We start from the raw sequence: 52,438 nt of genomic DNA, 5'->3' as shown, positions 1-52,438 counted from the left end.
GCGACCACAGCGGCTGGCCGAGCAGATTGAGATTGTTGAGGTAGGTGCCGGGATCCTCCGGCACGCGCGCGAGCAGCCGGCCGCTTGCGATGAGGAAATCGTAAGGGCTGCGCATCTTGGTCAGCGGCGCTTTCCAGGCTTCGTCGGAATCGACCAGCGCGGTCGCAAGCGCCTTGAGGTCGCCATCGGTCCTGACGAAGACGTCGCGCAGCCGCGCCACCAGCGCCGGCGGCGGATCGTCCGCGACGAAGTGGCGGACGAACTTTGTCGCGATGAAATTCGCGGTCGAGGGATGGCGCGCGATGTCGGCGAGCGCCGCCTCGCCTTGCGCGAGGCCCGCCGGCTCGTAGGTCTTGCCGAGCAGCACCTGCGGCCCGGGCTGATGCGCGTTGGTGTTGAACACGAAGGAGCCGGGTGTGCCGAGCTGCCCCTGCCGTCCGGCAAAGGTCCACCCCGTGATGATGCGCGCGAGCGAGGTGACGTCCTCCTGCGTGTAGCCGCCGCCGACGCCGAGCGTATGCAGCTCCATGATCTCGCGCGCGAGATTTTCATTCAGCCCGCGCTTGCGGTTTTGCCCCGCGCGCGAATCCGGGCCGAGCGATTGCTGGTTGTCGAGGAAGAACAGCATCGCCGGATGCTGCTCGACCGCTTTCAGCATGTCGGCGAAGCGCCCAAGCACGTGCGGCCTGATCGCCTCGCGCTCGAACGCGCCGGCCCAGATCCGCGCCAGCTCGCCCTTGCTGGCGGAGATGCAGAAATGATTGGACCAGAACACGACGAGCCGCTCGGTGAAACCGCACTCGACCAGCGTCGCGCGCTGCAACCGCGCCAGCGCCTCGGCGCGAAAGGTCTTTTGGATGACGTTGAGCGGCTGCGGTGCAGGCTTTGCGGCCGGCGGCGCGGCAGCGCCCGGCTGCATCATCTCGGGCTTCGCCGCAGTGTCGGCCGGCTTCGCCTCCGTCATCTGGCCGGCAATCTCGGTTGCGACCGCATTCAGCGAGAGGTTTCTGCGGAGGCCCGGCTTCTGGTCGGCCGGCGCCGGCTGTGGCGCTTCAGCGGGCGCGGCGGCCTTCGCCGCCTCACGCGCCTGCTTGACCTGGTCCTGATAGGCAAACACCGCCTGCCCGAGCTGCGGCGTCGATTGCAGGCCCGGCGCTTCCAGCAGCACGCCGTTGGGGCGCGCCAGTTCCGCCTTCACGAAGCCTCTGGGATCGGAGGCCGCATTGATGAGATCGCCGGATGCGCCGCCGCGGGCGCCGAAACCGAAGCGGTTGAGCGCGACGAGGGCGGCTTGCGAATCGCGGGCCATCGATTTGTCCTTCGCGCCTTGCCAACCGCTTTCCTGAAACGTGCGCGGCGCCTAATATACCGCAGCGGCAGATGAACCCGACATGAAAATGACGCCGAAGCTTTTGCGTAAATCATGACAATCCCGAAAGAATCCCCGGCGCCGGAACCGCGCCGCCTCACCTGCTCCCGCTGCGGCACCGAGTTCGGCTGCGACCTCTCGGGCAATTGCTGGTGCGCGGAGGAGACCGCAAAGCTGCCGATGCCGGTCGAGGGCGAGGATTGTCTGTGCCGGGAGTGTTTGCGGAAGGCGGCGGGCGCGGCGAGCGCTGCTCGTTAAGTGCGAGAAGGCCACCACACCCTAGCTGTCGTCCCTGCCCAGTGCGCAATTGCGCACGTGACGCAGGGACCCATAACCACAGGGAGAAGTTTGGCGAAAGACCGTCGCTCGGTACTCATACCAAGCACGCTCGATAGATCACGCGGTATGGGTCCCTGCGTTCGCAGGGACGACAGTGGAGAGAGTGTGCCCTACACCGCGTGCCCCGGCGACTTGCGCGCCATGCCGTCGAACGCATCGAGCAGCTTCTCGCGCCAGGCGTAGACCGGATCATCCGCTTCGAGCAGCTTGAACGGGCTCGTCACCCGCGCCCATTGGAAGCCGCCGAACACGATGTAGTCGGCATAGTTCGGCGCGCTGCCGCCGATAAAGGGCTGCTTCTTCAGGGTCTGCCGCATCACCTCCAGCGACTTGCGGAACGCGACCACGCCGGTATCGCGGTTCGCCATCACCTGTTCCAGGCTCTTGCCGCCAAAACGCGCCTCGCGCGACTGGCGGAAATAGGCGGCGTCGACGTCGGCGAGATTGTGCGGGATGTCGGCGACGATCAGCGGAAAGATGCCGCCGACGATGGCGATGTCGCCCCAGGCATTGAGCATGCGCGCCATGGCGCGGCCGCCCTCACCGCCGAACAGCGATGGGCGATCCGGAAAATTGTCCTCGAGATAATTCGCGATCGCCCAGGAATCGATTACCGGCTTGTCGTGATGCAAGAGCACCGGAACCTTTTCCGAGCCGTGCGGCGCGATCGCGCTCTTCTCGGTGAAGCGCCAGGGCAGCGATTCCGCCGCAAGGCCCTTATGCGCTAGCGCCATCCGCGTGCGCCAGCAATACGGGCTGAAGGGGCGCGCCGCGTCGGTGCCGACGAGTTCGAACAGTTTGAGTGACATGATCAATTCCATTGCTGCAACTGCCGAGCACAGTAGCCTTCACGGCAGGGAGCGCAAGAAAGCCGTCCCGTCGCCGGTGCCGGGGTGTGACCCGACGGCCTCGCTGGCCCTCGCGCCGGACCGGCTGCTGCGTGTTGAGCCGGTCCCGGATTGGACTTAAGCTCGGGCATTTCAAACAGCGGGAGGCATTGCAATGACCAGAACCATTCCACGGCGCGATTTCCTGCTCGGCTCGGCGGCACTCGCGGGAGCAGCGGCCGCAAATGCCTTCACCTGTGTCGAGATCGCGAACGCTGCGCCGATGGCTGTTCCGACCGTCGACAAGCTTTCGGTCCGCGTTCTCGTGGATTCGAGCTTCGACCTGTTCTTCCGCCCCAAGCAGATCAACGGCGTCTCGATCGCACCGGCCGCGCGCGGTGGCGATTTCCGCAAATCGCTGCACAATGAATGGGGCCTGTCGCTCTGGCTGGAATCCGAAGGCGGCGGCAACCAGCGCACGCTGATGCTGGACTACGGCTACACGCCCGAGGTGCTGCTCAACAACATGGCGCTGATCGGCGTCGATCCGGCCAAGCTCAACGCGCTGATCGTCAGCCACGGCCATTACGATCATTTCGGCGGCCTGAACGGCTTCCTCGACAAGTTCCGCGACAAGCTGCCCGCCGACCTCAAGCTCTATGCGGGCGGCGAGGATAATTTCTGTCACCGCGTCAACCCGACGCCGACGCAGGGGCAGTTCGCCGATTTCGGCACGCTCGACCGCCGCCAGCTCGCGGCGCAGAAGGTGACGACCGTGCTGTGCGAAACGCCGACCGTGATCGCGGACCATGCCTTCACCACCGGCAAGATCACCCGCCGCAGCAGCGAGCGCGTGCTGCCGAACACCCTGGTCGAGTTCGGCATCAAGGACGGGCTGGGCTGCAATGTCGGCCACTATTTGCCCGCGGAGATGGAGGGCAAGATCGTGCCGGACGAGCACATCCACGAGCACGCCACCTGCTTCAACGTGCGGGATCTCGGCCTCGTCGTGATCTCCTCCTGCGGCCATGTCGGCATCGTCAACTCGGTGAAGCAGGCGCAGGAGGTGTCGGGCATTCAGAAGGTGCACGCCATCGTCGGCGGCTTCCATCTCGGCCCGGCGCCCAAGGACTACCTCACGCAGGTCGTGAGCGAGATCAAGGGGCTCAATCCTGACGTCGTGGTGCCCATGCATTGCAGTGGCCTCAACTTCGCACAGGAAGCCAATGCCCAGATGGAGGGCAAGGTGGTGGTGACGACGACGGGCAGCCGCCTCACCTTCGGGCTGTGATGCGAGGCGCCTGGCTTTGCGCGATGCTGGCGCTCGCCTGCGCGGGCGTGGCGCAGGCGCGCTCGGCTGCGGAGACCATGGACATCCTGATGTGGAATCGGGAGCCGGTCGGCGGCCCGTTCGAGCTGATCGACCAGACCGGCAAGCCGCGCAGCGACCGCGACTTTCGCGGGCGGCTGATGCTGGTCTATTTCGGCTTCACCTACTGCCCCGATGTCTGCCCGACCGACCTGATGGCGATCGGACAGGCGCTCGAGCAGCTCGGCCCGGACGCCGACGCCGTGCAGCCGGTCTTCATCACGCTCGATCCCGAACGCGACACGGCCGAGCATCTCGCCGAATACGTGCCGATGTTTCATCCGCGGCTGCTCGGGCTGACCGGCAGCCTCGACGCCATCGGGGCGGCGGCAGAGGCCTACAAGGTTTATTTTGCCAAGATCCCGATCGGCAAGGACGCCGGCGAATACACGGTCGACCACACGTCCTTCATCTATCTCATGGATCGCGACGGAAAATATCTCGGCTTCTTTCCGCCGGGCACCTCGGCCGAGCGCATGGTCGAGATCATCCGGCCACGGCTGGCGGCGCCTTCGCGCTAGCACTCCGGCGAGAACAAGTCGGAAGCGACGTGCTCACCGTCCATTCGTGCGCAGCAATTTCTCGCCGCCTTCGGTCACGGCGATGACGAGCCCAATGCCGGGCAGCGTCTCGCGGGCAACGTAGCCGCGCTCAGCGGCGTCCTCCCAGATGGTGAGGCGCGGGCACGAGGTCTTCCAGGTCGCAATCACCTCAGCATAGGCGCGCGGCTCGCGCGCGACCCATTCGACGAAGTCCAGCACCAGCGGATCGGCGTTACCGCTCATTGCAAACCACCTTTGGCGAAGGCGGCCAGCACCGGCGCGCGAAGCTGGAGCCAGCCGCCATAGGCGATATAGTAGCAGGCGATGGTGGTGATCAGCTTGTTCGACCAGGCCACGAATTGCTGATCTGTCATGGCTTCGAGGATGCGCCGCGCCAGCGTGGTGCCGAGCATGGAGGCTGCGATCGCAACGCCCGCGAGCACGGGATCGAGGCTCGCGGCCTGATCGATCACGCCGCCGAAATAGATCAGTTTTGTGAAATGGCTGACGAGCTGGCACATCGCTTTCGTCGCGACCTTCTCGCGCCGGCCGAAATCGCCGCCGAGGAAGAAGGTGTCGAGCAGCGGGCCGGACACGCCGGTCATCAGCATCAGCCCCATGCAGATCGTGCCATAGACCGTGCCCTGCCAGAGCCTATCGGGGTCCGGCTTGATGTTCGCCGGCAGCAGCCGCGCCATGAATGGCGTCGCGCCCAGCATCAGCAGCGCGACCGGCTTGTCCGGCACGTAGCGCGTGATCGACCAGGCCGCGAGCGCAATGGCAGCGCCGACCATGTAGTTCGCGACCGGCCGCCAGCGGATATGCGCCCGCCACAGGAACGCGCGCCAGCCGTTCGAGGCCACCTGCGTGATCGCATGCAGCACCATCGCAGTCGGCAGCGGCATCAGGGCGAGCAGCACGCCGATCAGGATCAGCCCGCCCGCCATGCCGAACAGCCCCGACAGGAACGCGGTGGCGACCATCAGCAATCCAAGGGCAGCGATCATGAAGGGCGTCACGAGTATCTCCGGTGTGGCGAGTAAGGGACGCACGCTGTTTCACTCCCTCGCCCCGCTTGCGGGGAGAGGGTGGGGTGAGGGGGAGTCTCTGCAGGGACGGAAGCAGTGAGACTCGCGGAGAGTCCCCCTCACCCGGAATTTGCTTGCGCAAATTCCGGCCTCTCCCCGCGCGCGGGGAGAGGCGAAGGGACCGCGCCCGCCTTCAACAAATCAGCCTGAATTACTCCCATTCTTGTGCCTCGCTTGCTCCCCCTCCGCAAACTGAGTTATCTTGGCCTGGCATCAGCTTTCCTGAGGGTCAGTCATTTGCGGCGGCTGCTGTTTCTCAACGGCATCAAGGCATTCGAGGCGGCGGCGCGGACCGGCAGCTTTGCTGCGGCCGGGCTCGAACTCAGCGTGTCGGCGGCCGCGGTTAGCCGCATGGTGCATCTGCTCGAAGAGCGGCTCGGCGTCGCGCTGTTCGAGCGCAAGGCCAACAGGCTGGTGCTGACGCAGGCCGGCCGCGCCTATCAGAGCGGGCTGACGCCGATCTTCGATGCGCTGGCCAGCCTCACCGCGCAGGTGACGGCGCCCTCCGGCATGCGCGTACTCACCATCGGCGTCGGCCACACTTTCGCGATGCGCTGGCTGATCCCACGCCTGTCGGAGTTTCGCAGCGAGGAGCCGGACATCGAAGTGCGCTTCACCACCGGCGGCGCCTCGGTGCCGTTCGGCGAGGACTGGAGCTGCGGCATCAAGCTCGGCACCGGCGACTGGCCGGGGCTGGTCGCGGAGCCGCTGTTCGCCGGCGACCTCACGCCGGTCTGCGTGCCGCGCCTCGCCACCTCGTTGAAACGCCCGGCCGATCTCAAGGGCCCGACCCTGATCCGTGTCGAACATTCGCCGGAGGACTGGCCGATCTGGCTGAAGGCCGCGAACCTCACGCGCATCAATCCGCGCGGCCCCGAGTTCCAGTTCTATGGCCAGGCGCTGCAGGCCGCCGCCGACGGGCTCGGCATCGCCATGGGCATCCGGCCCTATATCGACGACGACATCGCCGCTGGCCGGCTGGTCGCGCCATTCGATCTCTCGGTGCCCAAGGGCATGCGCTGGTATCTCCTCTATCGCAGTTTTCAGACCGAGCAGCGCGACTTCGCCGCGTTCCGCCGCTGGATCATGCGCGCCGCGTCGGAACCCGCCGCCCGCCCGCGGCGGCTGGGCCGGGCGGCCGCACGCGGCTAGTTCCGTTCCACTCGCTCAAACGCTCTAGCCCTCACCCGTTCGGGTGAAAAAGCTGGACTGCATGTGAACGGCTTCACATACCGAAATCCTCAAACGTGGTCCTCTAACCCTCCGACACGAGCATTTGGGGACTACCTATGACGACCATCTACGACGGCTTTGACATTGAATCCTTCGAGGCCGGCAAAGGCCTCTGGCACGCCCGTATCCGGCGCGCCGATTTCAGCCCGCTTGCCATCGACGGCGTGCTGTTTCCGGCCATGGAAGTCGGCTTCGCCTGGCCCGACCGCGACGCCGCGATCGCCGACGCCAAGCACCACATCGATCGCTTCCGCCGGCGCGCCGACAGCGACGACGAATAAGCGGATTTCCGAGGGAACAGCTGCAGCGAGGTAAGACAGGGAACCGGTCATGTCAGTGATGGAATTCGAAGACACACCGCGGCCTCGGATCTACGCCCGCAGCGTGCTGTCGAAATGCCCGGAATGCGACGGCGATCTCACGGTGCTCCGTGTGATCGCCGGCCGCGCCGGATGCGAGTACTGGGCCATGCGCTGCACCGATTGCGGCGGCATCCATCTCGACATCCTGAAGCCGCATCAGGCCGGCGACGACAAGGGCCCGCGGCCGGCCGCGTGACATCGCGGCCTGCTGCCAACCTGCTGTCAGCAGCCTGAACGGAGCCGGGCATTCGCCCTTTCCTGAGAGCCGGACTCGTCCCATATTCGCCTCATGGCGAAGAAACCTGCTCCCCCAAAATCCCCCAAAACCAAGGCCCCGAACTCCAAAGCGCATCGACCCGATGTGCAGCCGATCGGGCCGGCGCTGGCCGAGCTGCTCAATCCCGCGATCAATCGCGGCGATGCCGGGCTGGGATCGGGCACCGGGCTGCAGCCGCCGCCGGACAATTCGCGCGACCGCCGCGCCGGGGGCGAGGCCGCCGCGCATCGCGCGCGCGCCTCGACGCCGAAGGAGTTTCCGCAGGACACGACGCGGCCGATGCCGCTGCGGCCCAATCCGCAGCCGCCGGGGGCGCGCGCCTCGACCGAAGGTTTCGACGAGGCGCCACAAGCCAATTACGGCACTGCCGCCACGATCCCGACGCTCGATCCGGAACTGGCGCGGCAGCTTGGCCTGCCCACCGAAGAAGACGACGCGGAAGCGCTGGCGCGCCCGCCACGTTCCAAGATGGAGGCGCTCGGCGTCAAGGCGACCGCCGACGCGCTGGAATCGCTGATCCGCGAAGGACGGCCGGAGTTCCGCAAGGACGACGGCTCCATGAAGGTGTGGACGCCGCATCGCCCGCCGCGCCCGGAAAAGTCCGAAGGCGGCGTGCGCTTCGAGATCAAGTCATCCTACGAGCCGCGCGGCGACCAGCCGACCGCGATCAAGGAGCTGGTCGAGGGCATCGAGCGCAACGACCGCTCGCAGGTGCTGCTCGGCGTCACCGGCTCCGGCAAGACCTACACCATGGCCAAGGTGATCGAGGCGACGCAGCGCCCCGCGCTGATCCTGGCGCCGAACAAGACGCTCGCCGCCCAGCTCTATGGCGAGTTCAAGAACTTTTTTCCTGATAACGCGGTCGAGTATTTTGTCAGTTATTACGACTACTACCAGCCTGAAGCGTATGTCCCTCGCACGGACACGTACATAGAAAAGGACTCGTCCATCAACGAGCAGATCGACCGCATGCGCCACTCGGCGACGCGCGCGCTGCTCGAACGCGACGACGTCATTATCGTGGCGTCGGTGTCCTGCATCTACGGTATCGGCTCGGTCGAGACCTACACCGCGATGACCTTCGCGCTGAAGAAGGGCGAGCGCATCGACCAGCGCCAGCTGATCGCCGACCTCGTCGCACTCCAGTACAAGCGCACCCAGGCCGACTTTACCCGCGGCACGTTTCGCGTGCGCGGCGACGTCATCGACATCTTCCCGGCGCACTATGAGGACCGCGCCTGGCGGGTGAATTTGTTCGGCGACACCATCGAACAGATCGAGGAATTCGATCCGCTCACCGGCCACAAGCAGGATGAGCTCGAATTCATCAAGATGTACGCCAATTCCCACTACGTGACGCCGCGCCCGACGCTGGTGCAGGCGATCAAGTCGATCAAGTTCGAATTGAAGCAGCGGCTCGACCAGCTGCATGATCAAGGCCGTCTGCTCGAAGCGCAGCGACTGGAGCAGCGCACCACGTTCGACCTCGAGATGATGGAGGCGACCGGAAGCTGCGCCGGCATCGAGAACTATTCGCGCTATCTCACCGGGCGCCGCCCCGGCGAGCCGCCGCCGACGCTGTTCGAATACGTCCCCGACAACGCGCTGATCTTCGCCGACGAGAGCCACGTCACCATCCCGCAGATCGGCGCCATGTTCCGCGGCGACTTCCGCCGCAAGGCGACGCTGGCCGAATACGGCTTCCGACTGCCATCCTGCATGGACAACCGCCCCTTGCGCTTCGAGGAGTGGGACATGATGCGGCCGCAGACGGTTGCGGTGTCGGCGACGCCGAGCGGCTGGGAGCTCAACGAGAGCGGCGGCGTCTTTGTCGAGCAGGTCATCCGCCCGACCGGCTTGATCGATCCCCCTGTCGACATCCGCCCCGCCCGCACCCAGGTCGACGATCTCGTCGGCGAGGTCCGCGCCACCGCGCAGGCCGGCTATCGCTCGCTGATCACGGTGCTCACCAAGCGCATGGCGGAGGACCTCACCGAATATCTGCACGAGCAGGGCATTCGCGTCCGCTACATGCACAGCGACATCGACACCATCGAGCGCATCGAGATCATCCGCGACCTCCGTCTCGGTGCGTTCGACGCGCTGGTCGGCATCAACCTGCTGCGCGAGGGTCTCGACATTCCCGAATGCGCGCTGGTCGCGATCCTCGACGCCGACAAGGAAGGCTTTTTGCGCAGCGAGACCTCGCTGATCCAGACCATCGGCCGCGCCGCGCGCAACGTCGACGGCAAGGTGATCCTCTATGCCGACAGCATGACCGGCTCGATGGAGCGCGCCATTGCGGAAACCAATCGGCGTCGCGAAAAACAGGTCGAGTACAACAACGCCAACGGCATCACGCCGGAGAGCGTGAAGAAGCAGATCGGCGACATCCTCAACTCCGTCTACGAGCGCGACCACGTGCTTGTCGAGGTCGGCGGCCACGACATGACCGACGACGTCATCTCGATCGGCCACAACTTTGAAGCCGTGCTCGCCGATCTGGAAACGCGGATGCGCGAGGCCGCTGCCGATTTGAACTTCGAGGAAGCCGCGCGCCTGCGCGACGAAGTCAAGCGCCTGCGCGCGACAGAGCTTGCGGTGGTCGACGACCCGACCGCGAAGCAGCGCGCCGTCGCGGGCAAGGCCGGCGCCTATGCGGGAGCGAAGAAGTATGGCGACGCCGCGAACCTGCCGGTGAGTGCCATGAAGAAAAAGACCGTGAGCTCTGCGCTGAAAGCCAGCGGCGGAGGCAGCGGATCGCGGGTGCACAAGCCGCATCTCGACGAGATGCACGGGCCGGAATCGCTGCCCTATCGCGCCAATCAGACGCTACCGTCAAAGCCGTTCGGCAGCACGAGCCGGATCATCCAGCCGACGGACTCAAGGCAGTCCGGGCCGGAGTTCGGGCCCGCGCCGAAGTCGACGGGTGGAGCGCCGGGACGACGCGGGGGCTGGAAGAAGCGGTAGGGACGCAGCGGCGCCAGTCGTGGCTATGGATTCCGGGCTCGCCGCTTTGCGGCGCCCGGAATGACGGCGGAGAGATGTCCCCTTACCCCACACTCGCCGTCACCACCGCCATCACCGACAGCAGCAGTACGATCGTCACGAGCTGAAGTGACGCGACCGGCTGGGTGCGCCAGGCGGTGATCTTGTCGGACAGCGACAGATGGGCCTCGAAGAATTTCGGTTCGTAGACAGTCTTGAAGAAGCCGGGGAAGCTCGGGCCGAGGGTCACAGCTAACATCGCGTGGGCGAACGAGGCGATAGCGACGAAGATGGCGACGCCGGGGTCGCCGACGAGGTCGTGGTTGCCGATCAGCTTGAGCAGGAAGGCCGCGGCGGCGAAGGTCGGGAAGCTCTGCAGCGTGGCGGTCAGCGCGAGGCCTTCGAGCGCGTTGTGGAGGCGGGACTTTCTCGCGGCGGCGATGGTGGCGGCCATGGCATGTCTCCCTGGTGACATGCACATGACGCTATCCGCACCGGCGAGGGCGTGATGTGAGATGGGTCACGCCAATGGCGGCAACCCTTCCCACGGCGGAGGGTGAGGCGAACGGCTTTAGAGCTGGCGGAAGAACACCAGGTAGATGGCGAGGCCCATTGTCGAGAACGACAGCAGGACGCCGAGCCAATTGTATTTGACGCCTCGCGAGCGGAAGACGCTGACGACGAACGCGACGATGAAGCCGAGGAGCAAGGTGGCGAGGACGACACCCCACCGATATTTCACGATATCCATCGCCCGCTTCCGCTCAACCCCAGCGTTTGTGAGCGGAACTTACCATCAGGGCATGCCGAGTAGAAGGCGGGGAACGCGGTTTTCCGCCTACAGCTTGCCCTGCCCGTTCAGCTGCCCCTGCTGTTGTCGCTGCCTTTCCTGCTGCATTTGCTGTTCTTTGGCATGATGCCGGCCGTAGAGGCAGCCGGCGGCGGCGCCGAGCATGCCGTGATGGCCGGCATAGTGGCCGGCGACGCCGCCGACGACGGCGCCCTTGATGCAGCCCTTGGCGTTGGCGGCGGAGCTCACGCCAAGCATCAAAAGTGCGGCGGCGATGGCGAGAAGCGGGGATTTCATGGATCGTTGTCTCCGGATGCGATGTCTAGTTCTCAACGAGTGCAAGCGGGCCCGGGTTCCCTGGCGCGGCGCGCCCGCCGGTGTGCGCAGGGTGTCACCGGGTGCGGCCGAATTCGCGCATGCGGATGCAAACGCAATCCACAATTGCACCCCATGAACCGGGTATTGCGCTCGCGCGTCATACCTTGTGCCCTGTGTTTTTGCGGATTGAAGCGCGCGCGAGCGGCGCGATAGCGTTTGCAATCCACGGCCGAGGAAAGGCGGCGCCGCATGACGGTTGAAAAGCTGAACAGGCAGCGTGTGCTGCATCTGCTCGACGCCTTCGCGCGCGGCGATCTCGAGACCGCGCTGTCGTGCTGCACCGAGGACGTCGACTTCCTCACCCATGCGCCGATCGACGTGCTGCCGCACATGGTGCCGCGGCACGGCAAGGCCGAGCTGCGCGAGCTCTGGCAGACGATCTGGTCGCGCTATTCGGAGATCCGCTACAAGGCGCCGCACATCCTCGCCGACGGCGACGAGGTCGCGACCTACATGCACAGCTATTTCAAGAAGCGCAGCAACGGCCGCATCGTGCAGTTCGACATGGCGGTATTCTACACCTTCCGCGGCGGGCAGGTCTCGCAGATCCGCGAGATCATCGATTCCTACGATCTGGTGCAGCAGGTGCTGGAGCGCGAGATCAGGCCGCTGATCATGGGGCGGCGGGTGGATTGAGTGTCGAGGCGATCACCGCTGCGCTCCCTCGCCCCGTTCTTACGGGGAGAGGGTGGGGGTGAGGGGCTCTCTCCACGCATCAGGTCGCAATGAGACCTGTACCCCCTCACCCGGATCGCAAGAGCGATCCGACCTCTCCCCGCTTGCGGGGAGAGGTGAAGCAGAAACCGGAAAACTACAGGCTTCTATTGTAAATCTCACAAAACGCCATCAATTGTGCATTGCGAAAACGTGAATTGCGTTTTGGCCGAAATCCCTTACCTTGTTCGCATACAAATGAGTTGAACGCCCCGGGGCACATTGCGGTGCATGGGGCCGTTTTCCGTTTTTTCTGCAAGCCAGCTTCAGGACTGCCCCAAATGACAGAGCACAGCCTCTGGCGTTTTTCGCGTGCGTTGCATCGCGCGATCAACGACCGGCATTTCGAGGACATCGAGTCCCTGATCGACGAGGACGTCGAGTGGGCGCTCTATGGTCCCATCGACATGTTTCCATTCCTCGGCGCACGCCAGGGCCGGGACGCCGTGCTCGAGGTCATCCGCCAGCTCGCCGACAATTTCCAGGTCCGTCGCTTCGACCGCGAGAGCATCATGCTGGGCGTGGATTCCGCCGCCTCGATGCTGCGCTATTCGCTGACGGCGCTCGATTCCAACAAGCCGATTTCCTTGCGGGTCGCCCAATTCGCCCAGTTCAAGGCAGGCAAGCTGATCAGCATGCGCGTGCTGATCGACACCTTCGACCTGGTCGAGCAGGCACTCGGCCGCGCCATTCATCTGCCGAAGATGACCAGCGCCGGCTGAGGGGGACGCCAACGGGCCCCGCTTTTCGGGATCGATGACGACGCTTGACGCGACGTCCTGGCTTCCAGCCCCGCCGGATGCCGTCGTGTCACGAGCTCGTCATCGGGCGCGCGCCTCTTCGCGCGGCCCGTTGGTTCGCGTCCGCGCGAGTTGCCACAATTTCGCAACGATAGATCAGCATCTATGCCTGCGGACCGAATGGCGCATGGTCATCACCGAAGGCCGCCTTATATTATTGGCGGACGGCATGCGCCGGGGCTCGCGGGCAGGACGATGGAATTCTCGACAGGTTTTGGCTGGACCAGGCTGCCGGTGCTGGCGGCCGCGTTCATTGTCGGCTCGGTGCTGACGGTCTCGGCGCAGATCATTCCGCCCTTCTCCCCCGGCCCGGCCGCAGCGCCCGACGACGAGGAAGCCGAGACGGCGGAGGCCCCCAGCGTCAATGATCCCGACATCATGAAGGGCATCGACGTCGACAAGCTCGACTGGAGCCAGCTCGCCATCGACGCCGGCACGCTCAACGACATCATCGCCGCCAAGAAACGCGCCCAGGCCACGGCCAATAACGGGCTGAACTGGTCGTCGAACGCCAACGCCAACGGCTCCTCCGCGGTGACCGTGAAGCAGTCGGTGTTCGAGTTCTGGGACACCAGGATCGGCGCCGACATGACGGTGGCGAGCGAGCCGCGGACGATGTCCGAGCTGCTGGCGCAGAAGGCCGCCAATGGCGGCAGCCTGCCGCAATCCTCCGGCAGCGCCTGGGCGACCGCGACCGCGCCGGGCGCGGGCGCGATCTGGGACAAGACCGCGGTCGAAGCGCGTGTCGATCCCGGCTCCGAACAGAGCAAGCTCGGGGCATCGCTGACCAAGTCGATGCCGCTGTCGGGCGACACGTCGCTGACGCTGCAGAACGGCTACAGCGTCAACCAGCAGGGCACCACCGCCGTGCCCGGCATCGGCGGCCACATCACGCGCAATTACGAGACCGACCAGAGCGCCAAGGTCACCATCACCGACACCGGCACCAGCATCAGCGCCGGCCAGTCGCTGTCGACCACCGACGACAAATGGCTGCGCAAGGTCGGCGCCGAGCAAAAGCTGTTCGACAACGTCACCGTCTCCGGCTCGGTCGGCGAGACCTCGCAGGGCGCGATCAACAAGAGCGTGACGGCGGGCTTCAAGAAGAGCTGGTAGGCCTAGCCCCCACTCTTTCCCCTTGTCCTGAGGGCGCTCCGAAGGAGCGCGTCTCGAAGGATCGAGGCCCCGCAGCGGCGGGGCCCGCATGGTTCTCGCGGCGATGCGCAGCATCGTCCGCTGCGCGCTTCGCGCTCCTCACCATGAGGGGATAGGATCATCTTCACAGCAGCCGTTCACATTTCCCTAACCATACGCCACGGCAAAGCCCCCGAATGGTCCGCCCTTGCCGCATCTTGGCCCAGTTGCGGCCAAAATCGGGCGCCCTAGTCGGCCCATAGAACGCCGTCGTGCGGGGGACACTCGCGCTGCGCTCAACGCGATCAGGGGAACAACGATGAACGCTACTCGTCCGGAAAAGATCGAATCCACCGAGACCGAGACGGTCGACACCGACCTCGCCGCCGTGACCGAGGTCGAGGCCGGCATCCGCGACTTCGTCCGCAATGACATCGCCTATCTGCGCCGGCCGGCGACGCCGACCACCGACGCGCCGCCGCTCGATCCGAGCGCGGAGGCCACCGTCACCAATGTCAACTCGCTGATCCAGCGCGTCGCCGGCACTTCGCTCGCCGAGATCGAGAACCTGATCTCCGAGCTTGAGAGCCTGCGCGACCTGCTCCACGCCGAAGGCCAGCGCGTCCAGCGCGAGATCTCCGGCTACGCCCAGCTCAGCCAGGCCGCGATGAAGTCGACCCGCATGATCTCCGACAACGTCGCGCAGTGGAAGCGCGCCGCCGACGGCCTGCGCAACAGCTAAGCGCCAGCTTCAAGCATCAGTGGCCGCCGCGTTCCCGGAAGGGAGCGCGGCGGTTTTGATTTTGTGGGCTACATTCTCGGTGTCATCGCCCGCCTTGTGCGCGATTGCGCACTGGGGCGGGCGATCCAGTATTCCAGAGACCGCAGTGATTGAGCCGAGAGGCCGCGGCGTACTGGATGCCCCGCCTTCGCGGGGCATGACAGTGGAAGACGTGGCAGGACGGGGCATCACAGCGGAGGTTTTGAACCCTCTCCCCCGCCCCCGCGACCAATGCCAAGCGCCCGTGCCGTCACGGCCGGGCCGGGGACATGTCAGATGGAAAGCATTCGGCCCGACAACACGGACCCCATCCCGCTGCGGCCCGCGCCGAACCAGTTCGGCACGATCATGCTGCGCTTTGTCGGGCTGCTCGTGGTTGCGATCGCCATCTTGGCGTTCGTCTATAGCCGCTAAGCTGAAGGCCGGATCCGGCCGCGAAGATTTAAGATCTTACCGGGCCGCTTCCACGGTCGAGGCTTCCAGGGTGTAGGCGCCGTCGGCGTAGCCCTTCACCACCATGCCGGCAACCAGCATCACGGCCAGCGTGGCGGTAGCAAAAATGAATCCGACCAGCTTGAGTGCGCCGCGGTCTGCCATGGTCCTCGTCCCCTGTTCTCTGCCCAATTCGTTTCAATTAGACAGCGACAGGTTCATAATTGGTTAGCAACTCGATGGTTCCGCCGACTGCTTCGCGGGTAACCATGTTGAGCAGGCTTATGGCAGCCGCCCGGAATCGCGTCCATAGCGCGCGGGCAACACTCGCTCGGTTTCGCTTCTCCCTCTCCCCGTTCTTACGGGGAGAGGGCTGGGGTGAGGGGCCTCTCTCCGCACGTGAGATCCATCGAAAGACCTGTACCCCCTCACCCGGATCGCAAGAGCGATCCGACCTCTCCCCGCAAGCGGGGAGAGGTGAAAGAAAGCCTTCGCGTCGACCTATTCTAAATCACGCGCTCTTCCGCATCGGCACGAAGGCGCTGGCGGTGATGGAATAGACTTCCTCGCCGCGCTGGTTGGTGCCGGTGGTCTGGGCCGTCAAAATGCCCCAGCCGGGGCGCGAGGCGGAGGTGCGCTTGTCGATGACGACGTTGACGTAAGAGACTGTATCGCCGGCGAGCACCGGCTTGATCCAGCGCAAATCGCGAAAGCCCGGCGACGGGCCCCACACCGCGACCTCCTCGCCGCGCGCTGCGGCTTCCCGCGCCAGACGCTGGCCATCCGCGACAAGCAGGCTCATGCAGGCAGAGCCGACATGCCAGCCGGAAGCAGCTAACCCGCCGAACAGCGAGTTCTTGCCCTCTTCCTCGTCGAGATGGAAGCGCTGCGGATCGAACTTTGCGGCGAACGTCTTGATGGACTCCGCCGTGAACGTATAGGCGCCGATCTCGCGGCGCTGGCCGATCGCGATGTCTTCGAAGAACCGCATCAGACCGCTCCCTCGCGCCGCTTGATCAGGATCGGCGAGGTCATCTCGGCGAGCGCCTGCCCAGCCGCGTTGCGCACGGTGCATTTGAACTTGACGATGCCGAGTGTGGGGCGGCTCTTCGAGGCGCGCGCCTCCACGACATCGACGTCGAGCATGAGATCATCACCGGGCCTGAGCGGCGAGAGCCAGCGCACTTCGTCGACGCCGGGCGAGCCGAGCGAGGCGGCGCGGGTGATGAAGCCGTCGGCCATCATCCGCATCATCAGCGAGCACAGGTGCCAGCCGGAGCCGGACAGGCCGCGCAGCATGCTCTTGCTGGCAGCCTCCTCGTCGAGATGCATCGGCTGCGGATCGAACTCGGCGGCGAAGGCCAGGATCTCGTCGCGGGTGACATGGCGCGGGCCGAATGTGCCGTACCGGCCGGGCGGGAAGTCTTCGAAGGTCAGGGTCATCTTGGGAGTGCGTTGCGGAAATGACAGATTGTGGCCGCAGTTTGCGGCAATCTCAACCCGCCGGCCCGCATGGCTCGTGCTACATAGGAGGCGGCTGTCTTGATTTGAGTCGGGTCAAGGCCGAGGCCCGAGTGACGTCCCGATCCGAAAGTCCCGATTTGCCCTGGGGAGAGCAATGTTTTCATTCAGCGACCTGTTTCAATGGGACCGCTTCATCACGCCGACCATCATCAAGACCTTCTACTGGCTGGTGATCGCGCTGATCTGCCTGTTCGGCCTCTCCGGCGTCTTCTCGGGTCTGGCGACGATGGCGATCAGCCCGTTCGGCGGCTTCCTGGTGCTGCTGTCGTCGATCGCCAGCGTCGTCGTCGGCGTCGTGTTCTCGCGCATCGCCGCCGAGCTGATCCTGATCGTATTCCGCATCAACGAGCATCTCGGCGCGATCCGGGATCAGGGCGGCGGGATGCGGTAGCCCCCGTCATTCCGGGGCGCCTCGAAGAGGCGAGCCCGGAATCCATTCATCCAATCATTCTGAGGCGCGATGGATTCCGGGCTCGCGCTTCGCGCGCCCCGGAATGACAGGGCTTACGTATTGAACCGGAAATGCATCACGTCGCCATCAGCGACGACATATTCCTTGCCTTCGAGGCGCAGCTTGCCGGCATCGCGGGCGCCGGCTTCGCCGCCGAGCGTGACGTAGTCCTCATACGCGATGGTCTCGGCGCGGATGAAACCCTTCTCGAAATCGGTGTGGATCACACCGGCCGCGCCCGGCGCCTTGGTGCCGCGATGGATGGTCCAGGCACGCGCTTCCTTCGGGCCCACCGTGAAATAGGTGATGAGCTGGAGCAGCGAGTAGCCGGCGCGGATCAGGCGATCGAGGCCCGCCTCTTCAAGACCCAGCGTCTCCAGGAAGTCGGCGCGCTCTTCGCGCGAGATGGTGGCGATCTCGGATTCGATCTTGGCGGAGATGACGACGGCTACGGCGCCTTCCTTGGCCGCCTGCTCCTCGACCGCCTTGGAGAAGGCGTTGCCGGTCGCGGCCGAGCCTTCCTCGACGTTGCAGACGTAGAGCACAGGCTTCGACGAGAGCAGGCCGAGCATGGAGAACGCCCGCTCCTCCTCCGCCTTGCGCTCGACGAGGCGCGCGGGCTTGCCGTCGCGCAGCAGCACCAGCGTGCGGTTGACGAGGTCGAGCTGCTCCTTGGCGTCCTTGTCGTTGCCCTTGGCCTTCTTGGTGAGGTTGTCGACACGCTTCTCGAGGCCGTCGAGGTCGGCGAGCATCAGCTCGGTCTCGATCGTCTCGATGTCGGCGAGCGGGGCGATCTTGCCCTCGACATGGGTGATGTCGGAGTCTTCAAAACAGCGCACGACATGCGCGATCGCGTCGACCTCGCGGATGTTGGCCAAAAACTGGTTGCCGAGGCCTTCGCCCTTGGAGGCGCCGCGCACGAGGCCGGCGATGTCGACGAAGGTCAGTCGCGTCGGGATGATCTGCGCCGACTTGGCGATCGCCGCGAGCTTGTCGAGCCGCGGATCGGGCACGGCGACCTCGCCGACATTCGGCTCGATGGTGCAGAATGGATAGTTCGCGGCCTGCGCCGCGGCCGCCTCGGTCAGCGCGTTGAACAAGGTCGACTTGCCGACATTGGGCAATCCGACGATCCCGCATTTGAATCCCATAAGTCCTGGCCTCCGCGCTCCGCGCGTCAATGTCTTCCGAGTTCGTCATGCGCGGGCTTGACCCGCGCATCCATCGTCTTCGAAGGGATGGATCGCCGGATCAAGTCCGGCGATGACAAGTGTCATTCCTTGCCGTTCTCGTCCTTGGTCAAAAATCCCTTCGCCTGCATGGCGAGATGCACCCTGTTGGCGAAGGTCGCATCCGTGCCCTTGGCGATCAGTGCGGCGTGCTCGGCGACCGCGTCGCAGAGCGTCGTCACCCAGTCGTTGTCGGCCTTGGCGAAGTCCGACAGCACGTGGCCGTGCACCATTTCCTTGACGCCGGGATGACCGATTCCGAGCCGCACCCGGCGATAGTCGTTGCCGATATGGGCGGAGATCGAGCGCAGGCCGTTGTGGCCGGCGATGCCGCCGCCGATCTTCACCCGCACCTTGCCCGGTGGCAGCTCCAGCTCGTCGTGAAACACGGTGACGTCGCCCGGCGCGATCTTGAAGAAGCTCGCGGCCTCCTGAACGCTGCGGCCGGAATCGTTCATGTAGGTCGTGGGCTTGAGCAGGATCACGCGCTCAGTGCCGAGCGCACCTTCCGAGGTCTCGCCCTGAAAACGACGGCGCCATGGTGAAAAACCATGACGCCGCGCGATCTCGTCGACGGCCATGAAGCCGATATTGTGCCGGTTACGTGCGTATTTCGCGCCGGGATTGCCGAGCCCAACAAAGAGTCGCATGACGCGGCGCGCCCCTCGCTCGGCGCGCGGCCAGAGACCGCGCGCCAGCTTTGAGAGATTACTTCTTCTTGTCGCCGCCGGCGGGAGCCTTGGCAGCCGCCGGAGCAGCAGCACCAGCCGCCGGAGCAGCCGCGCCAGCCGCCGGAGCAGCAGCGCCCGCAGCCGGAGCCGCGCCACCAGCAGCAGCCGCAGCCGCGGCCTTCTGCTCTTCGGCGTAGCCGGACGGCGGCACGATGGTGACGAGGGTCGCGTCCTCGCGGGTCAGCGCCTTGACGCCGGCCGGCAGCTTGACGTCCGACAGATGCAGCGAGTGACCGATTTCGAGCGAGCCGACGTCGGCCTCGATGTACTGCGGAATGCTCTCGACGCCGCATTCGAGCTCGATCGCATGGGCGACGATGTTGACGGTGCCGCCGCGCTTCACGCCCGGGGAGCCTTCCGCCTTCACCACGTGCAGGGGCACGCTGATGCGGATGGTGGCGCCTTCGCCGAGACGCATGAAGTCGACATGGATCGGGAAGTCCTTGACCGGATCAAGATGATAGTCGCGCGGAATCACGCGGTGCTTCTTGCCGTCGAGGTCGATGTCGACCAGCGTGGTCAGGAACCGGCCGGCGAGGATGCGCTGGCGCAGTTCACGATCTGCAATCGAGATCGTCAGCGGGGGCTGGTTGTCACCATAGATCACTCCGGGCACTCGCCCGGCGCGACGCTCAGCCCGGGCGGCCCCCTTGCCGCTCTTCGGACGTGCGGTCGCCTTCAATTCCTTGACGGTCGTCGCCATGTCGTTAAGTCCTTGTTTTTGCAAAAGTTAATGGGCCGCAGCGCGGCCCATGGCATAGTCCGCAGCAAGCCTCCAGGGGTGCGGGGGCCGCGGACGTGGCGGGCTTTTACCCGGAAGATGCGGAAATGACAAGGAGAATGGGCGACCGGAAGGGACCGGATCAGCTGTCATTCCGGGGCGGTCGCGGCAGCGACCGAACCCGGAATCTCGAGGTTCCCTGGTGCGCAATCGCGCACCAGGGTTCGCGACTTCGTCGCGCCCCGGAACGACAATACCTATCCCCCCAGCTTGGCCTCCAGCGCCGCGATCCGCGCCTTCAGGGCCTCGTTCTCCTCGCGGGCGAGGCGCGCCATGTCCTTGACCGCCTCGAACTCCTCGCGCTTGACGAGGTCCATGTCGCGCAGGAATTTTTCGGCCTGCGTGCGCATCACCGTGTCGAACTCGCGCTTGACGCCCTGGGCCGCACCGGCGGCGTCGTTCATCAGGCGGCCGATCTCGTCGAAAAACCGGTTGCTGGTCTGGGTCATGTCGGTCTCCTGGCGGTCTTCCGATAAACTTTGCGCGAACGCTCGGAAAGACAATGGCAATCCGCACCTGATGGTTCAAGGGCGAAGCGGCGGTATCCTTGTCATGCCCCGGTTTCCTTGCAATCGTATTCAACGTCCCGGCATAAGAAGAATCAGAAGGTGCAAGAAAGGATCGAACAGATGATCGACCAGCAGATCGCGATCCCGACCAAGGACGGCCACACCGCAACCTTCATCACCCATCCCGAACGTGGCGGGCCGTTTCCGGTCATCCTGTTCTACATGGACGCGCCGGCGATCCGCGAGGAGCTGCGTGACATGGCACGCCGGCTCGCGACCTCCGGCTATTACGTGATGCTGCCGAACCTCTATTACCGCTCCGGCGTGATGGAGCTCGGCGCGCTGCCGGCCGATCCGAACGCGCCCGAGCGCAAGCGCATGTTCGCCCTGATGGGCTCGCTCACCATTCCCATGATCATGGACGACACCCGCGCCCTGCTCACCTACGCCGAGGGCCAGGCCGCAGCGAACACGAAAATCGTCGGCACCGTCGGCTATTGCATGAGCGGCCGCTACGCGGTCAACGCCGCCACGCACTTCCCCGATCGGGTCAAGGCCGCCGCCTCGATCTACGGCACCCATCTCGCAACCGACCAGGACGACAGCCCGCATCTTGCAGCAAGCAAGACCAGGGCCGAACTCTATTTCGCCTGCGCCGAGACCGACATCTATGCGCCCATGGAGGTCATCGAAAAGGTCAGGCAGGGCATGAGCGGCGCCAAGAACGGCACGAAGGCCGAGGTCGAGATCTATCCCGGCACGCATCACGGTTTTGCCTTTCCCAAGCGCCCGGTCTACGACCGCGACGCCGCCGAGCGGCATTGGGAGCGCCTGCTGGCGCTCTATCGCCGCAATCTTGTCTAGACATAGAAGGCCTGATGCCCTTTCTGCTGATCGACTTCCCCGCCTTCAAGCCGATCGCGATCGAGATCGGCCCGTTCGCGATCCGCTGGTATGCGCTGGCCTATATCTGCGGCATCGTGTTCGGCTGGCTCTATGCGCGCTCGCTGCTGAAGAACGAGCGCCTGTGGGGCGGGCCGGCGCCGATCTCGCTGGCGCAGATCGACGACTTCATCCTGTGGGTCACGCTCGGCATCATCCTCGGCGGCCGCACCGGCTATGTGCTGTTCTACAATCTGCCCTTCTTCATGGAGCACCCCGCCGCGATCATCCGGTTGTGGGAGGGCGGCATGTCGTTCCATGGCGGCTTTCTCGGCTGCGTCATCGCGGTGATGTGGTTCGCCTATCGCAACCACGTCTCGATCCTGTCGCTCGGCGACATCACCACCGCCGTCGCCCCGATCGGACTCCTGCTCGGGCGCATCGCCAATTTCATCAATGGCGAATTGTGGGGCCGCGCCACCGATCCCAGCCTGCCCTGGGCGATGATCTTCCCGAACGATCCCACCCAGCTGCCACGCCATCCAAGCCAGCTCTACGAAGCCGGCATGGAGGGCATCCTGCTCTTCACCGTGCTCGCGATCATGATCCGCTGCGGTGCCCTGAAGCGACCCGGCATGATCCTCGGCGCCTTCATCCTGATCTATGGCCTGACCCGGATCGCCGGCGAGCACTTCCGCGAGCCGGACGTCCAGCTCGGGTTCCTCTGGGGCGGGTTAACCATGGGCATGCTGTTGTCGATCCCGATGCTTATTGTCGGGGGCATACTTATTGTATGGGCAATCAGGCGCGGTGCGCCGGGGCCGATCAAGGTCGTTCGTTAATTCATTTCGAGAAAGCACGCCGTGACCGACCAGCCGCTCCTCAACGAGATCAAGGCGCTGATCAAATCCTCGGGCCCGATGCCGGTCTGGCGGTACATGGAACTGTGCCTGATGCATCCGCGCTACGGCTACTACGTCTCGCGTGACCCGCTCGGACGTGAAGGCGACTTCACCACCTCCCCGGAGGTCAGCCAGATGTTCGGCGAGCTCTTGGGCCTGTGGACCGCCTCGGTATGGAAGCAGATGGGCTCCCCGCAATTCCTGCGGCTGATCGAGCTCGGCCCCGGCCGCGGCACCATGATGGCGGATGCGCTCCGTGCGCTGCGCGTGCTGCCGCCGCTCTACCAGGCTCTCCATGTCCACATGGTCGAGGTCAATCCCGTGCTGCGCGATCGGCAAAGTGCAACGCTGCAAGGCGTGCGCAACATCGAATGGCACGACAGCATCGACGACGTGCCGGAGGGGCCGAGCATCATCCTCGCCAACGAATATTTCGACGTGCTGCCGATCCACCAGATGGTTCGCTACGAGAACGGCTGGCACGAGCGCGTGATCGAGCTCGATCCCAACGGCAAGCTTCAATTCGGCGCGGCGGCCGAGCCGACGCCGCGCTTCGACGTGCTGCTGCCGCCGCTGGTGCGCGCCGCCCCCGTCGGCGCGGTGTTCGAATGGCGGCCGGATGCCGAGATCATGAAGCTTGCGACGCGCGTGCGCGACCAGGACGGGGCGGCACTGATCATCGACTACGGCCATCTGCGCAGCGATGCCGGCGACACCTTCCAGGCGATCGCGCGCCACACCTTCACCGATCCCTTGAAGGCGCCGGGACAGGCCGACGTCACCGCCCATGTCGACTTCCAGGCGCTAGCGCGTGCGGCGGAAGACGTCGGCGCGCGCGTCCACGGTCCGGTGACGCAGGGCGACTTCCTCAAGCGCGTCGGCATCGACACCCGCGCCGCCGCCCTGATGCAGAAGGCGACGCCGGAAGTCGCCACCGACATTTCCGTGGCGCTGAAGCGCCTCACTGATACCGGACGCAGCGGCATGGGCTCGATGTTCAAGGTGCTAGGCATCTCCGAGCCTCGGCTGTCGGGCATTGCCGGCCTCAGCGATCTCGAGCAGGCCGGAGGCAATTGATGACTCTCACTTCGTCGCTGCTGTCGGCGGTGCCCGGCCTGCGCCACGCCTTCTTCACCCGCGAGGGCGGCGTCTCCAGCGGCATCTATTCCGCGTTGAACGGCGGGCTCGGCTCCAACGACGATCAGGCCCTCGTCGCGGAGAACCGCCGCCGCATGGCCGAGCATGTCGGCGTCGCGCCGGAGCGCTTCCTCAGCCTGCACCAGATCCATTCGCCCGACGTGCGCGTTGCCGAACTTCCGTGGCCGAGCGGGCCGCGCCCGAAGGGCGACGCGCTGGTGACGAACACGCCCGGCATCGCGCTCGGCGTCTCCACCGCCGATTGCGGGCCGGTGCTGTTCGTCGATCCAAACGCGCGCGTCATCGGCGGCGCGCATGCCGGCTGGAAGGGCGCGCTCACCGGCGTGCTGGAAGCAACGATCTCGGCGATGGAAAAACTCGGTGCCACGCGCAGCGGCATCATCGCCGCGATCGGCCCCTTGATCCGGCAGGAGAGCTACGAGGTCGGCAACGAGTTCGTGGCGCGCTTCATCGAGGCCGATGCGGACAATGCCATGTTCTTCATCCCCTCGGTGCGCGAGGGACACGCGATGTTCGATCTCGCTGGCTTCATCCGCAAGCGGCTCGAAGCTGCCGGCATCCTGATGATCGACGATCTCGGCCTCGACACCTACGCCGATGAGCGCTTCTTCAGCTACCGCCGCTCGGTGCATCGCAAGGAGCCGGATTACGGCCGCCACATCCACGCGATCGCGCTGGAGGGGTGAACACAAGGGCAACCCTGTCATTCCGGGGCTCGCGTAGCGAGAACTATGGTGCGCAATTGCGCACCTGAGAATCTCGAGATTCCGGGTTCGATGCTTGCGCATCGCCCCGGAATGACGGTGGACAGGCGCGACGACAGTGGTCTGTGTCGCCTCTGCCCTAGACGTTAATGCATTTTAACGATATCGCTGCCCTCCATAATGAGGGATGCGTCATTCATCTTGGGCCGCGCGGGTTCGCGCGTGCTGGCGGTCATGCTGCTGGCAGCGGCGACCGCGCTTGGCGGCTGCGCCGGTGGCGGCGGCAGTGCGGCCAACTCCTACGCGATGGCGCCGAGCACCGGGTCAGGAGCGACGGTGGCCTTCGAATCGATCGACGGGCCGCCGCCACAGGTTTTCGACCGCATGGTCGGCGTGCTCGACAGCGAATCCAAGCTGCGCAGCCTGTCCGTGGTCTCCCGCGAGGGGACGGCCGCCTACCGTGTGCGCAGCTACCTCTCCGCCCAGGTCGTCCGCGGCAAGACCGTGATCGCCTGGGTCTGGGACGTCTACGACGCCAACCAGCAGCGGGCGCTGCGCCTCTCCGGCGAGGAACCTACCTCCGCCAAGGGCGGCCGCGATGCGACCCGCGATCCTTGGACTGCGGCCGACGACCTCGTGCTGCGGAAGATCGCCCAGGCCGGATTCAGCGGACTTTCCAACATGATCAACGGGACGCCGGATGCCCCGGGCGCCGCTCCCGGCTTGCGGGGACCAGCGGTGGCGAGCGCCGTTCCGGCCGCGCCCGCGCCTGAGATGCCGGTCTCGGCGCTCGGCTATGCCGCGCAATAACCCCCGCTAAACCACGGGCTCAGTTTGCCGCCAAGCCGTTGGCCCGACTCAGGATTTTCGAAGGGAAAACGTAGCATCCCGGGTTGCCATTGCACGCTTCGGCCTGATATTTGCTCGCTCGTCGTAACCGTGCTCCCAGTGGGTATTCTCTGATGTTGAACGTCGTATCCAGCAAAGCGCGGGAGGAAGCGTCCATGTCGGCCAAGAACGGCGCCATCAAGCTTGTCGCCGGCAACTCCAATCCGGCTCTCGCCCAGGCCATCGCGCAGGGCCTCGACCTGCCGCTGACCAAGGCGGTGGTCCGGCGCTTCGCCGACATGGAGATCTTCGTCGAGATCCAGGAGAACGTCCGCGGCTCGGATGCCTTCATCATCCAGTCGACCTCGTTCCCGGCCAACGACCATCTGATGGAGCTCTTGATCATCACCGACGCGCTGCGCCGTTCCTCGGCGCGCCGCATCACCGCGGTGCTGCCCTATTTCGGCTACGCAAGGCAGGACCGCAAGTCGGGTTCGCGCACGCCGATCTCGGCAAAGCTCGTCGCCAATCTGATCACGCAGGCCGGCGTCGACCGCGTCATGACGCTCGACCTCCATGCCGGCCAGATCCAGGGCTTCTTCGACATCCCGACCGACAATCTCTACGCGGCGCCGCTGATGGTGCGCGACATCAAGGAGAAGTTCGATCTCTCCAAGGTGATGGTGATCTCGCCCGACGTCGGCGGCGTGGCCCGCGCGCGCGGCCTCGCCAAGCGCATCAACACCCCGCTCGCCATCGTCGACAAGCGCCGTGAGCGTCCGGGCGAATCCGAGGTCATGAACGTGATCGGCGACGTCGCCGGCTACACCTGTATCCTCGTCGACGACATCGTCGATTCCGGCGGCACGCTGGTGAACGCGGCCGACGCGCTGATCGCCAAGGGTGCCAAGGACGTCTACGCCTACATCACCCATGGCGTGCTCTCCGGCGGCGCGGCCGCCCGCATCGCGGGCTCCAAGCTGAAGGAGCTCGTGATCACCGACTCGATCCTGCCGACCGACGCGGTGACCAAGGCGCCGAACATCCGCACGCTGCCGATCGGCAGCCTGATCTCCGACGCCATCGCGCGCACCGCGGCGGAAGAGTCGGTGTCGAGCCTGTTCGACTGATCGTTTTCGGCTCTCACCGCTGGCGGCGAAATCGTAGGGTGGGCAAAGGCGCATAGGGATGAGATCGTGGGCACGCTTGCGCTTTGCCCACCCTACGAGAGCTAGCCTGCCTCGGCCTTCGCGCTCACTACCTCGGCAAACGACTTGAAGAACTCCCCGGCGAGCTTCGTCGCGGTCGAGTTGATCAGCCGCGCCCCTAGCTGGGCGAGCTTGCCGCCGATCTGCGCGTCGACCTCGTAGTGCAGCACCGTGACCTCGGCGCTCTCGGATTCCAGCCGCACCACCGCGCCGCCCTTGGCAAAACCGGCGACGCCGCCGGAGCCCTCGCCCGAGATGCGATAGGCGTTGGGCGGATCGAGATCGGACAGCGTCACCTTGCCGCTGAAGGTCGCTTTCACCGGACCGACCTTGAACACCACCGTCGCCGTCATCTCGTTCGGCGCGGTCACCTCGAGCGACTGGCAGCCGGGAATGCACTGCTTCAGCACAGCAGGATCGTTCAGCGCCGCCCACACCTGTTCACGCGAGGCAGGAATACGCTGGCTGTCGTTCATCTGCATGATCGGTCACTCTCTGGTTGCTGCTTGACTGGCGCGCTGGCCGCGCCGCCGTTCCCTGGTGATCTCGGCGAGGATCGACATGGCGATCTCCTCCGGCGTGATGGCGCCGAGATCGAGCCCGGCAGGCGCCTTGAAGTCATCGATCGCAGCGGCGCTGGCGCCTTCGGCAACGAGTTTTGCGCGCAGCGAAGCCATCTTGCGACGGCTACCGACGAAGGCGTGATAGTCGGCTTTGGTCGCGACCGCCGCGCGGAGCGCCGCTTCATCACCCTTGCCCTGCGTCGAGACCACGACGAAGCGTTTGGCATCGTTGAGCTCGCCGAGCTGGTAGCCGTCGATGATCGCATCGGCATCCGGCGGCGCCGCGAGCTCCGCAGCAGGCGCCGCGAGCGTGACGTGATAGCCAAGCACGCGCGCCTGCGCCGCAAGAGACAGCGCTACGGGGCTTGCACCGAGAATGACCAGCGAGGGATGCGGCAGCACCGGCTCCACGAAGATGTCCATGGTGCCCTTGCTCGGGCACATATTGCTGGCAAAGCGGATGCCGTCGCGGCTCTCGCCGGCGCTGACGCCGAGCTCGGCCAGCAGGTTTTCGGGCTGCACCGAGACCATGCGAGGCACGCCGTCGGCGAGCGCCTCGCGGGCCGCCTTCAGCACCGCGCCCCTGGCACAGCCGCCGCCGATCCAACCCGCGACGATGGTGCCGTCGGCCGCAATGATCGCCTTGGCGCCAGCCTTCGCCGCGGTCACCGACACCGTCCGCACCACCGTCGCGAGCACGAAGGCACGCTCCGCGGCCTTCATCTGCGCGACGAGATCCAGCACTTCGATAGGGGCGGTCATCGCAACATCCCTCAGAGTTTTGCCAGATAAGGCTCGAGCGCACGCAGGCTGTTCAGCGAATTGGCGGGGGCATAGAGATCGACATGCGGCAGGGCCGCCTTGATGCCGCGCGCCTCGGGCGCATAGCCCTCCCAGGCCATCATCGGGTTGAGCCAGACGATGCGGCGGCATCGCCGGTGCAGCGCTGCCATTTCTCGTCCGAGCAAGGCAGCGTCGCCGGTCTCGTAGCCGTCGGAGACGATCATCACGCAGCTGCGCGAATGGATCACGCGGGCAGCGTGCCAGCGGTTGAAGGTCTGCAGGGACTCGCCGATCCTGGTGCCGCCGCCGGCGCCCTGCGCCATGATCGAGAGCCGGTCGAGCGCGCGGCCGGCGTCCTTCTCCTTCATCGCGTCGGAGACATGAGCGAGCCGCGTGTGGAACAGGAACGCCTCGGCCTCGCGGAACTGGTCGAGCACACCGTGGATGAAGCGCAGGAACACTGACGTGTACATGCTCATCGAGCCCGAGGCATCGAGCAGCACGACCAGCCGCAGCGGCTTGTCCTTGCGCCGACGCTTGACGAGGCTGATCGGCACCCCGCCGTGGCTGATGTTGCGATGGATGGTGCGCCGGAGGTCGAACCGGTAACCGCGTCGTCGCGCCAGATCGCGCCGGGTCAGGCGCGTTCGCATCGCTTTGGCGAGCTGCGCTGCGGCCTCATGCGCTTGCGCGACTTGATCGGGATCGCTGAGCTTCCTGAAATCGACCTCGGCAAGATTGTCCGCGCGCGAGGCACCTTCCATGCGGCCCTCGCCGAAGCGGCCTTCCGGCGCATCGTCGGAGGAGGGAAGCTGATCGGTGACGGATTGGCTGCCGCCCTGCTCCGCCGACCTGTCCTGCAGGCTCTTCAACGAGGGATTACTGATGCCCGGCGTCGAACCAATCGTCCGGGAGCGCGAGCGCACGCGCTTGCCCAGCCAGAACGCATCGAACAGCCCGTCGAACTTCTCCCAGTCCGACTTGCGCGCCGAGAACAGATGCTTGAACGCGGCACGCAACAGGCCGGGTCGCGCCGCGTATCCCGCTGACATCAGCGTCGCCGCATCCTGCCCTTCGGCCAGCCCGATGCGAAAGCCGGCGTCGCGCAGCGTGCGCAGGAAGGCGGCAAGCCTCGCGGACACGAAGCGGGAGACCTCGTCGAGGTCGTCATAGCCGGGACTGGAGCCGCAGCAGCTCATGCAACCTTCCCCAGCAGGCGTTGCGTGACCTCGCCCGTGACACGGGCACGGTCCTCCTGGGTCTTGAGCAAGCAGACCATCGTTTCGTGCACGGTCTCCGGCGCGTCGTGGAGGTCGCGGACGTCGAGCCCGACGAGGGCTGCGGCCCAGTCCAGCGTCTCCGCGACACCAGGGACTTTGCGCAGCTCCTCCTTGCGCACGCCCTCGACCATGCGTGCGATCTGGAGCGAGAGCGATGGGCTCGCACCGGCGACGCGCGCCAGGATGATGCGGGTCTCGCGGTCGACGTCAGGATAGTCGACGTAGTGGTAGAGACAGCGGCGACGCAGCGCGTCCGACAGTTCGCGCGTGCCGTTCGAGGTCAGCACGACATGCGGGATCGTGATGGCGGGGATGGTGCCGAGCTCGGGGATCGAGACCTGGAAGTCGGACAGAAGCTCGAGCAGGAAAGCCTCGAACTCGTCGTCGGCACGGTCGATCTCGTCGATCAGCAGCACCGGCGCCTGGGCGCGGCGGATCGCGGCGAGCAGCGGGCGCTCCAGCAGGTATTTTTCCGAGAACACCTGGTCCTCGATGCTGTCGCTGCCGCGATGGGCCTGGATCGCCAGCAGCTGGCGCTGGTAGTTCCACTCGTAAAGTGCGGCAGACTGATCGAGCCCTTCGTAGCATTGCAGGCGGATCAGCTCGGTCGCGTGCACCTTTGCCAGCGCCTTCGCCACCTCGGTCTTGCCGACGCCCGCCTCGCCTTCGAGCAGCAGCGGACGCCGCAGCAATTGCATCAGCGAGATCGCAGTCGCGAGGTCCGCATCGGCGATGTAGCCCGATGCAGCCAAGGCTTGTGCGATCTCGTCACGGCCTTTCATCGTTACGCCACCGCGCCCAGATCCTTCGCCGCCTTCCAGTTGCGCCAGAAATCGTGCGGCATCTGGATGTGCGTCGAGCCCAGGAACGAGAACGCATCATTCACGGCGTTGGAGAAGGCCGGCACGCCGCCGACATTCGGGCTTTCGCCGACGCCCTTGGCGCCGATCGGGTGATGCGGCGACGGGGTGACGGTGAAATCGGTTTCCCAATGCGGGGTCTCCACCGCGGTCGGCATGAAGAAGTCCATGAACGAGCCGGTGACGACGTTGCCGGCCTCGTCGTAGCGGATCTCCTGGCCCATCGCGATGGCGAAGGCTTCGGTGAGGCCGCCATGCACCTGTCCCTCGATGATCATCGGGTTGATGCGGGTGCCGCAATCGTCGAGCGCGTAGAAACGCCGGATCTTGTACACGCCGGTGTCGACGTCGATATCCATCACGCAGAGATACGCGCCGAATGGATAGGTCATGTTGGGCGGATCGTAATAGCTGACCGCTTCCAGCCCCGGCTCCATGCCCGGCGGCACCGAGTTGTACGCTGCCCAGCAGATATCCTTCATCGACATGAATTTTTCCGGCAGACCCTTCACCCGGAAACCGTCGATGTCGAATTCGAGATCGTCCTCATGGACCTCGAGCTTGTAGGCCGCGATCATCTGCGCCTTGGCCTTGATTTTTCGCGCAGCCATCGCAATTGCCGCACCGGCCACCGGCGTCGAGCGCGAGCCATAGGTGCCGAGCCCGTAGGGCGCGGTGTCGGTGTTGCCCTCCTCCACCATGATGTTGTCGGCGGGAATGCCGATCTCGGTCGCGATGATCTGGGCCCAGGTGGTCTCGTGACCCTGGCCCTGGCTCTTGGTGCCCATGCGCGCGATGCCTGCACCGGTCGGGTGCAAGCGGATCTCGCAGGAGTCGAACATCGCGATGCCGAGGATGTCGCAGTTTTTCGACGGCCCGGCGCCGACGATCTCGGTGAAGAAGGAGACCCCCAGGCCCATGATCTCGCGGGTCTCGCCGCGCGCGAACGCCGCGCGCTTCTCCGCCTGCTCCTTCCGGAGCGCGGCGTAGCCGGTCGTCTCCATCATCTTGCGCATGGCGGTGTGGTAGTCGCCGGAATCGTATTCCCAGCCCAGCGCCGAGTGATACGGGAACTGCTCCGTCTTGATGAAGTTCTTCAGCCGCAGCTCCGCCGGGTCCATGTTGAGCTTCTGCGCCAGGATATCCATGGCGCGCTCGATGCAATAGGCGGCCTCCGTGACGCGGAACGAGCAACGGTAGGCGACGCCGCCGGGCGCCTTGTTGGTATAGACGCCGTCCACCGCCAGATGCGCGGTCGGGAAGTCATAGGAGCCGGTGACGATGTTGAAGAAGCCGGCCGGCCATTTCGACGGGTCGGCGCAGGCATCGAACGCGCCGTGATCGGCGAGCACGTGGACACGAAGCCCCGTGACTTTGCCCTCCTTCGTCGCGGCGATCTCGGTGGTCATGTGATAATCGCGCGCGAACGAGGTCGCAGTGAGGTTCTCGATGCGGTCCTCGACCCATTTCACCGGCTTGCCTGTCACGATGGAGGCCACGGCCGCGCAAATATAGCCGGGATAGGCGCCGACCTTGTTGCCGAAGCCGCCGCCGATATCGGGCGCGATGACGTGAATCTTCTGCTCCGGCAGCTTCGCGATCAGCGCCACCACGGTGCGGATCACATGCGGCGCCTGGAAGGTGCCGTAGATCGTCAGCTCGCCCTTGATCTTGTCGAAGGAGCAGACGCACTGGCAGGTCTCCAGCGGCGACGGATGGGTGCGGTGGTAGGAGATCATCTCCTTGATCTTGACCTCGGCCTTGTTGAAGGCCGCGTCGGTCAGCTCCTTGTCGCCAACCGTCCACTCGAAGATGTGGTTGTGATGCTTGCGCGGGCCGTGCGCGCCCGAGGTCTTGCCGGCGAGGTCCTCGCGCAGCACCGGCGCATCCTGATCCATCGACTTGAAGGGATCGACCAGCGGCGGCAACGGCTCGTATTCGACCACGACCTTGTTGATGCCGTCATCGGCCGCGTAGCGGTCGGTAGCGACGACGAAAGCGACCTCCTGGTTCTGGAACAGCACCTTGCCGTCGGCGAGCACCATCTGAACGTCGCCGGCAAGCGTCGGCATCCAGGCGAGGTTGACGGTCTTCAGCGTCTCGGCGGTGATCACCGCGAGCACGCCCGGCACCTTCAGCGCCTCGCTGTCGTCGATCTTCTTGACGCGCGCGTGCGGATGCGGCGAGCGGACGAAGTCGCCATGCAGCATGCCCGGCAGCTTGACGTCGTCGACGTAATTGCCCTTGCCTTGCGTGAAGCGGATGTCCTCGACACGCTTGCGCTTGCAGCCCATGCCTTCGAGTGCGGCTTCGCGTTGTTCCCGCGTGGGAGTCATGTCGTTCATTCTGCGGCCTCCCGGAATTCCACGCCGTTGATCTTGGCGCTCGCGTATTGAATGGCTTTGACGATGTTCTGGTAGCCGGTGCAGCGGCAGATATTGCCGGAGATGCCCATCCGGATTTCCTGCTCGCTCGGCGAGGCGTTTTCCTTCAGCAGCCGATGCGCGCGCATGATCATGCCGGGCGTGCAGAAGCCGCATTGCAGGCCGTGCATCATGCGGAAACCTTCCTGAAGCGCCGACAGCGTGCCGTCGGCATTGGCCATGCCTTCGATCGTGGTGATGTCGCTTCCTTGCGCCTGCACCGCGAACATCGTGCAGGATTTGACGGACATGCCGTCGATATCGACGGTGCAGGCGCCGCAATGCGTGGTCTCGCAGCCGATATGGGTGCCGGTCATCCCGAGATTCTCGCGGATGAAGTGGACCAGCAGCGTGCGCGGCTCGACGAGGCCTTCGACTTCGGCGCCGTTCACCTTCATGGTCACATGTGTTTTGGCCATCGATCCCTCCCTTATTTCGCTCGGCTTGCTGCGCGCTGCAGCGCCCGCGTCACCATGATGCCGCCGACATGCTTTCTGTATTCGATCGGCCCGCGCGCATCCGCGGCCGGCGCCATGATCGCTTCGGCTGCCGTAGCGGCTTTCTTCAAGGTCGCAGCATCGAGGCTGGTGCCGATCACCGCCTTGGCGGCATCGACAGCCAGCAACGGCGTCTCGTGAACATTGGTGAGGCCGATCGAACAGGTCGCGACCTTGCCGCCGGACACGGTGAGGACGACGGCGGCCGCCGCGGTGGCGTAGTCGCCGACCTTGCGCTTGAGCTTTTCATAGGCGTAGCCGTGGCCGGCCGCCGGCACGGGCACCGAGACCGAGGTCAGGATCTCGCCGGGCTCCAGCGCCGTGAAATAGGCGCCCTGGTAGAAATCGGCCGCCGCCACGTCGCGGGCGCCGCCGGCGCCTTCGAGGCGGTAGGTCGCTCCCAGCGTCATCATCAGAGCCGGCATGTCGTTGCCGGGATCGCCGTTGGCGACATTGCCGCCGATCGTGCCGCGGTAGCGCACCTGCGGGTCGGCGATCAAAAGCGCAGCCTCATGCAGGATCGGCATCGCCTTGGCGACCTCGTCGGAGGCCAGCAGCTCATGCTGGGTGGTCATCGCGCCGATGACGAGATTGTTGCCGTCGCGGCGGATGCCCTTGAGGGCGGCGATGCCGTGCAGATCGATCAGATGGGCGGGGGTGGCAAGCCGAAGCTTCATCATCGGCACCAGGCTGTGCCCGCCGGCCAGCGGCCGCGCGTCCTCGCCGAGATCGGATAGAAGTTTGACGGCGTCGGCGACACTCGCCGGCCGGTAATAGCTGAATGAGCCCGGGATCATCGTCTCCTCCCATGATCGTCTCTGCGCGTGACGGCGCGGACGTTGGGACGGACGGTCACTCCCGGCGGGGCGAGCCGCAACATGAGCGGCACAAAGGCGGGCTTTTTGCACGAATTGCGGGTGGAAGAGCACGAATTGCGTCAGGGGGAGAGACCCTTCACCTCTCCCCGCCTGCGGGGAGAGGTCGGATTGCATCGCAAGATGCAATCCGGGTGAGGGGGGTACAGGTCTAACGAAGATCTCATCTGTGGAGAGAGGCCCCTCGCCCCAACCCTCTCCCCGTAAGAGGCGAAGAAAGAGCAGGCGGGGCGAGGGAGCGAGAGAGCTCGCCTCCTGACTTCTACGCCTGCCGCCGGTTCGCCAGCCCCAGCCGGGCCTTCACCTCGGCGATCTTGGCCCGGCTGACCGGCACCCGGTGCGGCGAGGGGCCGTCGAGCTCGAGCACGGCACCGTCACCCTCTTTGCGAACCAGCGCGACATGGGGGATTGCGACGATATGGCTGCGGTGCACCCGCAGGAACAGCGAGGGATCGAGCTGGGCTTCCGCTTCCGAGATCGACCAGGGGCACATCCGCTCGCGGGTGCCGTCATGGACGCGGGTGTAGTGCGCATCCGCGCGGACGCTGCGGATATTGGCGGTGTCGATGAAATGGGTGCCGTCGGCGCCCTCGACTGGCAGTCGCGGCGCCGGCGCGCGGGGCGGCTGGCCGAGGCCGCCGAGTGGCCCCATTGGCCGCAGCGCCACCGCCGGGATAACCGGCTCGGCGGGAGCGACCGGCGGCGAAACCGAATCTGCCACCGGAGAGGCTGCCGTCTGCCGCCGATCCGGCACCAGCGAGAGCAGGAAGCCGGCAGCGATCACGAAGCACAGCACGGCCACGACGATCGACAATATCTGCTGCGACGCGGCAAGGCCGCCGCCGAGATGGTGATGGGCAGGACCGGTCAGCGGCTCGAAATGCATGCCCAGCATCGCGGTGTAGTGCATGCCGGAGACGGCAATGCCGAATGCGATCGAGCTGACAATCAGCCGGACGCCCTCCTGCTGCGCCAGGAACGCACGCAGACCGCCATAGGCGGTGACGATTGCGACCAGGATCGACAGCATCACCATCGCCGGGTTGTGCACGATGCCGAACGACCCGGCGAGCCCATGAATGCCGACATAGTGCATGCTGGCGATACCGACGCCGAGCAGGACCGCGGATGAGGCCACCCGCTTCAGGCTGGGCTCACCGATCGAGACGAAGAACAAGGAGATGCCGACCACCAGCGCGCAGATCAGGAAGGAGATGATGGTGGGAAGGACCAGATAGACCGTGTCGGGCGGCAGCGGCGCGGCCAGCATGCCGACGAAATGCATGGTCCAGATGCCGACGGCCAGGAACGCCGCCGCGCCCGCGAGCATCACGCGGTTGCTGACGCCGGGCGTGTTGCGGATGCGAGCCGCAAGCGCAAAGCCGGTATAGCCACCCAGGCTCGCGATCGCCACAGAGAGCGCGACGAGATAGGGATCGTGTCCTTCGAACATGATCTTGCCAGCCGCCCCGTCTCCACGGCACGGCCTCCTCCCGCCGCCGACCTTACAGGGACGGCGGCGGGATTGACAATCAGCGGCGTGTGAGGGGCTGTTTCATCCGTCATCCTGAGGTGCGAGCCGTGAAGCGCACAGCGCTTCACGGGGAGCCTCGACGGATGCACGGCCCCCGATGCAGTCGGGCCGTCGCCCTTCGAGGCTCGCCGAAGAGGCGAGCACCTCCAGCGACAATGGCTTCGCCATTGCGCGGGGGTGACGGGTCGCGCTCCTCGGGATGAGAAGCGCGACTCGTTGCGTCCCTACACAATCCCCGCTGCGACCTGACCGCGCAGGCGCTCGAGGCCGAGCAACGTCTCCGCACAGGCCGCCGCGACCTCGACGCCCTTGATGGCGAAGTGCCGGCGGAAGAAATCGTAGTGCACCTCGGTCTCGTGGAATTGCTGCGGCGTCAGCACCGCCGAGAACACCGGCACCTCGGTGCGCAGCTGCACGTCCATCAGCGCCTTGATCACGGTGTCGGCGACGAACTCGTGGCGATAGATGCCGCCGTCGACGACGAGGCCGGCCGCGACGATCGCGGTGTAGCGCCGCGTCTTGGCGAGGATCTGCGCGTGCAGCGGGATCTCGAACGAGCCCGGCACCTCGAACACGTCGACATGGGTGAGGTGGCGCGCCTCGGCCTCCTTCATGAAGGCGATGCGGGCCTCCGCGACCACGTCGCGGTGCCAGCAGGCCTGCACGAAGGCCACCCGCTGCGGCTTGGCAAAGCGCGGATGCTCCGTCACCGGGTTCGATGGAACCGGCGGTTGGATAGCTTCGGACGTTTCGGTTTGGGGATCTTGCAACATCTGATTCATGGCTTTCCTTCAAAGGACCAGAATCAGGGCACACGGAACGACAAACAGCCGCACCTTGCGATGCGTCTGCCACCGACCGTTCTCTTTCATCCGGACTTTGACCGTCGGCTTCGGAGTTGCACCGAATCTGCTGACCCTTCCCTTCGGGATAACCCTCGCGGAAGGCGCTCGCGGGCTTAGGCCTTTCGGCCCTTACCGCCGGTGGGGACTTTCACCCCGCCCTGAGAACATCGGCCGCTCGGGATTGAGCGACCTAAAAGGAAATATGACGCCGGTTCGGGGCCGCAGCAAGCGTGTTCCGCATGGGAAAACCGCATGGTCCCATGCCGCGATGGCGGTCCGGCCCTCGCGCGGCGGAATTAACGATTGGCGCTTTCAGGGAATCCGATTCCGGTTTGTTCTCGTCGTTAAGAATTGTGGCCAAGAGATGAGCTGTGGACGAAGGAGTCCTGGCTTGTGGACGGACTCGGCAGCCAGTTGCGCAGATTCCGCAAATCACATCAGTTGATCCGCGACAGGCCGCGCCGATCCTAGATCGCGAAAGCGACTCCCGGGATCGACGACGTTTAGGGAGCGCGCGCCGGACCCAACCGCGTGCGTATCAAAGACAACAAGAAGGTAAGAGGTCGAGACGGCATGTCCCTGCTCGAAGGCAATATCGATTCCCGAAATCACCCGCTCGCGGTGGTCGAGGATATCGCTGCCAGCAACAACTGGCCGTTCGAACGCTCCGGCGAGGACGAACTCACCATTGTCTCCAAGGGACAATGGACCGACTACCAGATCTCGTTCACCTGGATGGGCGAGATCGAGGCACTGCATCTGGCCTGCGCGTTCGACATGAAGATTCCGCTCGCGCGCCGGGGCGAGGTGCAGCGGCTCGTCGCCGCGGTCAACGAGCAATTATGGATCGGCCATTTCGACCTGTGGACCAACACCGGCATGATCATGCATCGCCAAGCGCTGGTGCTGCCGGGCGGCCTCACCGCCTCGACCGCGCAATGCGAGGCCATGCTCGCCGGCGCCATCCATGCCTGCGAGCGCTACTTCCCGGCGTTCCAGTTCGTGGTGTGGGCCGGTAAGACCACCGCGCAGGCCATGGACGCTGCGATGTTCGATACGGTGGGCGAGGCGTAGGCTTCGTGAGGGAGCCGCACCTCCCTCCTCCGTCGTCCCGGCGAACGCCGGGACCCATACCGCGTGATATCCCTTGTGGCACGCGGCTTGTTGCCAACATCTCGATCCATTAGAACCGCCTGTGGTTATGGGTCCCTGCGTTCGCAGGGACGACACCTTTTGCTTGGGTGATCGCAGTGGCAAACAGCACTCTCCAAAACATCACCGGCACCATCCTGCTCGCCGGCGCCGGCAAGATGGGCGGCGCGATGCTGACCGGATGGCTGGCCGGCGGGCTCGACCCGCGCCGCGTCGCGGTGGTCGATCCCTTCATCTCGCCCGAGATCACCGCGCTGGCCGCAAAAGGCGTCGCGCTCAATCCCGATGTCACCTCGGCAGGCACCGTCGAGACCATGGTCGTCGCGGTGAAGCCGCAGATGTTCCGCGAGGCCGGCGCCAGGCTGAAAGCGTTCGTGTCCGGCAAGACCTCTGTGGTCTCGATCATGGCGGGAACCACGATCGCTTCGCTCGAAGAGGTCATCGGCGGTGCCGTGGTGCGCGCAATGCCGAACACGCCGGCCGCAATCAGCCGCGGCATCACCGTGGCAGTCGCGGCAAAGAATGTCAGCGCCGCTCAGCGCGCGGTGGCCGACGCATTGCTGCGCGCCACCGGCTCAGTCGAATGGGTCGAGGATGAAGGCCTGATGGACGCGGTGACCGCCGTGTCCGGCTCGGGCCCGGCCTATGTGTTCCTGCTCGCCGAAGAGCTCGCGCGCGCCGGGGTCGAAGCCGGATTGCCCGAAGCGCTCGCGACGAAGCTTGCCCGCGAGACCGTCGCCGGCTCCGGCGAGCTGCTGCATCAGTCGGAGTTCCCCTCCGCCACGCTGCGCCAGAACGTGACCTCGCCCGGCGGCACCACCGCCGCCGCGCTCGGCGTGCTGATGGGCGAGCCGGGCTTGCGCGAACTGATGATCCGCGCCATCGCGGCGGCGACGCAGCGGTCGAAGGATTTGGCGAAGTAAACAGGTGCCGTAGGGTGGGCAAAGCGAAGCGTGCCCACGATCTGTATCCATCACGGAGGAATGGTGGGCACGGCGCTTTGCGCCTTTGCCCACCCTACGGCACCGCGCGCTGCCGCTACGCCCCCAGCCGCTTGTTGAACATCGCGACATTGACCAGCCCGCGCGCGTGACGTCCCTCGCCGAGCTTGCGCGCGCCTTCGAACGCCTCGACCTCGAAGCGGATGACGCGGCGCTCGACCGCGACGACCTTGGCCGCGGTCCGCACCGTCGCGCCGACCAGCGCCGCTGCGAGATGACGGATATCGACCTCGGTGCCGACCGTGACCCAGCCCGGCTGGAGCGCGACGCGGATCGCATCGCCCGACGTCATCTCCATCTCCAGGATCATCATGGGCGTCGCATAGACCATCGGCATGCCCGGCACGAAATGCCCGACCGTGCGCTCGGCCGGCACCACCAGCGTGCGCTCGGCGCTCATGCCGACCTTGATGAAGTCGCGTGCGTCCATGGGGGCCTCATACACAGTGTCGTCCCGGACAAGCGCGCCTAAAGCGCGCGCCGATCCGGGACCCATAACCACAGGATCGAGTTTGGCGATGACTCGGAGTTACCAGCTCGCCAGATAACCACTTCCTGTGGTTATGGGTCCCCGCACCCGTGCGCAATTGCGCACTAGGCGGGGACGACACCTGTATTTGCCGAACGAGCAGTGGCTATTTCTTCGCCGCCGCCGCGCGCTCCACGAAGGTCTTGCCGCCCTTCATCTTGTGGCGTAGCGGGGCTTCGTTGATCTGGATGACGACGGCATCGGCGTCGACGCCGAGATTCTTCACCAGCGCCTGGGTGATGTCGCGCATCATGCCGGCCTTCTGCTCGTCGGTGCGGCCCTCGGCCATGCTGACGGTGATCTCAGGCATTGTCTTCTCCCTGCTGTCGCGATGACCGGGCACACCCCGGCCGTTCATGAAGGTGCGCATCAAACAAGACGTGGATGCCCGGGACAAGCCCGGGCATGACGGCCTGCCGGAATGGCTATCCCCACTTTACGTCATGGCGCGCGAGGACCTCGCGCACTTTTGAAACGAGATCGGCCTCGCTGCACGAGAACTGCGCCGGCCGCGTCTCGCGCCATTCCTGGTTGGAGGCGATCGCGGCGGCGGCTTTCGCGCCTTCGATCAGATCCTTGATCTGCAGCTCGCCGCGCGCCTTCTCATCCGAGCCTTGGATGATCACACAAGGCGAGTTGCGGCGGTCGGCATATTTGAGCTGGTTGCCCATGTTCTTGGGATTGCCGAGATAGAGCTCGGCGCGGATGCCCGCTGTGCGCAAGGATGCCACCATCTTCTGATAGTCGGCGACGCGGTCGCGGTCGAACACGGTGACGACGACGGGGCCGAATTCGGGCCGCGTGTCGAGCTTGCCGAGCAAGGTCAGCGCAGCCTGCAGGCGCGACACCCCGATCGAGAAACCGGTTGCCGGCACCGGCTCACCGCGGAAGCGCGAGACGAGGCCGTCGTAGCGACCACCGCCACCGACCGAGCCGAACCGCACCGGGCGGCCCTTCTCGTCCTTGGTCTCCAGCAACAGTTCAACCTCGTAAACGGGGCCGGTGTAATATTCGAGGCCGCGCACGACGGAGGGATCGATCTTGATGCGATCGGCGCCGTACCCCGACGCCGTCACCAGCTTCGCAATCTCTTCCAGCTCGCTGACGCCGGCCTGGCCGACTTGGCTCTTGGCGAGGTAGGTTTCCGCCGCGGCAATCGCCTCTTTCCAATCGTCGCGCGGCTTGGTGATGGCGAGAACGACGTCGGCTTCTGCCTCACTCAAATTGGCGCCCTTGGTGAAGTCGCCCTTGCCTTCCTCACCGCCATCCCATCGTCCGGGACCAAGCAGCTTGCGCACTTCGTCGGCGGAGAACTTGTCGAGCTTGTCGATCGCGCGCAGCACGGTCAGGCGGCGTGCGGCGTTCTCGTCGCCGCCGAGGCCGATGGCTTCCAGAACGCCGTCGAGCACCTTGCGGTTGTTGACCTTCACGACATAGGAGCCGCGCGCAATGCCGAGCGCCTCCATCGTGTCGGCCGCCATCATGCAGATCTCGGCATCCGCCGCCGGCGTCGCCGAGCCGACCGTGTCGGCATCGAACTGCATGAACTGGCGGAAGCGGCCGGGGCCGGGCTTCTCGTTGCGAAAGACGTAGCCGACCCGGTAGCTGCGGTAGGGCAGGACCAGACCATCGGTGCCGTAGCGCTCGCCGACATAGCGCGCGAGCGGCGCGGTCAGGTCGTAGCGCAAGCTGATCCACTGCTCGTCGTCGTCCTGGAACGAGAACACACCCTCGTTCGGGCGGTCCTGGTCGGGCAGGAACTTGCCGAGCGCGTCGGTGTATTCCATCGCCGGCGTCTCCACCGGCTCGAAACCGTAGAGCTCGTAGACGGCGCGGATCTTCTCGACCATCTCGCGCGTCGCCCGGATCGCTGCGGGATCGCGATCCTCGAGCCCGCGCGGCAGGCGCGCCTTCAGTTTCTGGGGTTTTTTGGGTTTCTCGGCCATGTCGTTCGTTGCAAGCTAGGTAAGTCAACGTTGACTTACAACGTTGGCCTACAACCCGCAAACGGCGCCTTTTCACCTCTCCCCGCTTGCGGGGAGAGGTCGGAATGCGCGCGGAACGCGCGGATTCCGGGTGAGGGGGGACTCTCCGCGAGTCCAACTGCCACCGCCCCCGCGGAGACTCCCCCTCACCCTCCCCTCTCCCCGCAAGCGGGGAGAGGGGAAGAGACTTACGGCTGCTCCATCCTTGCCCTCAGCGCATCGGCGTCCGCCTTCGGCAGCGACTTCAGTGTCGGCTTGATGGTTTCGCCGCCGACGATCTTGCCGTTGCGCATGAACATCCAGTCCGAGATGTCGGCTTCGCTGAACTTGACCGCATCGCCCGCGTGCTTGCCGGGCAGGTCGCGCGGCTCGTTGGCGAAGAAACCCGAATAGGCCCCGTTCGGCAGCTTCTTCACCTCGGCGATCCAGATGTGCTCCCCGCCCTTGCGGGTCGAAAAGCGCACTTTCAGGGAATGGCCGGTCTCGGACGATTTTGGCGCGTCGTAAGAGGCCCAGAAGGTCGGCAGCGTGCCGCGGGCGCGCGCGATCGCGGCGTTCATCTCGGGATCGGTGGTGCGCACGTCGACGATCGGCGAGCGGTCTTGCGCGACGACTTCCGGCGTGGGTCCGATGGTGAGGATGCCGAACACGGAGACGCTGGTGATGGCGGCGAGAACGATCCACTTCAGCGGCTGGGAGAGTTTTGTTGCCATGATCGCGATGTCCAGGATGCTAGTTGTGTCCTGGCTTTGTCGCTTGTCGGCAGCAGCACGTTCAGTGCGCAATAAGCCACAAACCTTGCGCATTTCCCCTCTCCCGCGCGAGAGAGGGGAACGCGCAACTTGGTCTCACGACACCTTGCGGATCCAGTTGTGCGGATCGTTGGTGCGGCCGTACTGGATGTCGATGAGCTGCTTGCGCAGGCCCATGGCGACGGGGCCGGCGGCGCCGCCCGAGATCTCGAAATCGCCGCTCACCGAGCGCACCTTGCCGATCGGCGAGATCACGGCTGCGGTGCCGCAGGCGAACGCTTCCTTCAGGCGGCCCGAGGCCGCATCCTTGCGCCACTGGTCGAGCGAGTACGACTCCTCGCGCACGGTCTTGCCGGCATCGCGGGCGAGCTTGATGATGGAGTCACGGGTGATGCCGGGCAGGATGGTGCCGAGCGGCGGCGTCGAAAGCGAGCCGTCGTCGAACACGAAGAACACGTTCATGCCGCCGAGCTCCTCGATGTAGCGGCGCTCGACCGCGTCGAGGAAGACGACCTGATCGCAGCCGTGCTGGATCGCTTCGGCCTGGGCGCGCAGGCTCGCGGCATAATTGCCGCCGCACTTGACGGCGCCGGTGCCGCCAACGGCAGCGCGCGTGTAATTCTCCGAGACCCAGATCGAGACCGGCGCGGGTCCGCCCTTGAAGTAGGATCCAACAGGCGAAGCGATCACCGCGAAGATGTATTCGGACGACGGCTTGACGCCGAGGAAGGTCTCGCTCGCGATCATGAAGGGGCGGAGATAAAGGCTGCCCTCGCCGCCCGGCATCCAGGCGCGATCGATGCGCACGACCTGCTCGACCGCCTCGATGAAGACGTCCTCAGGCAGCTGCGCCATCGCCATGCGATCGGCGGAGTCCTTGAAACGGCGCGCATTGGCGTCGGGACGGAACAGGTTCACGCCGCCGTCGTCGCGCTTGTAGGCCTTGAGGCCCTCGAAAATTTCCTGGGCGTAGTGCAGCACGGCGCCGGCCGGATCGAGCTGGAAGTTGGCGCGCGCCTCGATCTTCGCCTCGTACCAGCCGCCCTTTGCCTGGTTGTAGCGGACCACAGCCATATGATCGGTGAAGACCCGCCCGAAGCCGGGGTCCACCAGCTTGGCGACGCGGTCCTTCTCTGGCGTGGGATTGGATGCGGGCTGGATGTCGAATTTCATGCTCATGTCCTTGCCTCCCGCTGCCGGTCGCGGCGCTGCTTCGTGCGCCCGCCTGCCCGCTTCCGGGCCCGGCTGGCTTGATTGGGTTACTGGCCGGACCGCCGCCAGCCATGTTACGGCCGGTTTCCGTGGCCAGCATGTCGCCGAGGACATGCTTTTGCGGAAGGCGGAAGTCCAGTATGTTTTGCCGAAATGCCGCTCGACAATCGCACGGTAGATCTGCTCCGGCCGTCGCCGCCTGTCCGGCTCACTCCGGCCGTTCTGCTTCGATGCCACCCGATACGAAACGATCTAAAGTTTCGTACGGGTCGATCGTTTTGTAACATTGAACCCAAGATACGTCAATATGCCTGACATAAATTTCGCGACTCCCTCTCAAGACGCCGCCGAGCCGCGGCCAGCCGTAGGCGACGGAGGCAATTTGCGCTGGGATATCATCGAGCTACTGTTCTTCGCCTATCGCGATTTCGTCGGCGATCCCGACCAGGAGCTGGAGGCGTTCGGCTTCGGCCGGGCCCATCACCGGGTCATGCATTTCGTTTATCGCTATCCCGGCCTGAAGGTTGCCGACCTGCTCGACGTCCTCAGGATCACGAAGCAATCGCTCGGCCGCGTGCTCAAGCAGCTGCTGGACGAGGGCTACATCGTGCAGAAGACCGGCGACAATGACCGCCGCCAGCGCCTGCTCTACGCGACGCCCAAGGGCGAGGCGCTGGTGCAGAAGCTCGCCGGGCTCCAGACCACGCGGATCACGAAAGCGCTCGCCGAGATGGCGCCGCAGGACGCCGAGACCGTCAAGCGTTTCCTGCGCGCGATGATCGACCGCGACGATCCGGACAAGGTGCTGGAGACGATCTTCGCTTCCGTCAATCAAGACAGCAAGGAGTGACCGTGCCGCTCGCTGCCACGCTCGCCCGACCGCCGGTGCAACCGGCCGACGACGCCCCGCATCTTTTGCTGGTCGATGACGACCGCCGCATCCGCGATCTGCTGTCGCGCTTCCTCGCGGCCGAAGGCTACCGCGTCTCGACCGCCGCCAGCGCCAGCGACGCGCGTTCAAAGCTGATGAGTCTGCATTTCGATCTGCTGATCCTCGACGTCATGATGCCCGGCGAAACCGGCTTCGATCTCGCCCGCTTCATCCGGACCTCGTCCTCGGTGCCGATCGTGATGCTGACCGCGCGGCACGAGGCGGAAGCCCGCATCGAAGGCTTGCAGATCGGCGCCGACGATTACGTGGCAAAACCGTTCGAGCCGCGCGAGCTGGCGCTGCGCATCAACAACATCCTCAAGCGCGCCGCCCCGCCGCCGCAAACCGCGGCGGTCGAGAAGATCGCATTCGGCCCCTATGTCTACCATCTCGAACGCGGCGAATTGCGCCAGGGCGAGGAGGTCATCCACCTCACCGACCGCGAGCGCGAGATGCTGCGGATCCTGTCGGAGACACCGGGCGAGACCGTGCCGCGCAGCGCGCTGACCGGCAATGGCAGCGTCAACGAACGCGCCGTCGACGTGCAGATCAACCGCCTCCGGCGCAAGATCGAGACCGATCCCGCCAATCCGCTGTTCCTCCAGGCGGTGCGGGGCATCGGCTACCGCCTGGTGGCCTCGCCATAAATCAGTGAAGCGCGAGCGATGAGCACGATCGATACCGGCCTGACGCTGCTCAAGAGCGCCGCCGGCCGCGTCTCGGCCGCCAATGGCTGGATGGGCAATGCGTTCAAGGGCTGGATGCCGACCGGCCTCTATGCCCGCGCGCTGCTGATCATGATCGTGCCGATGGTGATCCTGCAATCGGTCGTCGCCTTCGTGTTCATGGAGCGGCACTGGAACACGGTGACGCGCCGCCTGTCGGCCGCGGTGGTGCAGGACATCGCCGCGCTGATCGATGTCTACAAGGGCTATCCGCAGGACAAGGACCGCGACCAGATCCGCCGCATCGCGCAGCAGCGCCTCGGCCTCGTGGTCGACTTCCTGCCCGCCGGCGACATGCCGCCGCCGGGACCGAAACCGTTCTTCTCGCTGCTCGACCAGACGCTGTCAGTGCAGCTCGGCCGCCAGATCGGCCGCTCGTTCTGGATCGACACGGTCGGCCGCTCCAACCTGGTCGAGATCCGCATCCAGCTCGATGACGCCGTGATGCGCGTGTTCGCGCAGCGCAGTGCGGCGTATGCCTCGAACTCGGAGATCTTCCTGTTCTGGATGGTCGGCACATCCTCGATCCTCTTGATCGTCGCAGTGCTGTTCCTGCGCAACCAGATCAAGCCGATCCTGCGCCTTGCCGACGCTGCGGAAAGTTTCGGCAAGGGCCGCGAAGCCCCGAACTTCAGACCCAGGGGCGCGCGCGAGGTGCGGCGCGCGGCGGTCGCCTTCATCGAGATGAAGTCGCGCATCGAGCGCACCATGGAGCAGCGGACCGCGATGCTCGCCGGGGTCAGCCATGACCTGCGCACAATCCTGACCCGCTTCAAGCTCGAGCTGGCGCTGATCGGCGAGAATCCCGAGCTCGAGGGCATGCGGAAGGACGTCGACGAGATGTCAATGATGCTGGAGGATTACCTCGCATTTGCCCGCGGCGATTCCGGCGAACAGTCGCAGCCGACCGACATGGCGCAGGCGCTCGAAGAGCTGCGCAGCGACGCCGAGCGCCACGGCCACACCGCGACCGTGGCGTTCCACGGCCTGCCCGTGGTGACGGTGAAGCCGGCCTCGTTCAAGCGCTGCCTCGCCAACCTCGTCACCAACGCCGCGCGTTACGGCAAGGCGATCGCCATCAACGGCCAGCGCGATCACCGCTATCTCACCGTCACCGTCGACGACGACGGCCCGGGCATTCCCGTTCACTTGCGCGAAGAAGTGTTCAAGCCGTTCCTGCGGCTCGACAACGCCCGCAACCAGGACGAAGGCGGTACCGGCTTGGGGTTGGCGATCGCCCGCGACATCGCCCGCTCCCATGGCGGCGACATCACGCTCGGCGACAGCCCGATGGGGGGATTGAGAGCGAGCGTGAGGATCCCGGTGTAGCTGGCGCCGCGGAGACAGACCCCTCGCCCGTCTCGCCGCTTCGCGGCGAGCCACCCTCTCCCACAAGGGGAGAGGGGAAGGACGACAGCCCTATTTCGGCAGCAGCGCCTTCAGCTTATCGACGTCGCGCACGTTCATCTTGAAGCCGCCGGGCATCACGATGTCGCCGGGCTTCTGGTCCGGCTTGCAGGCGCCCAGCCACTTCGCCTCTAACGTCATGGAGGTATCGCGGCCCGCGGCACCGGCAGCGCCGCCTTGCGCGTGCGAGGAGGTCTTCACAGTGTAGGCCGAGTTGAAATCGCCAGTGATCTCGGCATGCGAGGTCGTGCTGATGCCGGCGACGTTGCACTCGGAATCGCTGACATAGCCGGTCGCGGTCTTCTTGATGTCCTGCTTGGAACAGATCTGCTTGGCCATCGGGGAGACGTTGTTGCTCATCTCCTTGTCGACGGTCTCGTCGGTGCAGTGCTGCATGGTCATCTCAGGCATTGCCGAGCCGCTCCTGACCATCTTCATTTCCCAGAGACCGGCCTTGCGCACCGGCAGGTCGTCGGCGCTGGCTGCGCCCGCCGACAGGACGAGGCAAAGGCTTGAGCCGAGCAAAGCGAGTTTGCGCGTCATGTTGGAGGCTCCCGGCTTTGAGAGAGGCGGCGCTAGGCCGACGCCTCAGTACAGCGTGCGGATCGGCCGTTCGGCGGCGCCATAGGGCACCCAGCGGCAGGAGAACGAGATGTAGCCGCCCTCATAGGCCTGGACCGCGAGGAATTTCACGACCTTGCCGTAGCGCGCGCAGTGATCGACCGCGACCTGACGGGCATCGACCTGCGTCGCCATCGAATAAGCGATGATGCCGCCGGTGTCGTTCCCCTTGAACGGCGGGACCGGAAGGAGGTCAGCACGCGCCGACTGGCTCGCCAAAATACCCAGGGCGAGAAGGCCCGCGGCCGCAATGATTCGCATTCCCGTTACTCCAATTGGTTGGCGCCAGTTTACGGCGCCGGGATGGAAGTGAAAAGAACCCAAGCCCTGCCGGGCGCGCCCTTACGGTCAACTCCTTGCCAAGTGTTGCCGCGCTGCACTTGACCCCGCCCGGCCTTCGCGGCACCGTCCCACCTTCGCAAGACCAGCTGTCCGGATTGCCCATGCGCGCCCTCTCCCTGAAATCGCTCCGCTTCGCCGCCGTGTTCGGCCTCATGTTCGGAGCGCTGTCGCTCGGCGAGGCCAAGGCCGCCAATCCGCTCGAGCTGAACTTCTGGCTGAGCGGGCCGCGCTATGACGGCGCCGTCGCCGATTGCGACAGGGCGCTGCCGACGATCGCCAGCCAGTTCTGGGAGAAGGAAAGCTCGTTCTGGAATTCTCCGTTGAAGATCACGGGCTTCGCCGCCGTTCACGAGGTCGCCTTCCGGCCCTGGCAGTCCGACAACATTCCGCGCCGCTACTGCACCGGCGATGCCATGCTCAACGACGGCAAGGTGCGCAAGGTGCATTTCTCGATCGTCGAGGACGGCGGCTTTGCCGGCTACGGCAATGGTGTCGAATGGTGCGTGGTCGGGCTCGACCGCAACTGGGCCTACAATCCGGCCTGCCGCGCCGCCAGACAGTAATTCGAGAAGCCTGATTCGGCCCGATCAAGCGGCCGAACGTGGCTCGCATCAATTTTGTTCTTGAAATGTTCTTATCGCCTGCTAGGCTGACTGCACAGTCTAGTTGAGGGGCGTCGCCATGTTTCATTCCAGATTGCATTCGTTCTCCCGCCTGATGATCTCGCTGACCCTGGCTGCCGGGCTGGTCATGCTGGCCGGCGGCGCCAAGGCCCAGGACAAGCGGCAGAACGCGCCCGGCGAATTCGATTTCTATGTGCTATCGCTGTCATGGTCGCCCTCGTTCTGCGAGGAGGCGGCGGAGCGTGGCGGCCGCTCCCAGATCCAGTGCAGCGGACGACCCTACGCCTTCGTGGTGCACGGCCTGTGGCCGCAATATGAGAGCGGTTTCCCCGAATATTGCCAGCGGCCGGCGCCGCGGCTGAACCGCAACATCGTCTCCTCGATGCTCGATCTGATGCCGGCGCCGGGCCTGATCTTCAACGAGTGGGACAAGCACGGCACCTGCTCGGGCCTCGAAGGCCGCAGCTATTTCGAGACGATCCGCAAGGCGCGCGCCGCGATCAAGATTCCGGCCGAGTATCTCGACTTGTCGCAGGCCAAGACCGTGGCGCCGGCGGAGGTCGAGGAGGCCTTCATCAGGGCCAATCCAGGCCTGAGCAATGCCGCCGTCTCGGTCACCTGCAACCGGACGCGGCTATCCGAAGTGCGCATCTGTCTCAGCAAGGATCTGCAATTCCGCGCCTGCGAGGAAACCGACCGCCGCGCCTGCCGCCGCGACCAGGTGACGATGCCGCCGATCAGGGGCGGTTGAGGCACAACGCTCTCGTCGTCATTCCGGGATGGTGCGTTAGCACCAGACCCGGAATCTCGAGATTCTCGGGTGCGCAATTGCGCACCATAGTTCGGCGCTAGCGCACCGCCCCGGAATGACGGCAGTTACTTTCATCGCGCGATGTCGTAACTCTGCGCCATGAACTACCGCCACGCCTTCCACGCCGGCAACTTCGCCGATGTCATCAAGCACATCGTGCTCGCGCGCATTCTCACCTACCTGCAGGACAAGCCGGGGGCGTTCCGCGTCATCGACACCCATGCCGGCGCCGGTCTCTACGATCTCGAAAGCGACGAGGCGCGGCGCAGCGGCGAGTGGCTGACCGGCATCGCGCGGCTGATGCAGGCGCGTCTGTCGAACGAGACCGCGGCGCTGACGAAACCCTATCTCGACATCGTCCGCGCCTTCAATCCGAAGGGCGAGCTCAAGGCTTATCCGGGCTCGCCGCTGATCGCGCGCGGCCTGCTGCGGCCGCAGGACCGGCTCGTTGCCTGCGAGCTCGAGCCGAAGGCGCGCAAGGCACTGATCGACGTGCTGCGCCGCGACGAACAGGCGCGCGTGGTCGATCTCGACGGCTGGGTTGCGCTGCCGGCCTTCGTGCCGCCGAAGGAGCGCCGCGGCCTCGTGCTGATCGATCCGCCGTTCGAGGCCAAAGATGAGTTCGAAAAGCTCGGCGAAGCCTTCGCAGCCGCCTTCGCGAAATGGCCGACCGGTATCTATGTAATCTGGTATCCGGCCAAGAATCGGCGCGCCACCGACACGCTGGCGCAATCGGTGGCGCGGCTCGCAGCCGCAGCAAAGCCTCCGGGAAAACGTCTGCGTCTCGAATTCAGTGTCGCGCCGCAGCTTGATGGCGCAGCGCTCACATCCACGGGACTCCTGATTGTCAATCCCCCCTACACGCTGCAAGGCGAGCTCAAGACCATCCTGCCCGAGCTGGAAATGCCGCTCGGCCAGGGCGGCGCTGCCAGATTCCGATTAGAGGTACCTCGATCGTAACACTCCGGCATTCTTGGGAAAAAGATGCAGGAGCGGTAGTCAATCTGCGACGAACCGTATTATGCTGTTTGCGTGACTGGCTTTACGTTCCGCTTCCGCGAATGGTTGCGGCGGAGTGAAGGCCTAAGAAAGATCCGACCGGACTGCACGGTCCGCTCAAGGATGGCCAGCTCCCGGGCTTCGTAAGGCCCGGTCATGTCGTGACGTGAGTCTGCGTCGCGACGGAGGAGCAATGAGGGGGAGTTTCCCGATGGCCATGACGGGAACGGTTAAGTTCTTCAACGGCGAGCGCGGCTACGGATTCATCAAGCCGGACGACGGCGGTCGCGATGTCTTCGTTCACATCACCGCTGTTGAGCGGGCGGGATTGAAGGACCTTGCCGAAGGACAGCGTATTACTTTCGAAGTCGAACCGGACAAGAAGGGGAAGGGACCGAAGGCGGTTAACTTGGTCATCCTCTCCTAGCGCGCCTGACTAAAAAAAATCCCGGCCGCGCGCGGCCGGGAGGTGGTGTCCGGTATTTTCTTCTTCAGCTATCAGAAGTGATAGTTCACGCCTGCGCGCACAACGCTGGCGCTATAGCCGTTGGACACGCCTGTAATTGCGAACTGGCTCGTCGACAGATTGATGTAGAGATATTCGAGCTTCGCGCTCCAGTTCGGCGCAAGGCCGACTTCGGCGCCTGCGCCGATGGTCCAGCCGGCGCTGGTGTGCGACTCGGTCCAGCCGAAAGTCTGCGCGCGCAGCTCGCCGAAGGCGAGGCCGGCGGTGCCGTAGAACAGCACGTTGCTGAACGCATAGCCGCCGCGCCCGCGCAGCGTGCCGAACCACGGATTGGAGAACTTCCACGGCGCGAACGTGTCGTCGGCGCCGGCTGCCTGGATGTCGCCCTCGACGCCGAACACCCACGGGCCGTTCTGGAAATTGTAGCCGGCCTGCACGCCGCCGACGAAGCCGGACGGCTTTGCCGGATTGTTGTCGACCGAGCCCCACTCATAGCCGATGTTGCCGCCGAGATAGGGACCGGCCCAGCTATACGCGTTGAGGGGCTGATTGACGGTGTAAGGCGCACCCTGCCCGTAATTGAGATCGGCGGCCTCTGCCGAAGCTGTCCAGCCGGCTGCAACCAACGCGGCTGCGCCCACAACGAACCACTTCATCGGTACTCTCCAACACAACTGCCGTCCCCCGCGATGCCCGCGCCGCCGCGCGAGACCACCGCATGGTTACGGAACCACGACTTTTTCGCGTAAGATTTATCGAGAGTTTTAAGTAAAAGGCCTGTTAAGCCGGGTTACCGCGCTGTTAACAGGCTTAAGCAAGCGTTACCGGGAACTGCGCCGCCAGCCTGTGCGTGCGGCATGGCCGGAACTTCAAATCGGCACCCCCAGCGCCTAAATTCGCTCCATGGTTCACGATTCCCCCGACAGTCCGGACGAGCGCGCGCGCAAACCGGCCCGCCTTGCCGACGCCCCGCCGGAGAGCCTGACGCCGCCGGACCTCGATCCCGCCACCACCGGCGGCGAGGACGAGGACGACGCGCTGCTGCCTGACATCCTCGAAGAGAGCGGCGCGGTCGGCGAAGGCCCGCTGGCGACCGGCCATGAGGCGATCGAGCGCGCGGTCCGGCTCGCCCCGACCTCGCCCGGCGTCTACCGCATGCTCAATGCCAATGCCGACGTGCTCTATGTCGGCAAGGCCAAGAACGTCAAAAAGCGCCTGTCGAACTATGCGCGCCAGAGCGCGCCGCAGCCGGCGCGCATCCTGCGCATGATCGCGGCCACGGTGACCGTGGAGATCGTCTCGACCAACACCGAGACCGAGGCGCTGCTGCTGGAAGCCAATCTCATCAAGCAGCTGCGGCCGCGCTTCAACGTGCAGCTGCGCGACGACAAATCGTTTCCCTATATCCTGATCACCGGCGACCATTGGGCGCCGCAGATCCTCAAGCATCGCGGCGCGCAGACCCGGCCCGGGCGCTATTTCGGCCCGTTCGCCTCCGCCGGCGCCGTCAACCGCACCATCACCGCGCTTCAGCGCGCGTTCCTGATCCGCTCCTGCACGGACTCCTTCTTCGAGAGCCGCACAAGGCCCTGCCTGCTGTACCAGATCCGCCGCTGCGCCGGTCCCTGCACCCGCGAGATCGACTTCGGCGGCTATACGACGCTGGTGCGCGAAGCGACCGACTTCCTCTCCGGCAAGAGCCATGCGGTGAAGCAGGAGCTTGCCGGCGAGATGGAGAAGGCCTCCGGCGAGCTCGAATTCGAGCGCGCCGCGCTCTACCGCGACCGCCTCGCTGCGCTGTCGGCGATCCAGTCGCAGCAGGGCATCAATCCGCGCACCGTGGAGGAAGCCGACGTGTTCGCCATCCACCAGGAGGGCGGCTTCTCCTGCGTCGAGGTGTTCTTCTTCCGCACCGGCCAGAACTGGGGCAACCGCGCCTATTTCCCGCGCGCGGAGAAGACCTTCACGCCCGAGGAAGTGCTGGGCTCCTTCCTCGCCCAGTTCTACGACGACAAGCCGCCGCCGAAGAACATCCTGCTCTCGCACGAAATCGAGGAGAGCGAGCTGCTCGCCAACGCGCTGTCGATCAAGGCCGGCCACAAGATCGAGGTCACCGCGCCCAAGCGCGGCGAGAAGAAGGAGCTGGTCGCCCACGCGCTGACCAATGCGCGCGAGGCGCTCGGCCGCAAGCTCGCGGACACCGCGACGCAAAGCCGCCTGCTCGACGCGATGGCCACCACGCTCAGCCTGCCGCATGCGCCCAAGCGCATCGAGGTCTACGACAACAGCCACATCCAGGGCACCAACGCGGTCGGCGCCATGATCGTCGCGGGTCCCGACGGCTTCGTGAAGAACCAGTACCGCAAGTTCAACATCAAGTCGGAAGGGCTCACGCCGGGCGACGACTACGCCATGATGCGCGAGGTGCTGGAGCGCCGCTTCAAGCGCCTGATCAATCCGCCCGAGGACGCCTCCGGCAAGGCGAAAGACGACGACTTCCCGCAATGGCCCGATCTCGTCATCATCGACGGCGGCCGCGGCCAGCTCAACGCCGTCCGGGAGATCTTTGCCAATCTCGGCCTGACCCAGGTGTCGCTGATGTCGGTCGCCAAGGGGCCGGACCGGGATGCCGGCCGCGAGACCCTGTTCATGCCGGAGCGCGAGGCGATCAAGCTGGAGCCGCGCGATCCCGTGCTCTATTTCATCCAGCGGCTGCGGGACGAGGCCCACCGCTTCGTCATCGGCTCACACCGCAAGCTGCGCAAGAAGGACATCCGCGAGGCCGGTTTGCAGGAGATTCCGGGCATCGGCCCGTCGCGCAAACGCGCCTTGCTGCACCATTTCGGAACCCTGAAGGAGATCGAACGGGCCTCGATCGCCGATCTCGGCAAG

General features: G+C 65.4%; 60 protein-coding genes and 1 riboswitch (2 of these 61 running past the window's edge). Of the genes, 29 read left to right on the top strand and 31 right to left on the bottom strand.

What is annotated here, in order from left to right; translation table 11 throughout:
* Positions 1 to 1,309, bottom strand: partial view of a DUF1800 domain-containing protein gene (locus BRAGE_RS0144830; protein ID WP_027562993.1) — the 5' portion only. The gene continues 248 nt to the left of window position 1, outside the view; the window shows 1,309 of its 1,557 coding nt (coding positions 1–1,309); it begins with the start codon at positions 1,307 to 1,309; the stop codon falls past the left edge of the window.
* A gap of 114 nt (positions 1,310 to 1,423) precedes the next feature.
* On the opposite strand from BRAGE_RS0144830, the gene BRAGE_RS57440 reads away from it, so the two are divergent.
* Positions 1,424 to 1,627, top strand: a complete 204-nt coding sequence (locus BRAGE_RS57440) for a cysteine-rich CWC family protein (RefSeq protein WP_028146510.1) — start codon at positions 1,424 to 1,426, stop codon at positions 1,625 to 1,627.
* 191 nt (positions 1,628 to 1,818) lie between these two features.
* Here BRAGE_RS57440 and BRAGE_RS0144820 read toward each other — a convergent pair whose 3' ends face one another.
* Positions 1,819 to 2,517: a glutathione S-transferase family protein gene (locus BRAGE_RS0144820; protein WP_027562994.1), complete on the bottom strand. Its 699-nt coding sequence runs from the start codon at positions 2,515 to 2,517 to the stop codon at positions 1,819 to 1,821.
* 193 nt (positions 2,518 to 2,710) lie between these two features.
* Between BRAGE_RS0144820 and BRAGE_RS0144815 the strand changes: the two genes are divergently transcribed.
* Together BRAGE_RS0144815 and BRAGE_RS0144810 are read left to right on the top strand one after the other, a co-directional pair.
* Positions 2,711 to 3,826, top strand: coding sequence for an MBL fold metallo-hydrolase (locus BRAGE_RS0144815; RefSeq protein ID WP_027562995.1), 1,116 nt, complete (start codon positions 2,711 to 2,713; stop codon positions 3,824 to 3,826).
* 23 nt (positions 3,827 to 3,849) lie between these two features.
* A complete protein-coding gene (locus tag BRAGE_RS0144810) occupies positions 3,850 to 4,425 on the top strand; it encodes an SCO family protein (protein WP_231164145.1) in 576 nt (191 codons plus the stop codon).
* A 33-nt stretch (positions 4,426 to 4,458) separates the two neighbouring features.
* On the opposite strand, the gene BRAGE_RS0144805 is transcribed toward BRAGE_RS0144810, so the two are convergent.
* The gene (locus BRAGE_RS0144805; protein WP_027562997.1) at positions 4,459 to 4,689 is read right to left on the bottom strand and encodes a hypothetical protein; all 231 of its coding nucleotides are present in this window, start codon (positions 4,687 to 4,689) and stop codon (positions 4,459 to 4,461) included.
* Entirely contained in the window at positions 4,686 to 5,465 is a 780-nt protein-coding gene (locus BRAGE_RS0144800; RefSeq protein ID WP_027562998.1) for a sulfite exporter TauE/SafE family protein, read from the bottom strand. The genes BRAGE_RS0144805 and BRAGE_RS0144800 overlap by 4 nt, the downstream gene beginning before the upstream one ends.
* 306 nt (positions 5,466 to 5,771) lie before the next feature.
* Here BRAGE_RS0144800 and BRAGE_RS0144795 point away from each other — a divergent pair, with 306 nt between their 5' ends.
* The 4 genes from BRAGE_RS0144795 (at position 5,772) to uvrB (ending at position 10,376) form a co-directional block, all read left to right on the top strand.
* Positions 5,772 to 6,686, top strand: a complete 915-nt coding sequence (locus tag BRAGE_RS0144795; RefSeq protein WP_027562999.1) for a LysR substrate-binding domain-containing protein — start codon at positions 5,772 to 5,774, stop codon at positions 6,684 to 6,686.
* 137 nt (positions 6,687 to 6,823) lie between these two features.
* Positions 6,824 to 7,048 carry a hypothetical protein gene (locus BRAGE_RS0144790; RefSeq protein ID WP_027563000.1) on the top strand — a complete coding sequence of 75 codons (225 nt, stop codon included), beginning with the start codon at positions 6,824 to 6,826 and terminating at the stop codon, positions 7,046 to 7,048.
* A gap of 49 nt (positions 7,049 to 7,097) precedes the next feature.
* Positions 7,098 to 7,325, top strand: a complete 228-nt coding sequence (locus tag BRAGE_RS0144785; protein ID WP_027563001.1) for a hypothetical protein — start codon at positions 7,098 to 7,100, stop codon at positions 7,323 to 7,325.
* Positions 7,326 to 7,418: 93 nt separating this feature from the next.
* A complete protein-coding gene (uvrB, locus tag BRAGE_RS0144780) occupies positions 7,419 to 10,376 on the top strand; it encodes an excinuclease ABC subunit UvrB (protein ID WP_027563002.1) in 2,958 nt (985 codons plus the stop codon).
* 82 nt (positions 10,377 to 10,458) lie between these two features.
* Here the strand turns inward: uvrB and BRAGE_RS0144775 are convergent, their stop codons facing one another.
* From BRAGE_RS0144775 to BRAGE_RS0144765, 3 genes are all read right to left on the bottom strand, one after another.
* The gene (locus BRAGE_RS0144775; RefSeq protein ID WP_027563003.1) at positions 10,459 to 10,848 is read right to left on the bottom strand and encodes a hypothetical protein; all 390 of its coding nucleotides are present in this window, start codon (positions 10,846 to 10,848) and stop codon (positions 10,459 to 10,461) included.
* Positions 10,849 to 10,965: 117 nt separating this feature from the next.
* Positions 10,966 to 11,145 carry a hypothetical protein gene (locus tag BRAGE_RS0144770; protein WP_027563004.1) on the bottom strand — a complete coding sequence of 60 codons (180 nt, stop codon included), beginning with the start codon at positions 11,143 to 11,145 and terminating at the stop codon, positions 10,966 to 10,968.
* Positions 11,146 to 11,232: 87 nt separating this feature from the next.
* Complete coding sequence (locus BRAGE_RS0144765) at positions 11,233 to 11,481, bottom strand: hypothetical protein (RefSeq protein ID WP_027563005.1); 249 nt, start codon at positions 11,479 to 11,481, stop codon at positions 11,233 to 11,235.
* Positions 11,482 to 11,751: 270 nt separating this feature from the next.
* Between BRAGE_RS0144765 and BRAGE_RS0144760 the strand changes: the two genes are divergently transcribed.
* From BRAGE_RS0144760 to BRAGE_RS56300, 5 genes are all read left to right on the top strand, one after another.
* Positions 11,752 to 12,198: a nuclear transport factor 2 family protein gene (locus tag BRAGE_RS0144760; protein WP_027563006.1), complete on the top strand. Its 447-nt coding sequence runs from the start codon at positions 11,752 to 11,754 to the stop codon at positions 12,196 to 12,198.
* A 359-nt stretch (positions 12,199 to 12,557) separates the two neighbouring features.
* Positions 12,558 to 12,998 carry a nuclear transport factor 2 family protein gene (locus tag BRAGE_RS0144755; protein ID WP_027563007.1) on the top strand — a complete coding sequence of 147 codons (441 nt, stop codon included), beginning with the start codon at positions 12,558 to 12,560 and terminating at the stop codon, positions 12,996 to 12,998.
* 273 nt (positions 12,999 to 13,271) lie between these two features.
* Positions 13,272 to 14,192 (top strand): hypothetical protein, encoded by a 921-nt coding sequence (locus BRAGE_RS0144750; protein ID WP_027563008.1) that lies wholly within the window; start codon positions 13,272 to 13,274, stop codon positions 14,190 to 14,192.
* 337 nt (positions 14,193 to 14,529) lie between these two features.
* Entirely contained in the window at positions 14,530 to 14,952 is a 423-nt protein-coding gene (locus BRAGE_RS0144745; protein WP_027563009.1) for a hypothetical protein, read from the top strand.
* A gap of 315 nt (positions 14,953 to 15,267) precedes the next feature.
* Complete coding sequence (locus BRAGE_RS56300) at positions 15,268 to 15,405, top strand: hypothetical protein (protein WP_167336550.1); 138 nt, start codon at positions 15,268 to 15,270, stop codon at positions 15,403 to 15,405.
* Positions 15,406 to 15,441: 36 nt separating this feature from the next.
* On the opposite strand, the gene BRAGE_RS56295 is transcribed toward BRAGE_RS56300, so the two are convergent.
* From BRAGE_RS56295 to BRAGE_RS0144725, 3 genes are all read right to left on the bottom strand, one after another.
* Entirely contained in the window at positions 15,442 to 15,588 is a 147-nt protein-coding gene (locus BRAGE_RS56295; protein WP_007596790.1) for a hypothetical protein, read from the bottom strand.
* Between the two features lie 346 nt (positions 15,589 to 15,934).
* On the bottom strand, positions 15,935 to 16,414 hold the full coding sequence (locus BRAGE_RS0144730) for a MaoC family dehydratase (RefSeq protein WP_027563010.1): 480 nt from the start codon (positions 16,412 to 16,414) through the stop codon (positions 15,935 to 15,937).
* Positions 16,414 to 16,866, bottom strand: a complete 453-nt coding sequence (locus BRAGE_RS0144725; RefSeq protein WP_027563011.1) for a MaoC family dehydratase — start codon at positions 16,864 to 16,866, stop codon at positions 16,414 to 16,416. Before BRAGE_RS0144725 ends, BRAGE_RS0144730 begins: the two co-directional genes overlap by 1 nt.
* Positions 16,867 to 17,041: 175 nt before the next feature.
* On the opposite strand from BRAGE_RS0144725, the gene BRAGE_RS0144720 reads away from it, so the two are divergent.
* Positions 17,042 to 17,338: a DUF4282 domain-containing protein gene (locus BRAGE_RS0144720; protein ID WP_027563012.1), complete on the top strand. Its 297-nt coding sequence runs from the start codon at positions 17,042 to 17,044 to the stop codon at positions 17,336 to 17,338.
* A 113-nt stretch (positions 17,339 to 17,451) separates the two neighbouring features.
* Here BRAGE_RS0144720 and ychF read toward each other — a convergent pair whose 3' ends face one another.
* From ychF to BRAGE_RS0144700, 4 genes are all read right to left on the bottom strand, one after another.
* Positions 17,452 to 18,549 carry a redox-regulated ATPase YchF gene (gene ychF, locus BRAGE_RS0144715; RefSeq protein WP_027563013.1) on the bottom strand — a complete coding sequence of 366 codons (1,098 nt, stop codon included), beginning with the start codon at positions 18,547 to 18,549 and terminating at the stop codon, positions 17,452 to 17,454.
* Positions 18,550 to 18,671: 122 nt separating this feature from the next.
* Entirely contained in the window at positions 18,672 to 19,277 is a 606-nt protein-coding gene (gene pth / locus BRAGE_RS0144710) for an aminoacyl-tRNA hydrolase (protein WP_027563014.1), read from the bottom strand.
* 58 nt (positions 19,278 to 19,335) lie between these two features.
* Positions 19,336 to 20,061: a 50S ribosomal protein L25/general stress protein Ctc gene (locus BRAGE_RS0144705; RefSeq protein WP_027563015.1), complete on the bottom strand. Its 726-nt coding sequence runs from the start codon at positions 20,059 to 20,061 to the stop codon at positions 19,336 to 19,338.
* Between the two features lie 275 nt (positions 20,062 to 20,336).
* Positions 20,337 to 20,588 carry an accessory factor UbiK family protein gene (locus tag BRAGE_RS0144700; protein WP_018648337.1) on the bottom strand — a complete coding sequence of 84 codons (252 nt, stop codon included), beginning with the start codon at positions 20,586 to 20,588 and terminating at the stop codon, positions 20,337 to 20,339.
* 180 nt (positions 20,589 to 20,768) lie between these two features.
* Here BRAGE_RS0144700 and BRAGE_RS0144695 point away from each other — a divergent pair, with 180 nt between their 5' ends.
* The 6 genes from BRAGE_RS0144695 to BRAGE_RS0144670 all read left to right on the top strand — a co-directional run bounded on the left by BRAGE_RS0144695 (position 20,769) and on the right by BRAGE_RS0144670 (position 26,252).
* Positions 20,769 to 21,512 (top strand): dienelactone hydrolase family protein, encoded by a 744-nt coding sequence (locus BRAGE_RS0144695; RefSeq protein ID WP_027563016.1) that lies wholly within the window; start codon positions 20,769 to 20,771, stop codon positions 21,510 to 21,512.
* A 14-nt stretch (positions 21,513 to 21,526) separates the two neighbouring features.
* Positions 21,527 to 22,372, top strand: coding sequence for a prolipoprotein diacylglyceryl transferase (gene lgt / locus BRAGE_RS0144690; RefSeq protein ID WP_027563017.1), 846 nt, complete (start codon positions 21,527 to 21,529; stop codon positions 22,370 to 22,372).
* A gap of 21 nt (positions 22,373 to 22,393) precedes the next feature.
* On the top strand, positions 22,394 to 23,509 hold the full coding sequence (locus BRAGE_RS0144685) for a class I SAM-dependent methyltransferase (protein WP_027563018.1): 1,116 nt from the start codon (positions 22,394 to 22,396) through the stop codon (positions 23,507 to 23,509).
* A complete protein-coding gene (pgeF, locus tag BRAGE_RS0144680; protein WP_027563019.1) occupies positions 23,509 to 24,276 on the top strand; it encodes a peptidoglycan editing factor PgeF in 768 nt (255 codons plus the stop codon). The genes BRAGE_RS0144685 and pgeF overlap by 1 nt, the downstream gene beginning before the upstream one ends.
* Positions 24,277 to 24,474: 198 nt before the next feature.
* The gene (locus BRAGE_RS0144675) at positions 24,475 to 25,104 is read left to right on the top strand and encodes a hypothetical protein (RefSeq protein WP_027563020.1); all 630 of its coding nucleotides are present in this window, start codon (positions 24,475 to 24,477) and stop codon (positions 25,102 to 25,104) included.
* A 194-nt stretch (positions 25,105 to 25,298) separates the two neighbouring features.
* Complete coding sequence (locus BRAGE_RS0144670; protein ID WP_027563021.1) at positions 25,299 to 26,252, top strand: ribose-phosphate pyrophosphokinase; 954 nt, start codon at positions 25,299 to 25,301, stop codon at positions 26,250 to 26,252.
* Positions 26,253 to 26,353: 101 nt separating this feature from the next.
* Here BRAGE_RS0144670 and BRAGE_RS0144665 read toward each other — a convergent pair whose 3' ends face one another.
* The 9 genes from BRAGE_RS0144665 to BRAGE_RS0144625 all read right to left on the bottom strand — a co-directional run bounded on the left by BRAGE_RS0144665 (position 26,354) and on the right by BRAGE_RS0144625 (position 35,927).
* On the bottom strand, positions 26,354 to 26,812 hold the full coding sequence (locus BRAGE_RS0144665) for an SRPBCC family protein (RefSeq protein ID WP_027563022.1): 459 nt from the start codon (positions 26,810 to 26,812) through the stop codon (positions 26,354 to 26,356).
* Positions 26,813 to 26,818: 6 nt separating this feature from the next.
* Entirely contained in the window at positions 26,819 to 27,655 is an 837-nt protein-coding gene (locus BRAGE_RS0144660) for an XdhC family protein (protein ID WP_027563023.1), read from the bottom strand.
* Positions 27,656 to 27,666: 11 nt separating this feature from the next.
* Positions 27,667 to 28,875: a vWA domain-containing protein gene (locus tag BRAGE_RS0144655; RefSeq protein WP_027563024.1), complete on the bottom strand. Its 1,209-nt coding sequence runs from the start codon at positions 28,873 to 28,875 to the stop codon at positions 27,667 to 27,669.
* The gene (locus BRAGE_RS0144650) at positions 28,872 to 29,738 is read right to left on the bottom strand and encodes an AAA family ATPase (RefSeq protein ID WP_027563025.1); all 867 of its coding nucleotides are present in this window, start codon (positions 29,736 to 29,738) and stop codon (positions 28,872 to 28,874) included. The genes BRAGE_RS0144655 and BRAGE_RS0144650 overlap by 4 nt, the downstream gene beginning before the upstream one ends.
* Positions 29,739 to 29,740: 2 nt before the next feature.
* Positions 29,741 to 32,161, bottom strand: a complete 2,421-nt coding sequence (locus tag BRAGE_RS0144645; protein ID WP_027563026.1) for an aerobic carbon-monoxide dehydrogenase large subunit — start codon at positions 32,159 to 32,161, stop codon at positions 29,741 to 29,743.
* Complete coding sequence (locus tag BRAGE_RS0144640) at positions 32,158 to 32,658, bottom strand: (2Fe-2S)-binding protein (protein ID WP_027563027.1); 501 nt, start codon at positions 32,656 to 32,658, stop codon at positions 32,158 to 32,160. The genes BRAGE_RS0144645 and BRAGE_RS0144640 overlap by 4 nt, the downstream gene beginning before the upstream one ends.
* 11 nt (positions 32,659 to 32,669) lie before the next feature.
* On the bottom strand, positions 32,670 to 33,533 hold the full coding sequence (locus tag BRAGE_RS0144635; protein ID WP_027563028.1) for an FAD binding domain-containing protein: 864 nt from the start codon (positions 33,531 to 33,533) through the stop codon (positions 32,670 to 32,672).
* A 340-nt stretch (positions 33,534 to 33,873) separates the two neighbouring features.
* Positions 33,874 to 35,064: an MHYT domain-containing protein gene (locus BRAGE_RS0144630; RefSeq protein WP_027563029.1), complete on the bottom strand. Its 1,191-nt coding sequence runs from the start codon at positions 35,062 to 35,064 to the stop codon at positions 33,874 to 33,876.
* 305 nt (positions 35,065 to 35,369) lie between these two features.
* The gene (locus BRAGE_RS0144625) at positions 35,370 to 35,927 is read right to left on the bottom strand and encodes a 6,7-dimethyl-8-ribityllumazine synthase (protein WP_027563030.1); all 558 of its coding nucleotides are present in this window, start codon (positions 35,925 to 35,927) and stop codon (positions 35,370 to 35,372) included.
* Positions 35,928 to 36,001: 74 nt separating this feature from the next.
* Positions 36,002 to 36,160, bottom strand: a riboswitch (FMN riboswitch).
* A 403-nt stretch (positions 36,161 to 36,563) separates the two neighbouring features.
* On the opposite strand from BRAGE_RS0144625, the gene BRAGE_RS0144620 reads away from it, so the two are divergent.
* Both BRAGE_RS0144620 and proC read left to right on the top strand, forming a co-directional pair.
* Positions 36,564 to 37,064 carry a YbjN domain-containing protein gene (locus tag BRAGE_RS0144620; protein ID WP_027563031.1) on the top strand — a complete coding sequence of 167 codons (501 nt, stop codon included), beginning with the start codon at positions 36,564 to 36,566 and terminating at the stop codon, positions 37,062 to 37,064.
* Positions 37,065 to 37,240: 176 nt separating this feature from the next.
* Complete coding sequence (gene proC / locus BRAGE_RS0144615; RefSeq protein ID WP_035730703.1) at positions 37,241 to 38,065, top strand: pyrroline-5-carboxylate reductase; 825 nt, start codon at positions 37,241 to 37,243, stop codon at positions 38,063 to 38,065.
* Positions 38,066 to 38,180: 115 nt separating this feature from the next.
* Here the strand turns inward: proC and BRAGE_RS0144610 are convergent, their stop codons facing one another.
* The 5 genes from BRAGE_RS0144610 to BRAGE_RS0144590 all read right to left on the bottom strand — a co-directional run bounded on the left by BRAGE_RS0144610 (position 38,181) and on the right by BRAGE_RS0144590 (position 42,588).
* Positions 38,181 to 38,573, bottom strand: a complete 393-nt coding sequence (locus BRAGE_RS0144610; protein ID WP_027563033.1) for a thioesterase family protein — start codon at positions 38,571 to 38,573, stop codon at positions 38,181 to 38,183.
* A gap of 205 nt (positions 38,574 to 38,778) precedes the next feature.
* Complete coding sequence (locus BRAGE_RS0144605) at positions 38,779 to 38,982, bottom strand: tautomerase family protein (protein ID WP_008144861.1); 204 nt, start codon at positions 38,980 to 38,982, stop codon at positions 38,779 to 38,781.
* A gap of 115 nt (positions 38,983 to 39,097) precedes the next feature.
* Positions 39,098 to 40,618, bottom strand: coding sequence for a histidine--tRNA ligase (gene hisS / locus BRAGE_RS0144600; RefSeq protein ID WP_027563034.1), 1,521 nt, complete (start codon positions 40,616 to 40,618; stop codon positions 39,098 to 39,100).
* 227 nt (positions 40,619 to 40,845) lie between these two features.
* Positions 40,846 to 41,370 (bottom strand): YegJ family protein, encoded by a 525-nt coding sequence (locus tag BRAGE_RS0144595; RefSeq protein ID WP_027563035.1) that lies wholly within the window; start codon positions 41,368 to 41,370, stop codon positions 40,846 to 40,848.
* A gap of 135 nt (positions 41,371 to 41,505) precedes the next feature.
* A complete protein-coding gene (locus tag BRAGE_RS0144590; protein WP_027563036.1) occupies positions 41,506 to 42,588 on the bottom strand; it encodes a branched-chain amino acid aminotransferase in 1,083 nt (360 codons plus the stop codon).
* A 340-nt stretch (positions 42,589 to 42,928) separates the two neighbouring features.
* Here BRAGE_RS0144590 and BRAGE_RS0144585 point away from each other — a divergent pair, with 340 nt between their 5' ends.
* From BRAGE_RS0144585 to BRAGE_RS0144575, 3 genes are read left to right on the top strand one after another with little or no spacing between them, the layout of a single operon-like run.
* Complete coding sequence (locus BRAGE_RS0144585; protein WP_027563037.1) at positions 42,929 to 43,471, top strand: MarR family winged helix-turn-helix transcriptional regulator; 543 nt, start codon at positions 42,929 to 42,931, stop codon at positions 43,469 to 43,471.
* Entirely contained in the window at positions 43,468 to 44,199 is a 732-nt protein-coding gene (locus tag BRAGE_RS0144580) for a response regulator (RefSeq protein WP_027563038.1), read from the top strand. Before BRAGE_RS0144585 ends, BRAGE_RS0144580 begins: the two co-directional genes overlap by 4 nt.
* A gap of 18 nt (positions 44,200 to 44,217) precedes the next feature.
* Entirely contained in the window at positions 44,218 to 45,606 is a 1,389-nt protein-coding gene (locus BRAGE_RS0144575; protein ID WP_027563039.1) for an ATP-binding protein, read from the top strand.
* 90 nt (positions 45,607 to 45,696) lie between these two features.
* Here the strand turns inward: BRAGE_RS0144575 and BRAGE_RS0144570 are convergent, their stop codons facing one another.
* Positions 45,697 to 46,227 (bottom strand): DUF3617 domain-containing protein, encoded by a 531-nt coding sequence (locus tag BRAGE_RS0144570; protein WP_027563040.1) that lies wholly within the window; start codon positions 46,225 to 46,227, stop codon positions 45,697 to 45,699.
* Positions 46,228 to 46,272: 45 nt separating this feature from the next.
* On the bottom strand, positions 46,273 to 46,566 hold the full coding sequence (locus BRAGE_RS0144565; RefSeq protein ID WP_027563041.1) for a hypothetical protein: 294 nt from the start codon (positions 46,564 to 46,566) through the stop codon (positions 46,273 to 46,275).
* 182 nt (positions 46,567 to 46,748) lie between these two features.
* On the opposite strand from BRAGE_RS0144565, the gene BRAGE_RS0144560 reads away from it, so the two are divergent.
* From BRAGE_RS0144560 to BRAGE_RS0144545, 4 genes are all read left to right on the top strand, one after another.
* Complete coding sequence (locus tag BRAGE_RS0144560) at positions 46,749 to 47,210, top strand: hypothetical protein (protein ID WP_027563042.1); 462 nt, start codon at positions 46,749 to 46,751, stop codon at positions 47,208 to 47,210.
* Positions 47,211 to 47,328: 118 nt separating this feature from the next.
* Positions 47,329 to 48,021, top strand: coding sequence for a ribonuclease T2 family protein (locus BRAGE_RS0144555; protein ID WP_027563043.1), 693 nt, complete (start codon positions 47,329 to 47,331; stop codon positions 48,019 to 48,021).
* 159 nt (positions 48,022 to 48,180) lie between these two features.
* On the top strand, positions 48,181 to 49,041 hold the full coding sequence (locus BRAGE_RS0144550) for a 23S rRNA (adenine(2030)-N(6))-methyltransferase RlmJ (RefSeq protein WP_027563044.1): 861 nt from the start codon (positions 48,181 to 48,183) through the stop codon (positions 49,039 to 49,041).
* 250 nt (positions 49,042 to 49,291) lie between these two features.
* Positions 49,292 to 49,507: a cold-shock protein gene (locus BRAGE_RS0144545; RefSeq protein WP_008544396.1), complete on the top strand. Its 216-nt coding sequence runs from the start codon at positions 49,292 to 49,294 to the stop codon at positions 49,505 to 49,507.
* 71 nt (positions 49,508 to 49,578) lie between these two features.
* Here BRAGE_RS0144545 and BRAGE_RS0144540 read toward each other — a convergent pair whose 3' ends face one another.
* Positions 49,579 to 50,202 (bottom strand): outer membrane protein, encoded by a 624-nt coding sequence (locus BRAGE_RS0144540; protein WP_027563045.1) that lies wholly within the window; start codon positions 50,200 to 50,202, stop codon positions 49,579 to 49,581.
* 247 nt (positions 50,203 to 50,449) lie between these two features.
* Between BRAGE_RS0144540 and uvrC the strand changes: the two genes are divergently transcribed.
* Positions 50,450 to 52,438 carry the 5' portion of an excinuclease ABC subunit UvrC gene (gene uvrC / locus BRAGE_RS0144535; RefSeq protein ID WP_027563046.1) on the top strand. It continues 66 nt past the right edge of the window, so 1,989 of the gene's 2,055 nt are visible here — the first part of the coding sequence; it begins with the start codon at positions 50,450 to 50,452; its stop codon lies off the right edge, out of view.

Source organism: Bradyrhizobium genosp. SA-4 str. CB756 (genome assembly GCF_000473125.1).
GTDB lineage: Bacteria > Pseudomonadota > Alphaproteobacteria > Rhizobiales > Xanthobacteraceae > Bradyrhizobium > Bradyrhizobium arachidis.
This window is presented reverse-complemented; position numbering and strand designations above follow the sequence as displayed.

What these genes read in the sequence shown, in the direction of transcription:
- BRAGE_RS57440 (WP_028146510.1), top strand. Translation starts at nt 1,424, where the DNA reads ATGACAATCCCGAAAGAATCCCCGGCGCCGGAACCGCGCCGCCTCACC.
- BRAGE_RS0144820 (WP_027562994.1), bottom strand. Translation starts at nt 2,517, where the DNA reads ATGTCACTCAAACTGTTCGAACTCGTCGGCACCGACGCGGCGCGCCCC.
- BRAGE_RS0144815 (WP_027562995.1), top strand. Translation starts at nt 2,711, where the DNA reads ATGACCAGAACCATTCCACGGCGCGATTTCCTGCTCGGCTCGGCGGCA.
- BRAGE_RS0144810 (WP_231164145.1), top strand. Translation starts at nt 3,850, where the DNA reads ATGCTGGCGCTCGCCTGCGCGGGCGTGGCGCAGGCGCGCTCGGCTGCG.
- BRAGE_RS0144805 (WP_027562997.1), bottom strand. Translation starts at nt 4,689, where the DNA reads ATGAGCGGTAACGCCGATCCGCTGGTGCTGGACTTCGTCGAATGGGTC.
- BRAGE_RS0144790 (WP_027563000.1), top strand. Translation starts at nt 6,824, where the DNA reads ATGACGACCATCTACGACGGCTTTGACATTGAATCCTTCGAGGCCGGC.
- BRAGE_RS0144785 (WP_027563001.1), top strand. Translation starts at nt 7,098, where the DNA reads ATGTCAGTGATGGAATTCGAAGACACACCGCGGCCTCGGATCTACGCC.
- uvrB (WP_027563002.1), top strand. Translation starts at nt 7,419, where the DNA reads ATGGCGAAGAAACCTGCTCCCCCAAAATCCCCCAAAACCAAGGCCCCG.
- BRAGE_RS0144775 (WP_027563003.1), bottom strand. Translation starts at nt 10,848, where the DNA reads ATGGCCGCCACCATCGCCGCCGCGAGAAAGTCCCGCCTCCACAACGCG.
- BRAGE_RS0144770 (WP_027563004.1), bottom strand. Translation starts at nt 11,145, where the DNA reads ATGGATATCGTGAAATATCGGTGGGGTGTCGTCCTCGCCACCTTGCTC.
- BRAGE_RS0144765 (WP_027563005.1), bottom strand. Translation starts at nt 11,481, where the DNA reads ATGAAATCCCCGCTTCTCGCCATCGCCGCCGCACTTTTGATGCTTGGC.
- BRAGE_RS0144760 (WP_027563006.1), top strand. Translation starts at nt 11,752, where the DNA reads ATGACGGTTGAAAAGCTGAACAGGCAGCGTGTGCTGCATCTGCTCGAC.
- BRAGE_RS0144755 (WP_027563007.1), top strand. Translation starts at nt 12,558, where the DNA reads ATGACAGAGCACAGCCTCTGGCGTTTTTCGCGTGCGTTGCATCGCGCG.
- BRAGE_RS0144750 (WP_027563008.1), top strand. Translation starts at nt 13,272, where the DNA reads ATGGAATTCTCGACAGGTTTTGGCTGGACCAGGCTGCCGGTGCTGGCG.
- BRAGE_RS0144745 (WP_027563009.1), top strand. Translation starts at nt 14,530, where the DNA reads ATGAACGCTACTCGTCCGGAAAAGATCGAATCCACCGAGACCGAGACG.
- BRAGE_RS56300 (WP_167336550.1), top strand. Translation starts at nt 15,268, where the DNA reads ATGGAAAGCATTCGGCCCGACAACACGGACCCCATCCCGCTGCGGCCC.
- BRAGE_RS56295 (WP_007596790.1), bottom strand. Translation starts at nt 15,588, where the DNA reads ATGGCAGACCGCGGCGCACTCAAGCTGGTCGGATTCATTTTTGCTACC.
- BRAGE_RS0144730 (WP_027563010.1), bottom strand. Translation starts at nt 16,414, where the DNA reads ATGCGGTTCTTCGAAGACATCGCGATCGGCCAGCGCCGCGAGATCGGC.
- BRAGE_RS0144725 (WP_027563011.1), bottom strand. Translation starts at nt 16,866, where the DNA reads ATGACCCTGACCTTCGAAGACTTCCCGCCCGGCCGGTACGGCACATTC.
- BRAGE_RS0144720 (WP_027563012.1), top strand. Translation starts at nt 17,042, where the DNA reads ATGTTTTCATTCAGCGACCTGTTTCAATGGGACCGCTTCATCACGCCG.
- ychF (WP_027563013.1), bottom strand. Translation starts at nt 18,549, where the DNA reads ATGGGATTCAAATGCGGGATCGTCGGATTGCCCAATGTCGGCAAGTCG.
- pth (WP_027563014.1), bottom strand. Translation starts at nt 19,277, where the DNA reads ATGCGACTCTTTGTTGGGCTCGGCAATCCCGGCGCGAAATACGCACGT.
- BRAGE_RS0144705 (WP_027563015.1), bottom strand. Translation starts at nt 20,061, where the DNA reads ATGGCGACGACCGTCAAGGAATTGAAGGCGACCGCACGTCCGAAGAGC.
- BRAGE_RS0144700 (WP_018648337.1), bottom strand. Translation starts at nt 20,588, where the DNA reads ATGACCCAGACCAGCAACCGGTTTTTCGACGAGATCGGCCGCCTGATG.
- BRAGE_RS0144695 (WP_027563016.1), top strand. Translation starts at nt 20,769, where the DNA reads ATGATCGACCAGCAGATCGCGATCCCGACCAAGGACGGCCACACCGCA.
- lgt (WP_027563017.1), top strand. Translation starts at nt 21,527, where the DNA reads ATGCCCTTTCTGCTGATCGACTTCCCCGCCTTCAAGCCGATCGCGATC.
- pgeF (WP_027563019.1), top strand. Translation starts at nt 23,509, where the DNA reads ATGACTCTCACTTCGTCGCTGCTGTCGGCGGTGCCCGGCCTGCGCCAC.
- BRAGE_RS0144675 (WP_027563020.1), top strand. Translation starts at nt 24,475, where the DNA reads ATGAGGGATGCGTCATTCATCTTGGGCCGCGCGGGTTCGCGCGTGCTG.
- BRAGE_RS0144670 (WP_027563021.1), top strand. Translation starts at nt 25,299, where the DNA reads ATGTCGGCCAAGAACGGCGCCATCAAGCTTGTCGCCGGCAACTCCAAT.
- BRAGE_RS0144665 (WP_027563022.1), bottom strand. Translation starts at nt 26,812, where the DNA reads ATGCAGATGAACGACAGCCAGCGTATTCCTGCCTCGCGTGAACAGGTG.
- BRAGE_RS0144660 (WP_027563023.1), bottom strand. Translation starts at nt 27,655, where the DNA reads ATGACCGCCCCTATCGAAGTGCTGGATCTCGTCGCGCAGATGAAGGCC.
- BRAGE_RS0144655 (WP_027563024.1), bottom strand. Translation starts at nt 28,875, where the DNA reads ATGAGCTGCTGCGGCTCCAGTCCCGGCTATGACGACCTCGACGAGGTC.
- BRAGE_RS0144650 (WP_027563025.1), bottom strand. Translation starts at nt 29,738, where the DNA reads ATGAAAGGCCGTGACGAGATCGCACAAGCCTTGGCTGCATCGGGCTAC.
- BRAGE_RS0144645 (WP_027563026.1), bottom strand. Translation starts at nt 32,161, where the DNA reads ATGAACGACATGACTCCCACGCGGGAACAACGCGAAGCCGCACTCGAA.
- BRAGE_RS0144640 (WP_027563027.1), bottom strand. Translation starts at nt 32,658, where the DNA reads ATGGCCAAAACACATGTGACCATGAAGGTGAACGGCGCCGAAGTCGAA.
- BRAGE_RS0144635 (WP_027563028.1), bottom strand. Translation starts at nt 33,533, where the DNA reads ATGATCCCGGGCTCATTCAGCTATTACCGGCCGGCGAGTGTCGCCGAC.
- BRAGE_RS0144630 (WP_027563029.1), bottom strand. Translation starts at nt 35,064, where the DNA reads ATGTTCGAAGGACACGATCCCTATCTCGTCGCGCTCTCTGTGGCGATC.
- BRAGE_RS0144625 (WP_027563030.1), bottom strand. Translation starts at nt 35,927, where the DNA reads ATGAATCAGATGTTGCAAGATCCCCAAACCGAAACGTCCGAAGCTATC.
- BRAGE_RS0144620 (WP_027563031.1), top strand. Translation starts at nt 36,564, where the DNA reads ATGTCCCTGCTCGAAGGCAATATCGATTCCCGAAATCACCCGCTCGCG.
- BRAGE_RS0144610 (WP_027563033.1), bottom strand. Translation starts at nt 38,573, where the DNA reads ATGGACGCACGCGACTTCATCAAGGTCGGCATGAGCGCCGAGCGCACG.
- BRAGE_RS0144605 (WP_008144861.1), bottom strand. Translation starts at nt 38,982, where the DNA reads ATGCCTGAGATCACCGTCAGCATGGCCGAGGGCCGCACCGACGAGCAG.
- hisS (WP_027563034.1), bottom strand. Translation starts at nt 40,618, where the DNA reads ATGGCCGAGAAACCCAAAAAACCCCAGAAACTGAAGGCGCGCCTGCCG.
- BRAGE_RS0144595 (WP_027563035.1), bottom strand. Translation starts at nt 41,370, where the DNA reads ATGGCAACAAAACTCTCCCAGCCGCTGAAGTGGATCGTTCTCGCCGCC.
- BRAGE_RS0144590 (WP_027563036.1), bottom strand. Translation starts at nt 42,588, where the DNA reads ATGAGCATGAAATTCGACATCCAGCCCGCATCCAATCCCACGCCAGAG.
- BRAGE_RS0144585 (WP_027563037.1), top strand. Translation starts at nt 42,929, where the DNA reads ATGCCTGACATAAATTTCGCGACTCCCTCTCAAGACGCCGCCGAGCCG.
- BRAGE_RS0144575 (WP_027563039.1), top strand. Translation starts at nt 44,218, where the DNA reads ATGAGCACGATCGATACCGGCCTGACGCTGCTCAAGAGCGCCGCCGGC.
- BRAGE_RS0144570 (WP_027563040.1), bottom strand. Translation starts at nt 46,227, where the DNA reads ATGACGCGCAAACTCGCTTTGCTCGGCTCAAGCCTTTGCCTCGTCCTG.
- BRAGE_RS0144565 (WP_027563041.1), bottom strand. Translation starts at nt 46,566, where the DNA reads ATGCGAATCATTGCGGCCGCGGGCCTTCTCGCCCTGGGTATTTTGGCG.
- BRAGE_RS0144560 (WP_027563042.1), top strand. Translation starts at nt 46,749, where the DNA reads ATGCGCGCCCTCTCCCTGAAATCGCTCCGCTTCGCCGCCGTGTTCGGC.
- BRAGE_RS0144555 (WP_027563043.1), top strand. Translation starts at nt 47,329, where the DNA reads ATGTTTCATTCCAGATTGCATTCGTTCTCCCGCCTGATGATCTCGCTG.
- BRAGE_RS0144550 (WP_027563044.1), top strand. Translation starts at nt 48,181, where the DNA reads ATGAACTACCGCCACGCCTTCCACGCCGGCAACTTCGCCGATGTCATC.
- BRAGE_RS0144545 (WP_008544396.1), top strand. Translation starts at nt 49,292, where the DNA reads ATGGCCATGACGGGAACGGTTAAGTTCTTCAACGGCGAGCGCGGCTAC.
- BRAGE_RS0144540 (WP_027563045.1), bottom strand. Translation starts at nt 50,202, where the DNA reads ATGAAGTGGTTCGTTGTGGGCGCAGCCGCGTTGGTTGCAGCCGGCTGG.